The 42,161-nt window shown below is 68.1% G+C and carries 39 protein-coding genes and 2 pseudogenes (1 of these 41 cut by a window edge); 22 read left to right on the plus strand and 19 right to left on the minus strand.

Annotated elements, in window-relative coordinates:
• On the plus strand, nt 1–379 hold the 3' end of the coding sequence (locus H0X95_RS24660; protein WP_154641173.1) for a phosphatidylinositol-specific phospholipase C. Its footprint begins 542 nt before the window's first position; 379 of the gene's 921 nt are visible here — the last part of the coding sequence; its start codon lies beyond the left edge, outside the window; it ends in the stop codon at nt 377–379.
• Nucleotides 380–506: 127 nt separating this feature from the next.
• A complete protein-coding gene (locus tag H0X95_RS24665) occupies nt 507–1,034 on the plus strand; it encodes a GNAT family N-acetyltransferase (protein ID WP_006496872.1) in 528 nt (175 codons plus the stop codon).
• 18 nt (nt 1,035–1,052) lie between these two features.
• Here H0X95_RS24665 and H0X95_RS24670 read toward each other — a convergent pair whose 3' ends face one another.
• Both H0X95_RS24670 and H0X95_RS24675 read right to left on the minus strand, forming a co-directional pair.
• Entirely contained in the window at nt 1,053–2,114 is a 1,062-nt protein-coding gene (locus H0X95_RS24670; RefSeq protein WP_058903275.1) for an alkene reductase, read from the minus strand.
• Nucleotides 2,115–2,194: 80 nt separating this feature from the next.
• On the minus strand, nt 2,195–2,503 hold the full coding sequence (locus tag H0X95_RS24675) for an ArsR/SmtB family transcription factor (RefSeq protein ID WP_196446250.1): 309 nt from the start codon (nt 2,501–2,503) through the stop codon (nt 2,195–2,197).
• Between the two features lie 249 nt (nt 2,504–2,752).
• Here H0X95_RS24675 and H0X95_RS36220 point away from each other — a divergent pair.
• The 4 genes and pseudogenes from H0X95_RS36220 to H0X95_RS24690 all read left to right on the plus strand — a co-directional run.
• A pseudogene (locus tag H0X95_RS36220) lies at nt 2,753–2,887 on the plus strand (HAD hydrolase-like protein); the annotation flags it as partial.
• A gap of 106 nt (nt 2,888–2,993) precedes the next feature.
• Complete coding sequence (locus H0X95_RS24680) at nt 2,994–3,464, plus strand: HAD family hydrolase (RefSeq protein ID WP_269060588.1); 471 nt, start codon at nt 2,994–2,996, stop codon at nt 3,462–3,464.
• 85 nt (nt 3,465–3,549) lie between these two features.
• Nucleotides 3,550–4,710, plus strand: a complete 1,161-nt coding sequence (locus H0X95_RS24685; protein WP_059722058.1) for an alpha/beta fold hydrolase — start codon at nt 3,550–3,552, stop codon at nt 4,708–4,710.
• 126 nt (nt 4,711–4,836) lie between these two features.
• Nucleotides 4,837–5,178 carry a 3-phosphoglycerate dehydrogenase gene (locus H0X95_RS24690; RefSeq protein ID WP_077175858.1) on the plus strand — a complete coding sequence of 114 codons (342 nt, stop codon included), beginning with the start codon at nt 4,837–4,839 and terminating at the stop codon, nt 5,176–5,178.
• Nucleotides 5,179–5,192: 14 nt separating this feature from the next.
• Here the strand turns inward: H0X95_RS24690 and H0X95_RS24695 are convergent, their stop codons facing one another.
• The 3 genes from H0X95_RS24695 to H0X95_RS24705 form a co-directional block, all read right to left on the minus strand.
• Nucleotides 5,193–5,654: a cupin domain-containing protein gene (locus tag H0X95_RS24695; RefSeq protein ID WP_006484426.1), complete on the minus strand. Its 462-nt coding sequence runs from the start codon at nt 5,652–5,654 to the stop codon at nt 5,193–5,195.
• 92 nt (nt 5,655–5,746) lie between these two features.
• On the minus strand, nt 5,747–6,088 hold the full coding sequence (locus H0X95_RS24700; RefSeq protein ID WP_006484420.1) for a cupredoxin domain-containing protein: 342 nt from the start codon (nt 6,086–6,088) through the stop codon (nt 5,747–5,749).
• Between the two features lie 19 nt (nt 6,089–6,107).
• Entirely contained in the window at nt 6,108–7,052 is a 945-nt protein-coding gene (locus tag H0X95_RS24705; RefSeq protein WP_058903272.1) for a metallophosphoesterase family protein, read from the minus strand.
• A 253-nt stretch (nt 7,053–7,305) separates the two neighbouring features.
• On the opposite strand from H0X95_RS24705, the gene H0X95_RS24710 reads away from it, so the two are divergent.
• The 3 genes from H0X95_RS24710 to H0X95_RS24720 all read left to right on the plus strand — a co-directional run bounded on the left by H0X95_RS24710 (nt 7,306) and on the right by H0X95_RS24720 (nt 10,708).
• Nucleotides 7,306–7,515 carry a hypothetical protein gene (locus tag H0X95_RS24710; RefSeq protein WP_058903271.1) on the plus strand — a complete coding sequence of 70 codons (210 nt, stop codon included), beginning with the start codon at nt 7,306–7,308 and terminating at the stop codon, nt 7,513–7,515.
• An 80-nt stretch (nt 7,516–7,595) separates the two neighbouring features.
• Complete coding sequence (locus H0X95_RS24715) at nt 7,596–9,350, plus strand: ABC transporter permease (RefSeq protein ID WP_006484435.1); 1,755 nt, start codon at nt 7,596–7,598, stop codon at nt 9,348–9,350.
• Nucleotides 9,351–9,361: 11 nt separating this feature from the next.
• Entirely contained in the window at nt 9,362–10,708 is a 1,347-nt protein-coding gene (locus tag H0X95_RS24720) for an ABC transporter ATP-binding protein (RefSeq protein ID WP_006496879.1), read from the plus strand.
• 27 nt (nt 10,709–10,735) lie between these two features.
• Here H0X95_RS24720 and H0X95_RS24725 read toward each other — a convergent pair whose 3' ends face one another.
• A complete protein-coding gene (locus tag H0X95_RS24725; protein ID WP_006484428.1) occupies nt 10,736–11,614 on the minus strand; it encodes a MurR/RpiR family transcriptional regulator in 879 nt (292 codons plus the stop codon).
• 374 nt (nt 11,615–11,988) lie between these two features.
• Between H0X95_RS24725 and ggt the strand changes: the two genes are divergently transcribed.
• Nucleotides 11,989–13,740, plus strand: coding sequence for a gamma-glutamyltransferase (gene ggt / locus H0X95_RS24730; RefSeq protein WP_006496886.1), 1,752 nt, complete (start codon nt 11,989–11,991; stop codon nt 13,738–13,740).
• 180 nt (nt 13,741–13,920) lie between these two features.
• Nucleotides 13,921–15,249: a dicarboxylate/amino acid:cation symporter gene (locus tag H0X95_RS24735; protein WP_059720738.1), complete on the plus strand. Its 1,329-nt coding sequence runs from the start codon at nt 13,921–13,923 to the stop codon at nt 15,247–15,249.
• 3 nt (nt 15,250–15,252) lie between these two features.
• On the opposite strand, the gene H0X95_RS24740 is transcribed toward H0X95_RS24735, so the two are convergent.
• Both H0X95_RS24740 and H0X95_RS24745 read right to left on the minus strand, forming a co-directional pair.
• Complete coding sequence (locus H0X95_RS24740; protein ID WP_059720739.1) at nt 15,253–15,642, minus strand: DUF3331 domain-containing protein; 390 nt, start codon at nt 15,640–15,642, stop codon at nt 15,253–15,255.
• A 44-nt stretch (nt 15,643–15,686) separates the two neighbouring features.
• Nucleotides 15,687–16,979, minus strand: a complete 1,293-nt coding sequence (locus H0X95_RS24745) for an NAD(P)/FAD-dependent oxidoreductase (protein WP_059720740.1) — start codon at nt 16,977–16,979, stop codon at nt 15,687–15,689.
• A gap of 146 nt (nt 16,980–17,125) precedes the next feature.
• On the opposite strand from H0X95_RS24745, the gene H0X95_RS24750 reads away from it, so the two are divergent.
• Nucleotides 17,126–17,779 (plus strand): TetR/AcrR family transcriptional regulator, encoded by a 654-nt coding sequence (locus H0X95_RS24750; protein ID WP_006496890.1) that lies wholly within the window; start codon nt 17,126–17,128, stop codon nt 17,777–17,779.
• A 22-nt stretch (nt 17,780–17,801) separates the two neighbouring features.
• Here H0X95_RS24750 and H0X95_RS24755 read toward each other — a convergent pair whose 3' ends face one another.
• Entirely contained in the window at nt 17,802–18,713 is a 912-nt protein-coding gene (locus H0X95_RS24755) for a LysR family transcriptional regulator (protein WP_059720741.1), read from the minus strand.
• 108 nt (nt 18,714–18,821) lie between these two features.
• Between H0X95_RS24755 and H0X95_RS24760 the strand changes: the two genes are divergently transcribed.
• Entirely contained in the window at nt 18,822–19,583 is a 762-nt protein-coding gene (locus H0X95_RS24760) for an SDR family NAD(P)-dependent oxidoreductase (protein WP_109342583.1), read from the plus strand.
• A 24-nt stretch (nt 19,584–19,607) separates the two neighbouring features.
• Here H0X95_RS24760 and soxR read toward each other — a convergent pair whose 3' ends face one another.
• The gene (gene soxR, locus H0X95_RS24765; protein WP_006485131.1) at nt 19,608–20,087 is read right to left on the minus strand and encodes a redox-sensitive transcriptional activator SoxR; all 480 of its coding nucleotides are present in this window, start codon (nt 20,085–20,087) and stop codon (nt 19,608–19,610) included.
• 79 nt (nt 20,088–20,166) lie between these two features.
• Here soxR and H0X95_RS24770 point away from each other — a divergent pair, with 79 nt between their 5' ends.
• Genes H0X95_RS24770 through H0X95_RS24780 form a run of 3 tightly spaced genes read left to right on the plus strand, consistent with a single transcriptional unit; the run spans nt 20,167 to nt 26,070 of the window.
• Nucleotides 20,167–21,363: an efflux RND transporter periplasmic adaptor subunit gene (locus H0X95_RS24770; protein WP_059720742.1), complete on the plus strand. Its 1,197-nt coding sequence runs from the start codon at nt 20,167–20,169 to the stop codon at nt 21,361–21,363.
• 13 nt (nt 21,364–21,376) lie between these two features.
• Complete coding sequence (locus H0X95_RS24775; RefSeq protein ID WP_006496894.1) at nt 21,377–24,550, plus strand: efflux RND transporter permease subunit; 3,174 nt, start codon at nt 21,377–21,379, stop codon at nt 24,548–24,550.
• Nucleotides 24,547–26,070, plus strand: coding sequence for an efflux transporter outer membrane subunit (locus H0X95_RS24780; protein WP_058903267.1), 1,524 nt, complete (start codon nt 24,547–24,549; stop codon nt 26,068–26,070). The genes H0X95_RS24775 and H0X95_RS24780 overlap by 4 nt, the downstream gene beginning before the upstream one ends.
• 51 nt (nt 26,071–26,121) lie before the next feature.
• Here H0X95_RS24780 and aceE read toward each other — a convergent pair whose 3' ends face one another.
• Nucleotides 26,122–28,806, minus strand: a complete 2,685-nt coding sequence (aceE, locus tag H0X95_RS24785) for a pyruvate dehydrogenase (acetyl-transferring), homodimeric type (RefSeq protein WP_006496896.1) — start codon at nt 28,804–28,806, stop codon at nt 26,122–26,124.
• A 173-nt stretch (nt 28,807–28,979) separates the two neighbouring features.
• Between aceE and H0X95_RS24790 the strand changes: the two genes are divergently transcribed.
• On the plus strand, nt 28,980–29,435 hold the full coding sequence (locus H0X95_RS24790) for a MarR family winged helix-turn-helix transcriptional regulator (RefSeq protein ID WP_006485425.1): 456 nt from the start codon (nt 28,980–28,982) through the stop codon (nt 29,433–29,435).
• Between the two features lie 16 nt (nt 29,436–29,451).
• Here H0X95_RS24790 and H0X95_RS24795 read toward each other — a convergent pair whose 3' ends face one another.
• On the minus strand, nt 29,452–30,564 hold the full coding sequence (locus tag H0X95_RS24795; protein WP_109342579.1) for a transketolase-like TK C-terminal-containing protein: 1,113 nt from the start codon (nt 30,562–30,564) through the stop codon (nt 29,452–29,454).
• A 105-nt stretch (nt 30,565–30,669) separates the two neighbouring features.
• Here H0X95_RS24795 and H0X95_RS24800 point away from each other — a divergent pair, with 105 nt between their 5' ends.
• Nucleotides 30,670–31,317 carry a glutathione S-transferase family protein gene (locus H0X95_RS24800; protein ID WP_034202167.1) on the plus strand — a complete coding sequence of 216 codons (648 nt, stop codon included), beginning with the start codon at nt 30,670–30,672 and terminating at the stop codon, nt 31,315–31,317.
• A 202-nt stretch (nt 31,318–31,519) separates the two neighbouring features.
• Complete coding sequence (locus H0X95_RS24805; RefSeq protein WP_196446251.1) at nt 31,520–33,037, plus strand: purine-cytosine permease family protein; 1,518 nt, start codon at nt 31,520–31,522, stop codon at nt 33,035–33,037.
• A 112-nt stretch (nt 33,038–33,149) separates the two neighbouring features.
• Here the strand turns inward: H0X95_RS24805 and H0X95_RS24810 are convergent, their stop codons facing one another.
• The 3 genes and pseudogenes from H0X95_RS24810 to H0X95_RS24820 form a co-directional block, all read right to left on the minus strand.
• Nucleotides 33,150–33,905 (minus strand): glucose 1-dehydrogenase, encoded by a 756-nt coding sequence (locus tag H0X95_RS24810; protein ID WP_196446252.1) that lies wholly within the window; start codon nt 33,903–33,905, stop codon nt 33,150–33,152.
• Nucleotides 33,902–34,480, minus strand: coding sequence for a VOC family protein (locus H0X95_RS24815; protein ID WP_060211224.1), 579 nt, complete (start codon nt 34,478–34,480; stop codon nt 33,902–33,904). The genes H0X95_RS24810 and H0X95_RS24815 overlap by 4 nt, the downstream gene beginning before the upstream one ends.
• 178 nt (nt 34,481–34,658) lie before the next feature.
• Nucleotides 34,659–35,130: pseudogene (locus H0X95_RS24820) on the minus strand (LysR substrate-binding domain-containing protein); the annotation flags it as partial.
• 142 nt (nt 35,131–35,272) lie between these two features.
• Here H0X95_RS24820 and H0X95_RS24825 point away from each other — a divergent pair.
• Entirely contained in the window at nt 35,273–36,523 is a 1,251-nt protein-coding gene (locus tag H0X95_RS24825) for an MFS transporter (RefSeq protein ID WP_196446253.1), read from the plus strand.
• Between the two features lie 177 nt (nt 36,524–36,700).
• Entirely contained in the window at nt 36,701–37,312 is a 612-nt protein-coding gene (locus H0X95_RS24830) for a cysteine hydrolase family protein (RefSeq protein WP_006492743.1), read from the plus strand.
• 18 nt (nt 37,313–37,330) lie between these two features.
• Here the strand turns inward: H0X95_RS24830 and H0X95_RS24835 are convergent, their stop codons facing one another.
• The 3 genes from H0X95_RS24835 to H0X95_RS24845 all read right to left on the minus strand — a co-directional run bounded on the left by H0X95_RS24835 (nt 37,331) and on the right by H0X95_RS24845 (nt 40,904).
• Nucleotides 37,331–38,956 carry an amidohydrolase gene (locus tag H0X95_RS24835; RefSeq protein WP_196446254.1) on the minus strand — a complete coding sequence of 542 codons (1,626 nt, stop codon included), beginning with the start codon at nt 38,954–38,956 and terminating at the stop codon, nt 37,331–37,333.
• A 416-nt stretch (nt 38,957–39,372) separates the two neighbouring features.
• Nucleotides 39,373–40,269, minus strand: coding sequence for a helix-turn-helix transcriptional regulator (locus tag H0X95_RS24840; RefSeq protein ID WP_230878283.1), 897 nt, complete (start codon nt 40,267–40,269; stop codon nt 39,373–39,375).
• Between the two features lie 155 nt (nt 40,270–40,424).
• Nucleotides 40,425–40,904: a nuclear transport factor 2 family protein gene (locus tag H0X95_RS24845; protein ID WP_059720747.1), complete on the minus strand. Its 480-nt coding sequence runs from the start codon at nt 40,902–40,904 to the stop codon at nt 40,425–40,427.
• A 326-nt stretch (nt 40,905–41,230) separates the two neighbouring features.
• Between H0X95_RS24845 and H0X95_RS24850 the strand changes: the two genes are divergently transcribed.
• On the plus strand, nt 41,231–41,617 hold the full coding sequence (locus tag H0X95_RS24850) for a winged helix-turn-helix transcriptional regulator (protein WP_006486039.1): 387 nt from the start codon (nt 41,231–41,233) through the stop codon (nt 41,615–41,617).
• A 250-nt stretch (nt 41,618–41,867) separates the two neighbouring features.
• Here H0X95_RS24850 and H0X95_RS24855 read toward each other — a convergent pair whose 3' ends face one another.
• Nucleotides 41,868–42,143, minus strand: a complete 276-nt coding sequence (locus tag H0X95_RS24855) for a YXWGXW repeat-containing protein (RefSeq protein WP_077208832.1) — start codon at nt 42,141–42,143, stop codon at nt 41,868–41,870.
• Between the last annotated feature and the right edge of the window lie 18 nt (nt 42,144–42,161).

Genomic DNA, 42,161 nt, shown 5'->3' on the forward strand with positions numbered 1-42,161 from the left:
CACGATCGACCATCCGGACGGCGCGTTCGTGATCCAGGACGAGTATCGCGTGCCGGTGGCCGCATCGATCGCATGGAAGTGGCGTGCGATCGACGCGTTGCTGACGCATCTGCCGCTGCCGGACAGCGGCCGCTGGGCGCTCAATTTCTGCAGCGGAACGGGGATGGGCGCGAATCCGTCGGTGGTCGCACACGGCGATGGCCGCGTGCCGGGCATTCATGCGCGACTGGCCGAGCGCTTGCGCGAACAGCGCGGCCCGTACGGCGCGATGCTGCTCGATTTCTGCGATGACGACGACTGGACGCTGGTGCGCGCGCTGATCGAATGCAACGCTCACACGCCGGAGCAGGGCGTCTGGCGCAAGGCGTTTCGCTGTTAGCGGGCGGCGGGTCGCCGGGGCTGCCGCGGCTGGCGAACCCCGTGGATCGGGCGTTCGAAACAAACGATACGTATGAGGTTTCGATTATAGTGACGGCCGTCCCGGACTGCCTGCCCGAATTGCCGTCATGCCTGCATCGATCCTGATTCGCCCCGCCACGCGGGAAGACGCGGCCGCGATGGCCGCCGTGGAAGTGGCCGCCGCGCAGCGGTTTCGCGAGGTCGGCATGGCCGACATCGCCGACGGCGAGCCGACCGATGCGGCTGCCGTGCTCATGCGGATCGACGACGGTCGCGCGTACGTCGCGGTCGATTCGCAAGGCACGTGCGTCGGGTTCGCGTTCTACCGGCTGCTCGATGCGCAGCGGCTGTATCTGGAGGAACTGGATGTCGCGCCGTCGCATGCGGGGCAGCGGATCGGCGCGCGCCTGATCGAGCGGATCATGACGCGCGCCGCGCAAGACGGCATCGTTGAGGTCGTGCTGTCGACGTTCCGCGACGCGCCGTGGAACGCCCCTTATTACGCGCGCCTCGGTTTTCACATCATCGACGACGCATCTCTCGACGACGCGCTGCGCGCGATCCGCGCGCACCACGTCGCGCTCGGTCTCGACGAAACGCAGCGCGTGTTCATGCGTGCCGACGTGCGCGCCTGAACCCGCGCCGTTCTACCGTCAGGCCGCGTCGCTCAGCGCCGGGTAGTCGGTGTAGCCCGTTTCGCCTTCCGCGTAGAACGTCTCCGGCACCGGCTTGTTGAGCGGCGCGCCGATTTCGAGGCGGCGCGGCAGGTCCGGGTTCGCGATGAACAGCTTGCCCCAGGCGATCGCGTCGGCGCTGCCGTTCGCGAGCGCGGCCTGCGCGGTGTCGAGCGTGAACTGCTCGTTCGCGATCAGCGGGCCGCCGAATGCTTCCTTCAGGCGCGGGCTCAACTGGTCGCCCGAATACGATTCGCGCGTGAAGATGAACGCGATCTTGCGGCGACCGAGTTCGCGCGCGACGTAACCGAACGTGGCCGCCGGATCGGAGTCGCCCATCGTATGCGCGTCGCCGCGCGGTGCGAGATGCACGCCGACGCGGCCGGCACCCCACACGTCGATCGCCGCGTCGACCACTTCGAGCAGCAGGCGCGCGCGATTCTCGACCGGGCCGCCGTACGCATCGGTGCGGCGATTGGTGCTGTCCTGCAGGAACTGGTCGAGCAGGTAGCCGTTCGCGCCGTGAATTTCCACGCCGTCGAAGCCCGCTGCCTTCGCATTCTCGGCGCCCTTGCGGTACGCGGCGACGATGCCCGGAATTTCGTCGAGTTCGAGGGCGCGCGGCGTCACGAACGGGCGCGGCGGACGCACGAGGCTCACGTGGCCGCCCGCGGCGATCGCGCTCGGCGCGACCGGCAGGTCGCCGTTCAGGAACATCGGATCGGAGATCCGGCCGACGTGCCAGAGTTGCAGCACGATGCGCCCGCCGGCCACATGCACGGCCTGCGTGATCTGCTTCCAGCCTTCGACCTGTTCGTCGGACCAGATGCCCGGCGTGTCGGCATAGCCGACGCCTTGCGGCGTGACCGACGTCGCTTCGGTAATGATCAGGCCGGCCGATGCGCGCTCGGCGTAGTAGCGCGCCATCAGCGCGTTCGGCACACGCGTCGCGCCCGCACGGGAGCGGGTGAGCGGCGCCATCACGATGCGGTTCGGCAGGGTCAGGTCGCCGAGGGTAACGGGATCGAACAGCGTGGGCATGACAGATAACCTCTTCACGAAAGGCGGGAAGCCGTCGCGTCGTGTGCGATGGCGCCCCGCATGGCCGGTTCGGCCGTTGGCTAGAGTTCGCGGCGCAGGGCGTCGTGAAATGCGTCGATGACGGCCTCGTTGCGCTGGAAGAACGCCCATTGGCCGATCCGCGTCGACGTCACGAGCCCCGCGCGCTGCAACGTCGCGAGGTGCGCGGAGACGGTCGACTGCGACAGCCCGCAGCGCGCGTCGATCTGGCTCGCGCAGACGCCGTGTTCGTACGGCAGCGTCTGCTGCGGGAAATGCTCGCCGGGCGTTTTCAGCCAGACGAGGATCTCCCGGCGCACGGGGTTCGAGAGCGCTTTCAGGATCGCGTCGATGTCGAGTTCGGTCGGCATGGAAAGGCTGGGTGTTTCGGTCAGGCAGACGGGTATCGTCGATGGGCGAATCATATATCGTGTTTTGACGATATGTTTGTAAGCACTACCGGCAATGGGGTTGATAGCGTGCGACGATCTTGGGGGCGGATCAACGCCGGGCGACGCGCCTTCAACGCGGCCGCCCGGTTTCAGGTCATCTCGTCGGCGATCTCATCTCGCCGCGCGCGTAACATATGTGGCATCGCGCTTTGCTTACGGAGTTCTTTCATGTCGGTTCGGGCCGTCATATTCGATTTCGACCTGACGCTGGCGGATTCGTCCGCCGCGATCATCGAATGCACCCGGTACGCGCTGGATCAACTCGACGCCGCCGGCCCGACACCCGCGCAGATCGGCGCCGTGATCGGACTGCCGCTGCCGGACATGTTCCGTTCGTTGACGGGCGAGACCGTGGCGGCGCGGGCCGATGCGTTCGCGCGGCACTTCGTCGCGCGCGCCGAACGAGATCATGGTGCCCGGCACCCACATCTATCCCGAAGTGCCGCCGCTGCTCGCGGCGTTGCGCGAGCAAGGGCTTGCCGTCGCGATCGTGTCGTCGAAGTTTCGCTACCGGATCGACGCGATTCTCGAACGCAACGGCTTGCAATCGATGGTCGACGTGTTGATCGGCGGGGAGGACGTGCAACGCCACAAGCCGGACCCGGAAGGGCTCGTGCAGGCACTGGCGCGGCTCGGTTTGCCCGCCGCCGCCGCGATCTACGTCGGCGACCATGCAGTGGACGCGCAGGCGGCCGAGCGGGCCGGCGTGCCGTTCGTCGGCGCGGTGAGCGGGATGACGTCGTTCGACGCGTGGGCGCGCGCCGGCAAGCAGGCGGTAGCGACGCATATCGGCGAACTGGTCGGCATCGTGCAGCAGCTGCAGCGTCGAGCGGGCGAAGCGTGCGCCGACGCCGAACCGGGTGCGCAGCCGGCCGGCTGACCCGTTTTCGGCAACGGGCCGGCAGCGCGCGACGGATTCTGCGACCATCGCCGTTCAAGTCATATTCGCCACCCGAGCCGCCGCCATGTCCGCCATTTCCGTCGCCTTTGCCCGCCTCCGACGCTTGCGTGCGTTGCAGCTCGCCCGAGCCCTGTCGTTCGCCGTTCCGCTCGCGGTCGCCGCCGTCGGCATGCCGGGCGGCGCGCAGGCCGAAGCCGCCACGCCCACGCAGCGCGAACGTCTCGAAGCGCCGGTCAAGGCCATCGCCGACCGGCGCTTGGCCGTCGACACGCCGCAGGGCCGCGCGGAGCTGCCCGTCTACGCGGACCATCCGCTCGACCAGGCCGCACCCGACGTCACGCGCGTGTTCATCGTGATTCACGGCACGCTCCGTAACGCCGACGCGTATTACGCATCGGGGCGCAAGGTCGTCGAAAAGGCCGGGGCGGCCGGCGCGGGCACGATGGTGGTCGCACCGCAGTTCCTGACCCGTGCCGACGCGCGCGCCTTTTCGTTGTCCGCATCGACGCTCGCGTGGACGCAGGAAGGATGGAAAGGCGGCGAACCGGCGCGCGAGCCGGGCCCGGTCAGCTCGTTCGCGGCGCTCGACGCGTTGCTCGCGCATTTCGCCGATCGCGGCCTGTACCCGTCGTTGTCGACGGTCGTCGTGATCGGTCATTCCGCCGGTGCACAGTTGCTGCAGCGTTATGCGGTGGCCGGGCGCGAAGGCGACGCACTGGCGCGTGCCGGCATTGCCGTGCGTTACGTGGTCGCGAATCCGTCGAGCTACCTGTATTTCGACGATGAACGGCCGAATGCCGACGCGCTTGCCGGCGGCGCCTGTCCGCGCGCGACCGAATGGAAGTACGGGTTGAAATCGGCGCCGCCTTATGTCGCGTCGCAGGACGTGCGCGATCTCGAAACGCGCTACGTCGCACGCCATGTCGTGTACCTGCTCGGGCAGGCGGACACGAATCCAACCACGCATTTCATCGACCGCTCGTGCGCGGCGATGGCGCAGGGGCCGTACCGGCTGGCGCGCGGGCTCGCGTATTTCGATTACCTGAAGAAGCGGCATCCGGACGATCTCGCGCAGCAGGTGGTCGAAGTGCCGGGTGTCGGGCACGACGGCGTCGGCATGTTCACGTCCGCTTGCGGGCTGGCCGTGTTGTTCGGGCATGCGCTGCCTCGATCGTGTCCGGTCGTCGCCGGCACCGCGCCGGCGCTGCGCGCGGCGGGGCAGTGAGCCTGCATGCGACGCGCGTGAGCGACGGAAAAAGATCAATCAGAAAAATGCACGAATCCGCACGTTAAATTCATTTCCCGGTTCGGCGCTCGCGGTTCAGGATGACGGTGTTCACAGGAGCGCCCCATGGACATCACGATCCTCGACGATCATTTCGACACGCTGTGTGCGCTGCCGAGCTTTCGCAAGCCGGATGCGCAGCCGATCCACGTAGTCCACCCGAAGGCGTCCGAGCGCGAAGCGGCGTCGCTCGAGCCGTTGATCGACGACCTGCTCGAATGGATCGGGCCCGCCGCGCGGCCGTACGATGAGGTGATCGATGCGTGGCGCACGTCGTGCCCGCGCCTGCCGGTGTGGGAGGAAGCCTGCGCGCGCGGCTACGTGGTCCGGCGTCATACACCTGGCGGCGTGGCGGAAGTGGCGGTGACCCCGGCCGGCCGCGCGCGCCTGCGGGCCCGGCGGGCGTGACCGACGCGCAGGTGTCACGCGTCCGGGTACGGCGTGCCGTCCTTGTGCAGAAACCGGCCGTCGCGGCTCGGGCTCATCATGTCGATGTCCGGGCACGTGATCACGTCGTCCGGCGAGCGCGAGCCGACCTCGAGATAGACGGCGACCGCATCCGACCGGTTGACCAGATGATGGCCGTTACCCGAATTTTTCGGAAACGCCGCGCAGTCGCCCGCGCGCAGCACGGTTTCACCACCGTCCTCGATCATCACGAGCTCGCCTGCGAGCACGTAGACGAATTCGTCCTCGTCGGAATGCCAGTGGCGCTGCGACGACCAGCCGCCTGGCGGCACGCGCATCAGGTTGACGCCGAAATCGCGCAGGCCGCCGGCGTCGCCGAGACGCTGGCGGATGCGCTGCGCGCACGGCGCATCGAACGGCCGCGGATAGCCGCTGCCGCGGCGTTCGGGCACGGTACCGAGATCGATCCTTGGCATGGACGGCTCCGTCTGCCTCGCGGGCGAAGGGGACGACAGTCATTGTAGGCGGCGGCCGCCCGTCGTTCGCCCGCGGTGCGTGGCAGGCCGCGTCATTCGACGGTGATCGTTTCCTTCATGTACGGATGAATACCGCAGAACACCTTGTAGACACCCGGCTTGTCGAAGCGGAACGAATACGTCTCGTCCTGGTCGAGCGCCTTCGAATGAAAGATGCCGGCGTCGTTGACGACGGTATGCGGCTCCGCGTCGAGGTTCTTCCACGTGATGGTCGTGCCGGCCTTGATCGTGGTCGACATCGGCGAAAACATGAAATTGCGGATCGTCACGAGCGGGCCGTTCGGGCCCTGCGCGAACGCGGCGGGCGGCGTGCAGGCAGCGGCGCCGCACAGGATCAGCACGGCGACGATTCGGTGGCGTTGGAAGCGGATCATGTCGTTCTCCTTATATCGATCACGCGAGCGTCGCATCGTGCAGCGACGACGCGACCGGATGGCCGGCAAACTCGACGGTCGTCACGCCGAGCATCGACGGCAGCCGGTCGTGCGGCACCGTGAGCGGCACGGGGCCCGGGCCGTTGCCGGCCGTCGGCTGCGGGAACGCGGTCGAGCGGGCGGTGTGGAACGTCACGTTGCCCTCGACCTTCGACACGATCTGATGGATGTGCCCGTTCAGGACGGTGACCGAGCCGAAGCGGCGCAGCAATGCCATCGTCTGCGGCGCGTCGCCGGTGCCCCAGCCCCACGGTTCGTAGATGGTCCACATCGGCATGTGCGAGAACACGACGATCGGCGTGCTCGACGAGCGGCCTTTCAGGTCTTGCGCGAGCCACGCGAGCTGCTCGTCGCCGAAGCTGCCGAGCCCGTTCGGCTTGAAGTGCATCACGTTGACGAGGCCGATGAAGTGCACGCCCGCGTGGTCGAAGCTGTAATAGCCGCGGTTGTCCGACGCCTTGCCGAACCGGCCGAAATATTCGGCGCCCGACCCGTCGGTGACGTCGTGTTCGCCGGGCACCGTATGCAGTTCCGTCACGCGCAGCGCGGACAGCAACTGCGACGCGTGATCGAATTCCTCGGGTTTGGACAGGTGCGTGATGTCGCCGGTGTGGATCGTCAGCGCCGGCAGCGCGGGCATCCCGTTGACGAGGTCGATCGTCTGCTTCAGCGTGGCCGACACGTCCGGATTCGCGTCCTTGTTGAAGCCGATGTGCGTATCGCTGATCTGCACGAACAGCGGCCGGCCCGCGTCGGCCGGGCGCGCATCGCCGGCTTGCGCAAGCGCGAGGTCGAACGGCGTGAGGATGCCGCCCGACAACGTGAACAGCGTACCGAGGCCGCCGAAGGCCATGCATTGCAGGGCCTTGCGGCGCGACGGGCGGGTGGGGGTCGATGAAGACATGTGAGCCTCGCATTCGTGTGACGAAACCGGACGGCCGGATCGTCCTGGAATAAGCCGGCGCATTCGCATGCGATACCGGCGAAGCGGCGGATTTATTCCCGCCCGTTACGAGGTTGAACACTCGCATTGACAGCCGACGGGGCGATGCACGATTCCGCCCGGATGAGCCGTCAATGTCCTGTAAGTGACACGTCACATTTGCGTCACGGCCGCCCGATAGCCTCCCACTCCGAACCCCTCTCCGGAGCCCTTCATGCCGAACCTCGCGGCAACGGAAACGGGCGGTGCGGTCGCTCACCGCACACGCGCCCTCGGCCTCGCGCTGCTTTTTCTGATCGTTGCCTGCGGCATCGTCGGTGTCGGCATTCATCCCGGTGCCGGTCTTCGTTTCGTCAAGGACGGTGCGGTGCGGCGGTTCGCGTTGCCGGCCACCTCATACCGGCCACTGCACGGGCTGTTCTGATTCGCACCGCGAGTGCGACGCCCGGCTGCGCGACAGGCGGCCGACCCCATCGATTTTCAATTCCACACAAGACGCTACCGATGGATATCCGTTTCTTCGATCCGAATCGCACTGCCAACGCGTCGGCGTGGCGCGTGCTGCCCAACCGCTGGGATGCGGTCGCGTTTCCGCTGATCATTTGCGTGCTGGCGATGGCGATCGTCGGTTTTCACGAGACGATGGCGCCGATCGGCGTACTCCAGACGCAGAAGATCTCGCTCGATCCGTCGAACCTGCCCGAATACGCGCTGCGCACCACGCTGCGGATGCTCGCCGCGATGATCGCGTCGCTCGTATTCACGCTTGTCTATGGCACGCTCGCGGCCAAGAGCCGCCGCGCGGGCATGGTGCTGATCCCGATCCTCGACATCCTGCAGTCGGTGCCGGTGCTCGGCTACATCTCGTTTACCGTCACGTTCTTCCTCGCGCTGTTTCCGGGCCGCGTGCTCGGCGCCGAGCTGGCCGCGATCTTCGCGATCTTCACGAGCCAGGCGTGGAACATGACGTTCAGCTTCTACCAGTCGCTGCGCACGGTGCCGCGCGACCTGAGCGAAGTGTCGCGCGGCTTTCACCTGACGCCGTGGCAGCGCTTCTGGAAGCTCGAGGTGCCGTTCTCGATGCCCGGCCTGATCTGGAACATGATGATGTCGATGTCGGGCGGCTGGTTCTTCGTCGTCGCATCCGAGGCGATCACCGTCGGCAACCAGACGATCACGCTGCCGGGCATCGGTGCGTATCTCGCGCAGGCGATCGCGGACAAGAATCTCGGCGCGGTCGGCTGGGTGATCGTCGCGATGTCGGTCGTGATCCTCGCGTACGACCAGTTCCTGTTCCGTCCGCTCGTCGCGTGGGCCGACAAGTTCCGGATGGAGAACACCGCGTCGGGCGATGCGCCGCAATCGTGGCTGCTCGACATGATGCGTCGCACGCACCTGATCCATCAGTTGCTCGTGCCGGCCGGCTGGCTGCTGTCGCAGGCCGCGCGGATTCCGCTGCGCGTGCCGTCGCTGGCGGGTACGCGCGTGCGCGGCGCATCGTCGCGCCGTTCGTCGCGCATCGGCGACATCGTGTGGGGCGCGTTCGTGATCGCGCTGACGCTGTACGTCGTGTGGCGCGTCGTCAGTTTCGTCGCGACCGGCGTGACGATGGGCGAGGTGGGCCACGTGCTCGTGCTCGGGCTGATCACGCTGCTGCGCGTGCTGGTGCTGATCGCGATCGCGTCGGTGATCTGGGTGCCGCTCGGCGTGCTGATCGGGCTGCGCCCGAAGCTCGCCGAGAAGATCCAGCCGCTCGCGCAATTCCTCGCCGCGTTTCCGGCGAACCTGCTGTTCCCGGTGTTCGTGATCGTCATCGTCCACTTCCACCTGAACGCGGACATCTGGCTGTCGCCGCTGATCGTGCTCGGCACGCAGTGGTACATCCTGTTCAACGTGATCGCCGGCGCGATGTCCTATCCGAACGACTACAAGGAAGCGACGAAGAATTTCCGCATCCGCGGCTGGCAGTGGTGGCGCCAGGCGATGCTGCCCGGCATCTTCCCGTACTACGTGACCGGCGCGATCACCGCGTCGGGCGGCGCTTGGAACGCGAGCATCGTGTCCGAGTTCGTGCAATGGGGCGATACGAAGGTCGTCGCGCACGGCCTGGGCTCGTATATCGCTCAAACGACCGCCGCCGGCGATTTCCCGAAGATCATCCTCGGCATCGCCGTGATGTCCCTGTTCGTTACCTTGTTCAACCGCCTGCTGTGGCGTCCGATGTACGCCTATGCGGAATCCCGGCTCCGTCTCGATTGAGAGTAAGCGCGATGCAAAATTCGACCGTTATCAACGCCCCCGTCAAGACGTCCCAGCCGCTGCAGCCGCCGCGGCTCGGTGAAGAAATCCTGCGCGTCGAGCACGTGAACCGCGGCTTCAACAAGACGCAGGGCGAGCTGCTCGTGCTCGACGACGCGAACCTGTCGCTGCGCGAAGGCGAGATCGTCGGCCTGCTCGGCCGCTCGGGCTCGGGGAAATCGACGCTGTTGCGCATCATCGCCGGCCTGATCGAGCCGACCGGCGGCGAAGTGACCTACCTCGGCAAGCCGCTGCGCGGCCCGGCCGAAGGCGTCGCGATGGTGTTCCAGACCTTCGCGCTGTTCCCGTGGCTGACCGTGTTGCAGAACGTGGAAGCCGGGCTGGAGGCGCTCGGCGTCGGCGCGCGCGAGCGGCGCGAACGTGCGCTCGCCGCGATCGACCTGATCGGTCTCGACGGTTTCGAGAACGCGTATCCGCGCGAGCTGTCGGGCGGGATGCGCCAGCGCGTCGGTTTTGCGCGCGCGCTCGTCGTCGACCCGACCATTCTGCTGATGGACGAGCCGTTTTCCGCGCTCGACGTGCTGACGGCTGAAACGCTGCGTACCGATTTGCTGGACCTGTGGACGCAAGGCCGGATGCCGATCAAGTCGGTGCTGATCGTCACGCACAACATCGAGGAAGCGGTGTTCATGTGCGACCGGATTCTCGTGCTGTCGTCGAATCCGGGCCGCGTGATCGCCGAGATCAAGGTGCCGTTCAAGCATCCGCGTAACCGGCTCGATGCCGATTTCCGCAAGCTCGTCGACGACATCTACGCGAAGATGACCGCGCGCCAGACCGGCGAGGCGACGAAGAAGGGGCTCGAGCTGGGTAGCTGGATGCCGCGTGTGTCGACCAACCTGATGGCCGGCCTGATCGAAACGCTCGCGATGGCGCCGTACCATGGCCGCGCCGACATGCCGGAAATCGCACGCTCGCTGCATCTGGAGGTCGATGAACTGTTCCCGATCGCGGAAGTGCTGCAGCACCTCGGCTTCGCGGACGTGCGCGAGGGCGACGTGTTTCTGACGCCGCCCGCCCGCGTGTTCGCGGAATTCGGCACGCAGGAGCGCAAGCTGATGTTCGCCGATCACCTGCTGAAGCACGTGCCGCTCGCGGCGCGAATCAGGAAGGTGCTGAACGAGCGTCCGGGCCATCGTGCGCCGCGCGTGCGCTTCGAGCAGGAGCTGGAGGATTTTCTGTCCGACGAGGCGGCGGAGGAAACGCTCGATGCGGTGATCGACTGGGGGCGGTATGGGGAGGTCTTTTCGTATAACGACAAGACGGAAGTGTTCAGTCTGGAGGATGTCGAGAGCTGATCCCTGCCGGCGGAGGGTGACGCGTCATCACTCCGGCAAATCCCGCCGGCTCACATCCCACTCGATCCCGCCCGCATTGAGCTGCTCGATCTTCTCCATCCGCTGCCGCGCCAGTTCCGGCAGCCGGTTCGTCACACCGATCACCAGCGCTTCGGCGAGCGCCAGCGCCGGCACGTTGGTCTGCAGCATCGCGAAAGGGCGGCCCTGGATGCGCAGCACGATCTCCGCGAACTCGCCGATCGGCGAGCGCCATTCGTCGGTGATCAGCAGGATTCGCGCGCCGAGTTGGTGCGCAGCCTGCGCGAAGCGGATGCTGTCCTTCTGGTAACGGCGAAAATCGAAGATCACGAGTACGTCGTTGCGCCCCATGTCGGCCAGCGCGACGGACGCGAGATTCACGTTCGGCTCGACGTACTGCACGTGCGGCCGCGCATAGGCCAGCGTGAACGAGAACAGCGACGCAAGCGGCGCCGTATAGCGCCCGCCGCCGCAGAAGACGCGCACGTCCGGATCGGCCAGCACCGCCACGGCTGCGTCGAACGCGGCCGCGTCGAGCCCGTCGATCGTCGTCGCGAGCGATTCGGACAGCCGCTGGAAAATCGCCGCGTGACTGTCGCGCATGCCCGTTTCCGAGTGGAACGCATCCATCCGCGCGAGCGGCGAATTCATCGCGGTGTCGATCTCGTCGTGCAGCGCCTGCTGGAACGACGAGTAGTTCGGAAAACCGATCCGGACGACGAAGCGGAACACGGTCGGGTCGCTGACTTCCGCCTGCTTCGCAACCTGCGCGATGGGGCCCAGCCCCAGACTGGGATAGCGATCCAGCAACGCCTGCGCGACCTTCTGTTCCGACGGCGTGAAGCTATCCATTTGGGATAACAGCAACGCCCTGATGCTCGTCCCCATCGGCACTCCGGCTCTCTATCTGAATTGAATGACCCAATGAAACGGCAGACGGGCGTCTGCCGGCAACTGCACGCATGTTAGCCGATCGCGGGGCGGCAGGCCGCGTGCGGTTTCAAATTAGAGGGACGCATCACCTGCCCAGACGATATGTTCATATATGTAATAAATCAAACATGCTTCACCCGATGTATCTCGGATGTTTCGCTTTAAATTCAGTGGTTACCCTAGGTTTTGGTACAAAAAAGCGAATGATATGATCGCGGCCTCATTGAAATGTATCGTTTATTACATGTCGAATCGGCAGCGTCGACCAACCAATTGCGCGGTCGACGCATCCCGGCATGGCCCGGTTTATTCGTCTGGAGGATTCCGTCATGAGGCGGCTCGTAGTACTCACCCTGTTGTCGGCGATGAGCGTGTGCGCGTTCGCCGCGTCGGACCCGGCGGTCGAAGCGAAGAACGGCATGGTCGTGTCGTCGCAGCACTTCGCATCGCAGATCGGCGTCGACATCCTGAAGGCAGGCGGCAATGCGGTGGACGCGGCAGTGGCCGTCGGCTATGCGCAGGCCGTGACCAACTCGTGCTGCGGCAACATCGGCGGCGGCGGCTTCATGACGATCCACCTGGCCGACGGTCGCGACCGCTTCATCAATTTCCGCGAGACCGCGCCGGCCGCGGCGTCCGCGAACATGTATCTCGATGCGGCGGGCAACGTGATTCCGGACCAGAGCCTGTACGGCTACCGTGCGGTCGGCGTGCCGGGCACGGTGGCCGGCCTCGATCTCGCGCAGCGCAAATACGGGAAGCTGACGCGCCGGCAGGTGATGGCGCCGGCGATCCGGCTCGCGCGCGACGGCTTCGTGCTGACGCGCGGCGATACCGATATCCTCGACACGACGGTCGAGCGCTTCAGGAAGGATCCGGAAGCCGCGCGCATCTTCCTGCGCCCGGACGGCACGGCGCTGCAGCCGGGCGATCGCCTGGTGCAGAAGGATCTGGCGCGCACGCTCGAGCGCATCGCGGAGCAGGGGCCCGACGCGTTCTATCACGGCGAGATCCCGAAGATCGTGGAAGCGGCGGCCAAGCGCGGCGGCGGCGTGATCACGGCGGCCGATTTCGCGTCCTATCGCGCGCAGGACATGGCGCCGCTGACATGCACGTATCGCGGCTACGAGTTCGTGTCGGCGCCGCCGCCGAGCTCGGGCGGCGTGACGATGTGCGAGACGCTGAACATCCTCGAAGGATATGACCTGCGCAAGCTCGGCTACCACTCGGCCGCGGCGGTGCACTACATGACCGAGGCGATGCGCCATGCGTACGAAGATCGCAACACGCTGCTCGGCGATCCGGACTTCATCGACAACCCGATCGCGAAGCTGACGAGCAAGGAGTACGCGGCGCAGATCCGCAAGAGCATCCATGCCGATACGGCGACGCCGTCGGTCGACGTGCAGCCCGGTGTCGGCGTGCACGAGAAGCCGGAAACGACGCATTACTCGATCGTCGACCACGACGGCAATGCGGTGTCGACGACCTACACGGTCAACGGCCGCTTCGGCGCCGTGGTCATCGCGCCGGGCACGGGCTTCTTCCTGAACGACGAGATGGACGACTTCACCGTGAAGGTCGGCGCGCAGAACCTGTTCGGCCTCGTGCAGGGCACGCGCAACTCGATCGCGCCGGGCAAGCGTCCGCTGTCGTCGATGGCGCCGACCATCGTGAAGAAGGACGGCAAGGTGTTCATGGTGGTCGGTTCGCCCGGCGGCTCGCGCATCATCACGATCACGCTGCAGACCGTGCTGAACGTGATCGACTACGGGATGACGCCGCAGGACGCGGTCGCCGCGCCGCGCATCCATCACCAGTGGCTGCCCGACGCGGTCTATTACGAAACCTACGGCCTGTCGCCGGACACGCTCGCGATCCTGCGCAACATGGGCTACAAGATGGTCGAGCAGACGCCGTGGGGCGCCGCCGAGCTGATCATGGTCGGCCTGCCGGGCACCGAAGCGGCGAGCCGCCAGAGTTCCGGGAACGATTCGTCGGTGTCCGGCAACGTGCGCGTCGGCTTCATCTACGGCTACAACGACCCGCGCCGTCCGGCCGGCTCGGCGATCGGCTACTGACGCGATCGCTTCAAGTTGAATCGCTGCCGCCGGCGTTCGCGTTGCCGCGAATGCCGGTGCGGCGGCAAGCGTGTCCGTCAGCGGGCATCCGGCAGCCGCAGCGGCGCGCCCGGTGCGCACCGAGGCACGGCGCGCGCAGCTTTCTTCCGTCAACTCCATCGCCATGCGGCGAATCCCGTCATGAACAAACGAATGTCTGCAGCAGGGTGGATCCTGCTCGCGATGGCAGCCGGCATCCTGGTCGGCTACCTGATCTACACGCAGCTTCCCGACAAGCAATCGGCCGCGGAAATCGCCGGCTACATCTCGCTCGTGTCCGACGTGTTCCTGCGGCTGATCAAGATGGTGATCGGCCCGTTGGTGTTCTCGACGCTCGTCGTCGGCATCGCGCACATGGGCGATGCGTCGTCGGTCGGGCGCGTGTTCGTGAAGGCGCTCGGCTGGTTCGTCACCGCGTCGCTGATCTCGTTGCTGCTGGGGCTGCTGATGGCGAACCTGCTGCGGCCCGGCGAGAACCTCGGGCTGCCGCTGCCGGACATCGGCGCGTCCGCGCATCTCGCGACGTCCAAGTTCACGCTGAAGGATTTCGTCGGCCACATGGTGCCGAAGTCGATCGCCGAGGCGATGGCGAACAACGAGATCCTGCAGATCGTCGTGTTCTCGATGTTCTTCGGCGTCGCGCTCGCCGCACTCGGCGAGCGCGGCAAGATCCTGGTCGCCGCGATCGACCAGCTCGCGCACGTGATGCTGAAGATCACCGGCTACGTGATGAAGCTCGCGCCGCTCGCGGTGATGGCCGCGATGGCGTCGACCGTCGCGATCAACGGGTTGTCGATCCTGCTGAAGTTCGCGGTGTTCATGGGCGACTTCTACGCGAGCCTCGTGCTGCTGTGGGCCACGCTCGTCGCGGCCGGGCTGCTGTTCCTCGGTCGCCGCGTGTTCAAGCTGCTCGTGCTGATCAAGGAAGCGTTCATGCTGTCGTTCGCGACCGCGAGCTCGGAAGCCGCGTATCCGAAGGTCCTCGACGCGCTCGACCGGTTCGGCGTGCGCCGCAAGATCTCGAGCTTCGTGATGCCGATGGGCTATTCGTTCAACCTCGACGGCTCGATGATGTACTGCACGTTCGCGACGCTGTTCATCGCGCAGGCGTACGACATCCACCTGTCGCTCGGCACGCAGGTCACGATGCTGCTGATCCTGATGATGACGTCGAAGGGGATGGCCGGCGTGCCGCGCGCGTCGCTCGTCGTGATCGCGGCGACGCTGCACCAGTTCAACATCCCGGAAGCCGGGCTGCTGCTGATTCTCGGTGTCGACACGTTTCTCGACATGGGCCGCTCGGCCACCAATGCGGTGGGCAACTCGATCGCCAGCGCGGTGGTCGCGAAGTGGGAAGGCGAGCTGATGTCGGAGTCGGAAGCGCACGCGCATGCCGCGCATCTCGATGCCGAACTCGAACGGCAGAACGGCGACCCGGCCTATGGCGCCGGTCAGGCCACGTCGACCTGACGGTCAGGCCGCGAGCGCTTCGTCGATGCACGCCGCGAGCACCATCGCGGCGGCGTTGCCCGGCGTCGAGCCGAGCAGTTGCGGCGCATAGACGCTGTCGCCGATCTCGATCGCGCGCCCCGACAGCGCGCACACGCCGCACTTGCGCGTCGTGAACAGGCGCCACTTCTGGTAGCCGTAATGCCCGGTGCATGCATCGCACCACGAAATCATCACGGTGTCGGCCGTGGGCCGTTCGAGCACGCTGATGGTCGGCTTGCTCGTCGCGTCCCACGACGGCAGCCGGTCACGCGTGACGCTGCGCCGTCGCGGCCCGCTCCACGAAACGGACGGCATGTCGAAGCTGCCGATTGCGGCGACGGTCATGAGCCAGGGCGCTACACGATTGTTCATGTCTCTGTTCCTCGAAACGTTGCGCGGTGCCGCGACACGCGGCATCACGACAGGCGGATGCGCGGCTGCACCCAGCCGTTGATCCGTTCGGCGATCCACAGCAGGGTCGCCTTGGAGAAACCGTGCAGCGCCTGCTGGTGCCGCCGGTAGAGCATCAGGTGGCTGAACTGCGCGAAGCGGCCCTGGATGAAGCCGCCGCGGAAGAATCCGAACTGCCCGAGCGTGCCGAACGCGTCGTAGTCGCTGATCGACACCAGCGCGCCGAAATCGTGGAACGCGAACGGCGGAATCGGCGTGCCGTCGAGCCACGCGGGCAGATGCTTCGCGAGATGCTCGGCCTGCTGCGTCGCGACCTGCGCGGTCGGCGGCAGCGGCCGTTCGTGGCCGTCGGGCAGCAGGCTGCCGCAATCGCCGATCGCGAACACGCGCTCGTCGCCGGTCGCCTGCAGCGTGGGGCCGACGACGATCTGGTTCGCGCGGTTCGTGTCGAGTCCGCCCAGCGCCTGCATGAAATCGGGCGCCTTCACGCCGGCCGCCCACACCATCAGGTCCGCTTCGGCGAACGAACCGTCGCCGTAGTGGAAACCGTTCGCGTCGGCGGACGTGACGCGCGTCGACGTGAGTACGCGAAAACCGATCTGCTCGAGCCGCCGCTGGGCCGACGCGGAAATCCTCGGCGGAAACGCGTTGAGGATGCGCGGGCCGCTTTCGAGCAGCGTGAGTTGCAGTCGCTCGCGCACCGTGTCGTCGCCATAGGCCTGCGCGACCTCCAGCAAGCGGCTCAACTCCGCCGCGAGTTCCACGCCCGTCGCCCCCGCGCCGACGATCGCGACGCGAAACGGCTCGTCGCGCGCGATGCTGCGGAACACGCGCATCCGCAACGCTTCGTTGAAGGTCTCGGCCTGCTGCTGGCTGTCGATGAAGTAGCAGTGCTCGCGCACGCCAGGCACGCCGAAATCGTTGGCCTGGCTGCCGAGCGCGAGGATCAGCACGTCGTATTCGAGTTCGCGTGCGTCGATCACGACGTCGCCGTCCTGCGAGCGGATCTCGCCGAGCTGCACGCGGCGGCGTGCGCGATCGAGCCCCTTCAGTTCGCCGGGCTGGTACGTGTAGCCGTGGTCGCGGGCATGGGCGAGGAAGATCACCTGCTGCTGCTGGACGTCGCGCGTGCCGGCCGCGATCGTGTGCAGCATCGGCTTCCAGATGTGCGTCGGACTGCGATCGACGACCGTGATCTGCGCCCGCCCGGAGCGGCCGAGACGCTCGCCCAGGCGGGTCGCGAGCTGCAGCCCGGCGATCCCGCCGCCGACGATGACGATGCGTGTAGGGGTTGTCATGGATCAATCATCACGTGATGAATAAGGTATGATCCTAGCGCTTCCCGGCTCCGCGTGTCAACGGAGCGGGGCAGGCCGCCCGCTTCCGGTACGTGAAACCGGGGACCGAGCACGGGCATTCGAATCGTTCAAGGAGCAGGAAAAACGTGGCAGAAGTCACTGAGCGCGCACCGTCGAAGCGGCGTACGCGCGGACGGCCGCTGGCGGATGCGTCCGTCGGCCCGGACGTGATATTGCGGGCCGCGCGCCGCACGTTCGCGAAGCGCGGCTACGATGCGACGAGCGTGCGCGAAGTCGCGCGCGAGCTGGGCATCGATGCGGCGTTGATCGCCCATCACTTCGGTACGAAGGAAACGTTGTGGCTGGCCGTCGTCGAGCAGATCGTCGAGCTGGCCGAACCGATGTTCGACGCGCTGCGTGCGTTGCGCACGTCGCCGCTGCCGCATCGCGACCGCGTGCGGCGCGCGCTCGAGCTGTGCGTCGATCACGAATTCGCGGAGCCGGATATCGGCATGTTCTTCTCGACCGCGGCGACCGAGGAGGGCGGGAGGCTCGACCGGCTGCAGGAGCGGATCGTGCGCCCGTATCACGACGCGATGTTTCCGCTGCTGGCGGACGCGGTCGAGGCCGGCACGATCCGGCCGGTCGATCCGAACGTGCTGTTCTTCATGATCGCGAGCGCGATCGGCACGACGGTGTCGTACAGCCACATGATGCTGGAGTTCACGTCGTTGCCGACGCGGCCGGAGGCGTTCCGGCAGGCCGTGCTCGGCGTCGCGTTCAACCTCATCGGCGACTGAGCGCCGCGCGCGACGCGCGCGGTCACGTCGCGGCGACCAGCCCGAGTTCGCGCACCGCGTTGCGCGCGCTCTCGCGCAGCGCGTCGACGAGCGGCGACGGCGTGCGGTACGCGAGCGCCAGTTCGTATGCGAGCGGGCTGCCCGCATCCTTCAGTTCGCAGAACGTAATGCCTTGCGGCTGCATCGGCACGAACAGGCGCGGCATCAGCGCGACGCCGATGCCGCCCGCGACGAGCCCGGCCGTCGTCTGCATCTGGCGCGGCTGCTGGACCACGCGCGGCGCGAAGCCCGCCTGCGCGCACGCCGTCACGATCAGCGCATGCATGCCGGGCCCGTGGTGCGCGGCGAACATGACCCACGGTTCGTCCGCCAGCTCGGCCAGCGCGATGCGGCGGCGGCGCGCGAGCCGGTGGCCGTCGGGCAGCGCGGCGACCATTCGGTCGCGCAGCAGCGGTTCGACGTGCACGTCGCCGGCATCGGCCACCGGCAGCACGACGAGGCCGGCGTCGGTGCGGTCCTGACGCAGCGCGAGCACCTGCTCGGCGGTCGTGCCTTCCTCGAGCTGGAAATCGACGTTCGGATGCCGTTCCTGGAATGCCCGCAGGATCAGCGGCAACAGCGCGTTGACGGTGCTGTCGACGAAGCGCAGCCGCAGCGTGCCGCCGAGGCCGGCGCCCGCGCGGCGCGCCACGGCCACCGCGCGCTCGGCCTGTTCGAGCGTGCGCCGCGCTTCGAGCAGGAAGGCTTCGCCGGCCGGCGTGAGCCGCGAGCCGCGGTTGTCGCGTTCGAGCAACGCGACGCCCAGTTCGTCCTCGAGCTTGCGGATCGCCGCGCTGAGCGGCGGCTGGGCCATGTGCAGCCGCTCGGCCGCGCGCCGGAAACTGAGCGTTTCGGCGACCGCGATGAATTGCCGGAATTGGCGCAGATCGATCATGCGATACCTTCCATGTATCAGTAGATCATCGAATTCGTATTTTACCTATCACCCTGCGTTACCGAGAATGGGGTTGTCATTCACCATCGAGATTCGGGAGGGCAGGTCATGACGGGCAATCAACAGCAGCGAACGGCGATCGTCACGGGCGGGTCGAGCGGGATCGGCTTCGCGATCGCGCACCGGCTGGTGCAGGATGGGTATCGCGTCGCGATCGTCGGGCGCGACGGAGCGCGGCTGGCGGCGGCCGTCGCGCGTCTCGGCGGCGCGGCGATCGGGCAGGCCGGCGACCTCGGCGTGCGGCGCGAAGCGGAAGCGGCGGTCGCTGCGATCGTCGCGCGCTGGCCGCGCATCGACGTACTGGTCAACAACGCGGGGCTGACCGGGCGCGTCGGCGCGGATACCGAAGCGGCCGAGGCCGAGGTGGTCTGGGACGCGGTGCTCGACGCGAACCTGAAAAGCCTGTTCCTGACGACGATGGCCGTGCTGCCGCACCTGGCCGAGCATGCGGCGCGCATCGTCAACATCGGCTCGATCGCGGCGCGCGCCGGCAGCCTGTTGCCGGGCGGCCTTGCGTATGCGGCCGCGAAGGCCGGCGTCGAAGGCTTCACCGTCGCGCTGGCACGCGAACTCGGGCCGCGCGGCGCGACGGTCAATACGGTCGCGCCCGGCTATATCGCGGATACGCGTTTCTTCGGCGACGGCGGGGTCGCGCCGGCCATCGCGGCGACGATCCGCGAGCAGACGCCGGTCGGCCGCGCGGGGCAGCCGGACGACATCGCGGACGCGGTCGCGTGGCTCGCCGGGCCGCGCGCGTCGTTCGTCACGGGCGCGACGATCGCGGTGAACGGCGGCTGGCGCGTCGGGTGATGCAGCGCGTGCCCGGCCGGCGCGTCATTCGCAATCGGTCGGCGGCTTGTCGCCGAGCCAGCGCCGCGCGCCGGGCCCGTTGCGGCCCGCGCGGTCTTCCGGGTTGGTCAGCTTGCAGCGTTTCAGCGACAGGCAGCCGCAGCCGATGCATTCGTCGAGGTTGATGTAGAGTCGCTGCAGCTCCTCGATCCGGCTCGCGACGCGCTGCTTCCAGCCGCGCGACAGCCGCTGCCAGTCCTTGTTGCTCGGCGCGGTGTCCTCGGGCAGGCTGACGAGCTGCTCGGCGATTTCGTCGAGCGAATAGCCGATCTTCTGCGCGAACACGATGAACGCGATCAGCCGCAGCACCGCGCGCGAATAGTGGCGATGGCTCGAGCCGTTGCGGTGCGACTTGATCAACCCGCGCGTCTCGTAGAAACGCAGCGTCGACGCCGGCACGCCGCTGCGCGCGGCCACTTCGCGGATCGACATCAGCGGCCATTGCGGGGTTTCCTGGATACCCATGACGCCCTCCGGGAAAGCTTGACTTGAAGTTAACTTCAACTTTTATGCTACGCGGCAGTTTAACCCGTCGCGAGGCATCATGCTCTCCTTTTCCCTACGCAGGACGTCGCCTTTGGGCGCGGCTTGCGCCCTGTTGCTGGCGTTGTCGGGCTGTCACGACGGCAAAGGCACATCGTCGGCTCATCCCCTTCCCGAAGTCGGCGTCGCCACCGTTGCGCCACGCACCATCCGCCTCGCGGACGAATTCAACGGGCGCGTCGAAGCGGTCGACGCGGTCGAACTGCGGCCGCGCGTCAGCGGCTATCTGCAGCGTGTCGCGTACAAGGAGGGCGATGTGGTCGCGCAGGGCGCGCTGCTGTTCGAGATCGATCCGCGGCCGTACCGGATCGCGCTCGACCGTGCGAATGCGCAGCAGCAGCGCGCGCGTGCGGCCGCGAGCCTCGCGAACGTGCAGCTCAAGCGCGTGCAGACGCTGATCGATGCGCATGCGACGTCGCAGGAAGAACTCGACAACGCGCGCGCCGCCGCCGAGCAGGCGCGCGCCGATCTGCAGGCGGCCGATGCGGCCGTGGCCGACGCGAAGCTCAATCTCGGCTTCACCGAAGTGCGCGCGCCGATCGCGGGCCGTGTCGGCCGCGCGGTCGCGACCGTCGGCAACCTCGCACGCGCGGACGACACGCTGCTGACGACCGTCGTGTCGCAGGACCCCGTCTATGTGTATTTCGATTGCGACGAGCAGAGCTACCTGCGCTACAACGCGCGGCGCGCCGATCCGAAGCATCGCGCGATCGGCGCCGATCCGGTGCGCGTCGGCCTCGCGAACGAAACGGGCTTTCCGCATGCGGGCACCGTCGATTTCCTCGACAACCGGCTCGATCCGCAAACCGGCACGATCCGCGCCCGCGTGCGGCTGCCGAATGCGGACCATACGTTTACGCCGGGCCTGTATGCGCGCGTGCAGCTCGTCAGCGGCCGCGACCAAGATGCATTGCTGGTCGACGACAAGGCCGTGCTGACCGACCAGGACCGCAAGTACGTCTACGTGATCGGCCCCGGCGACAAGGCGTTGCGCCGCGACGTGACGATCGGCCGCGAGCTCGACGGCGAGCGGATCGTCGAGAAGGGGCTGCAGTCGGGCGACCGCGTGGTGGTCGACGGCGTGCAGCGCATCTACTATCCGGGCGCGCAGGTCAAGCCGAAGGCGCTGCCCGCGCGCGCCGACGCGGGCAACGCCACGCAGGCGCTCGCCGATGCCGGCGCGCCTGCCGCGCAATGACGGGAGCGAGACGATGGATTTCTCCCGTTTCTTCATCGACCGGCCGATCTTCGCGGTCGTGCTGTCGATCGTCATCTTCGCGCTCGGCCTGATCTCGATTCCGATGCTGCCGGCCGGAGAATATCCGGAAGTCGTGCCGCCGAGCGTCGTCGTGCGTGCCACGTACCCCGGCGCGAACCCGAAGGAAATCGCCGAGTCGGTCGCCGAACCGCTGGAAGAGGCGATCAACGGCGTCGAAGGCATCATGTACATGAAGTCGGTCGCCGGGTCGGACGGCAGCCTGCAGGTCGTCGTCACGTTCCTGCAGGGCGTCGATCCCGACACGGCCGCCGTGCGCGTGCAGAACCGCGTGAGCCAGGCGCTGTCGCGCCTGCCCGACGAGGTGCGGCAGTACGGCGTGACCACGCAGAAGCAGTCGCCCACGCCGCTGATGTACGTGAGCCTCTATTCGCCGGACAACAGCCGCGATTCGCTGTACCTGCGCAATTACCTGACGCTGCACGTGAAGGACGAGCTGTCGCGGCTCACCGGCATCGGCGACGTCGGCGTGTACGGCTCCGGCGACTACGCGATGCGGCTGTGGCTCGACCCGAACCGGCTCGCGTCGCGCGGGTTGACCGCGAGCGACGTGATCGCGGCCGTGCGCGAGCAGAACGTGCAGGTGTCGGCCGGCCAGCTCGGCGCGGAGCCGTCGCCGAAGAAAAACGACTTCCTCGTGTCGATCAACGTGCGCGGCCGCCTGCGCACGGTGCAGGAATTCGGCGACATCGTGCTGCGCAACGGCGACGACGGCCAGGTGGTGAAACTGTCCGACGTCGCGCGCATCGAGCTCGGCGCGGGCGACTACACGCTGCGCTCGTATTTCAACGACAAGCATTCGGCCGTGGTCGGCATCTTCCTGTCGCCGGGCGCGAATGCGCTGGACGTCGCGAAGGCCGTGTACGCGAAGCTCGACGAGCTGTCGAAGCGCTTCCCGCCTGGCGTCGCGTACCGCCCCGTGTGGGACCCGACGGTGTTCGTGCGCGAATCGATCCGCGCGGTGCAGCACACGCTGGTCGAGGCGGTGGTGCTGGTCGTGCTCGTCGTGATCCTGTTCCTGCAGACCTGGCGCGCGTCGATCATTCCGCTCGTCGCGGTGCCGGTGTCGGTGGTCGGCACGTTCGCGTGGCTCTACCTGCTCGGCTATTCGATCAACACGCTCACGCTGTTCGGGCTCGTGCTCGCGATCGGCATCGTCGTCGACGATGCGATCGTGGTCGTCGAGAACGTCGAGCGCAACATCGCGCAGGGGTTGAGCCCGCGCGATGCCGCGCACCAGGCGATGCGCGAGGTGTCGGGGCCGATCGTCGCGATCGCGCTCGTGCTGTGCGCGGTGTTCGTGCCGATGGCGTTCATGTCGGGCGTCACCGGCCAGTTCTACAAGCAGTTCGCGGTGACGATCGCGATCTCGACGGTGATCTCCGCGATCAACTCGCTGACGCTGTCGCCCGCGCTCGCGGCGAAGCTGCTGCGTCCGCACGGCGCGCCGAAGGATGCGTTGACGCGCGGGCTCGATCGCGCATTCGGCTGGTTGTTTCATCCGTTCAACCGCTTCTTCGAGCGCAGTTCCGACCGCTACCACGGCGTCGTCGGGCGCACGCTGAAGCGGCGCGGCGTGGTGTTCGCCGTCTATGCGGCGCTGCTCGCGGCGACCGCGCTGCTGTTCAACGCGGTGCCGGGCGGCTTCATCCCGGTGCAGGACAAGCTGTACCTGTTCGCGGGCGCGAAGCTGCCGGAAGGCGCATCGCTCGCGCGCACCAGCGCGGTGACCGAGCAGATGACGAAGATCGCGCTCGGCACCGACGGCGTCGAGATGGTGCCGGCGTTCGCGGGGCTGAACGCGTTGCAGGGCGTGAACACGCCGAACATCACGAACTCGTACGTGATCCTGAAGCCGTTCGACCAGCGTCACCGCAGCGCCGCGCAGATCAATGCGGACCTGAACGCGCGCTTCGCGGCGATCGACGGCGGCATCACCTATGCGCTGATGCCGCCGCCGATCCAGGGCCTCGGCAACGGCTCCGGCTACTCGCTGTACCTGGAGGATCGCGGCGGGCTCGGCTACGGCGAATTGCAGAAGGCGCTCGGCGCGTTCCAGGCCGCGGTCGCGAAGACGCCGGGGATGAGCTATCCCGTCAGCTCGTACCAGGCGAACATCCCGCAGCTCGAGGTGAAGGTCGACCGGCTGAAGGCGAAGGCGCAGGGCGTCGCGCTGACCGATCTGTTCAATACGTTGCAGGTGTATCTCGGCTCGATGTACGTGAACGACTTCAACGTGTTCGGCCGCGTGTATCGCGTGATGGCGCAGGCGGACGCCGGCCACCGGCAGACGGCCGCCGACATCGCGAACCTGCGCACGCGCAACGCGAAGGGCGAGATGGTGCCGATCGGCTCGATGGTGACGGTCGGGCCCGCGTACGGCCCCGACCCGGTGGTCCGCTACAACGGCTATCCGGCCGCCGACCTGATCGGCGACGCCGATCCGAAGATGATGTCGTCGTCGCAGGCGATCGCGAAGCTGCAGCAGATCGCGAAGGAGGTGCTGCCGCCGGGCATCACGCTCGAATGGACCGACCTCAGCTATCAGCAGGTCACGCAGAGCAACGCGGCGATCGTCGTGTTCCCGCTCGCGGTGATGCTGGTGTTCCTGGTGCTTGCGTCGTTGTACGAGAGCTGGACGCTGCCGCTCGCGGTGATCCTGATCGTGCCCGTGTGCATGTGCGCGGCGCTGTTCGGCGTGTGGCTGTCCGGCGGCGACAACAACGTGTTCGTGCAGGTCGGCCTGGTCGTGCTGATGGGGCTTGCGTGCAAGAACGCGATCCTGATCGTCGAATTCGCGCGCGAACTCGAGATCCAGGGCAAGGGCGTGGTCGAAGCCGCGCTCGAGGCGTGCAAGCTGCGGCTGCGTCCGATCGTGATGACGTCGGTCGCGTTCATCGCGGGCTCGGTGCCGCTGCTGATCGGCAGCGGCGCGGGCAGCGAGGTGCGGGCGGCCACCGGCATCACCGTGTTCGCCGGGATGCTGGGCGTCACGCTGTTCGGGCTGTTCCTGACGCCCGTGTTCTATGTGGCGATCCGCAAGCTCGCGGGCGGCACGCCGGCCGTCTGGAGCGAACAGCACGGCACCCTCGAAGGAGAAAACCGATGAGCGCCGCTTTCCGTCTTTCCGCGCTCGCGATGTCGGTGACGCTCGCCGCATGCGCGGTGGGCCCCGATTTCAAACGGCCCGACACCGCCACCGCCGCGCGGTTCGCGCGCGACGCCCACCCGGCGACGCAGCACGATGCGGCGCCGGCCGATACGGCGCCCGAGACGCCGCCCGACGCGTCGGCTGCCGCCGATGCCACGTTCTGGCGCGGGTTCGGCGATCCGACGCTGACGCAGTTGATCGATGCCGCGCTCGCCGCGAACCAGGACCTGCAGGTCGCCGTATCGCGCTACGACGCATCGAATGCGCTGCTGTCGCAGGCCACATTCGACCGCTATCCGACGATTACCGCGAGCGGCCAGATCGGCCATCGGCTGATGAGCAAGGACCAGGCGTTCGGCGCGCCGCGCAGCCAGCGCGATGCGCCGACGTCGAGCGTCGGCATCAATGCCGCATGGGAACTCGACCTGTTCGGCCGGGTGCGCCGCTCGATCGAGTCGCAGCGCGCGGAAACGGCGGCCAGCGCGGCCGACGTGCGCGCGGTGCGCGTCGCGATCGCGGGCGAGGTCGCGAGCACGTACGTCGATCTGCGCGGCTCGCAGGAGCGCTTGCGGATCGCCCGCGAGAATGCCGACAACCAGAAGCAGACGCTCGCGCTGATCAATGCGCGCGTCGGCGCGGGACGCGGCTCCGAACTGGATGCGGCGCGCGCGCGTGCGCAGTACGAATCGACGACCTCGCGGATCGCCGTGTACGAAGCCGCGATCGGCGTCGACGAGCATCGGCTCGCGGTGCTGACCGGGCAGACGCCGGACGCGCTGATCGGCCGGTTCGACCTGCCGGGGACGGCCGCGTCGACCGGCACGCCGGTGCTGCTGCCGGCGCTCGCGGCCGACATCGATCCCGGCACGCCGGGCGACCTGCTGCGCCGCCGGCCCGATGTCGCGGCCGCCGAGGCGCGGCTGCATGCGGCGACCGCGCGCGTCGGCGTCGCGACCGCCGACCTGTTCCCGCGCTTCACGCTGTCGGGGCTGCTCGGCAGCGCGACGAGCAGCTACGGGTTCTTTCGCGCGGGCAGCGACACGAACCTGATCGCGCTCGGCATCGACTGGTCGTTTCTCGACGTCGGCCGCGTGCGCGCACGGATCGCCGCGAGCGACGCGGAAGCGGCCGGCCAGCTTGCGCAGTACCGGCAGACCGTGCTCGGCGCGCTGGAGGAAACCGAGAACGCGCTGCTGCGTGTCGCCCGCACGCGCGACGAGACCGCGCACCTCGTGCGCGCGGCCGACGACAGCGCGCGCGCCGCGCAGCTCGCGCAGGCCCGGTTCTCGGCCGGCGCGATCGACTACTACGAAGTGCTGGACGCGCAGCGGACGCTGCTGCAGGCGCAGGACGCCGCGGCCGACGGGCGGATGCGCAGCGCGGCATCGACGGTCGCGCTGTACAAGGCGCTCGCGGGCGGCTGGCCGTCGGGCACGGGGCAGGGCGCGCCCGGTCCGCTCGCGCGGTCGGGGCAGTAGCGCCGGCGGCGCGGCAGGCCGATGCGATGCAGCCTGCCGCGCGCCGCATGACTACACGGTGGCCGGATCGACCTTGTCGATATCGATGCCGTAACGCCGGATCGCTTCGCCGACGCGAGCCCGTTCGATCATGCCGTCGTCGGCGAGCGCCTTCAGTGCGGCGATCACGATGAAGTGCCGGTCGACCTCGAAGAACGTGCGCAGCGCCTCGCGCGTATCCGAGCGGCCGAAGCCGTCGGTGCCGAGCGACACGAAGCGGCGACCGTCGACGAACGCCCGGATCTGGTCGCCGACGATCTTCATGTAGTCGGTCGCGACGACCACCGGCCCCGCGCGGCCGTCGAGGCATTGCTGCACGTACGGCACGCGCGGCGCCGCGTCCGGATGCAGCAGGTTCCAGCGTTCCGCGGCGAGCCCGTCGCGGCGCAGCTCGGTCAGGCTCGTCGCGCTCCAGACGTCGCTCGACACGCCGAAGTCCTGCGCGAGCAGGTCGCTCGCGGCAAGCGTTTCGCGCAGGATCGCGCCGCTGCCCATCAACTGCACGCGCGGCGCGTCGGCCGCGTGCGGCGGGCCGTCGCGCAGCAGGTAGAGCCCCTTCAGGATGCCGGTTTCCGCACCGTCGGGCAGCGCCGGATGCGGATAGTTCTCGTTGAGCAGCGTGATGTAGTAGTAGACGTCCTCCTGCTCCGCGAACATCCGCCGCAACCCGTCGCGCACGATCACCGCGAGTTCGTACGCATAGGTCGGGTCGTACGACACGCAGTTCGGAATCACCGACGACAGCACCTGGCTGTGCCCGTCGTTGTGCTGCAGCCCTTCGCCCATCAATGTCGTGCGGCCCGACGTCGCGCCGAGCAGGAAGCCGCGCGTGCGCGCGTCGCCGGCGGCCCACGCGAGATCGCCGACCCGCTGCAGCCCGAACATCGAATAGAAGATGTAGAACGGGATCGCCGGCAACCCGTGGTTGCTGTACGCGGTGCCGGCCGCGATCCACGACGCGATCGCGCCCGATTCGTTGATCCCTTCCTGCAGGATCTGCCCGTCCTTCGCTTCCTTGTAGTAGCTGAGCTGACCCGCGTCCTGCGGCGTATAGAGCTGGCCGAGATGCGAATGGATGCCGATCTGGCGGAACAGGCCCTCCATCCCGAACGTGCGCGACTCGTCCGGCACGATCGGCACGACCAGCTTGCCGAGCTGTGGGTCCTTCAGCAGCGTGCCGAGGATGCGCACGAACGCCATCGTCGTCGACAAGCCGCGCTCGCCGGTGTCTTTCAGTTGCGCGTCGAATGCGGCGAGCGGCGGCGTCGGCAGCGGCGCGACCGCGTGGAAGCGGGCCGGCACGTGGCCGCCGAGCGCGGCGCGGCGTTCCGCGAAATAGCGTGCCTCGGCACTGCCCGGTTCCGGCTTCAGGTAAGGCAGCGCGTCGAGCTGCGCGTCGCTGACCGGCAGCGCGAAGCGGTCGCGGAATGCACGTACCGCATCCGCGCTCATCTTCTTCAACTGATGGTTCACGTTCTGGCCTTCGCCGGCTTCGCCCATCCCGAAGCCCTTGACCGTCTTCGCGAGCACGACGGTCGGCCGGCCGTCGGCGCGCATCGCCTGCGCATAGGCCGCATGCACCTTCTCCGGATCGTGGCCGCCGCGCGCCAGTTTCCAGATGTCGTCGTCGGACAGGTCGGCGACCAGATCGAGCAGTTCGGGGTACTTGCCGAAGAAATGCTCGCGCACGTAGGCGCCGCTTTGCGACTTGAAGGTCTGGTAGTCGCCGTCCACGCATTCCATCATGCGCTGGCGCAGCAGGCCCGTCGTGTCGCGTTCGAGCAAGCGATCCCAGCCGCCGCCCCAGATCACCTTGACGACGTTCCAGCCGGCCGCGCGGAACGTGCCTTCGAGTTCCTGGATGACCTTGCCGTTGCCGCGCACCGGGCCGTCGAGGCGCTGCAGGTTGCAGTTGACGACGAAGATCAGGTTGTCGAGCCGCTCGCGCCCGGCCAGCGAGATCGCCGCGAGCGATTCGGGCTGGTCCATTTCACCGTCGCCGAGAAACGCCCACACCTTGCGGCCCTGATGCGCCTTCAGCCCGCGATATTCGAGGTAGCGCATGAAACGCGCCTGATACGCGGCCGTGAGCGGCCCGAGCCCCATCGACACGGTCGGGAACTGCCAGAAATCGGGCATCAGGCGCGGATGCGGATACGACGACAGTCCGTCGCGGCCCGCTTCGCGGCCGGTCTCGCGGCGGAAATGGTCGAGCTGCGCGTCGGTGATGCGGCCTTCCAGGTACGCGCGGCCATAGATGCCGGGCGCCGAGTGGCCCTGGATGTAGACCATGTCTCCGTCGAACGTATCGGTGCGGCCGCGGAAGAAGTGGTCGAAGCCGACGTCGTACAGCACGGCCGCCGACTGGTAGGTCGCGATGTGGCCGCCGACGTTCGAATGCCGGCCGGCGCGCAGCACCATCACCATCGCGTTCCAGCGAATCATCGCGTTCAGCCGCCGCTCGAGCGCGAGATCGCCCGGGTAGGCCGGCTGCCGCTCGCGCGGCACGGTGTTCACGTACGCGGTCGTCACGCGGCCGTGCAGGTCGCCATGCCGGGCCGCGTCGAGATCGGCGAGCTGGTCGAGCAGATAGTGCGCGCGCGGACGGCCTTCGAGCGCGATCACGGATTCGAGCGCATCGAGCCATTCGCGGGTTTCCTGCGGATCGATGTCGGGTAACGCGAGAGGTGCGGTCATGCAATGTCTCCAGAAGCATCAGGCAGCGCGTAGCGACGGTCGTGGCGCCGCGTCGCGCGACGAAACGCCCGCCGGTTGGCGGGCAAGTAGTTGCAATTGCAATCGTATGACGGGCATTGTTATCGAGGTAAAATTTAATTGCAACTGCAATTCAACGAAAGGAACGACCTGACATGAGCGCACCCGAACCCGATCTGTGGTTCTCGTTCGTCCGCGCGCACCGGACGATGATTCGCGAGATCGAGCGCCGCCTTGCGGCGGCCGGCCTGCCCGCGTACGCGTGGTACGACGCGCTGTGGGGGCTCGAAAGCGGGCCCGACGGCACGCGCCGCATGCACGAACTCGCCGACGTGCTCGCGATCGAGCGCTACAACCTCACGCGGCTCGTCGATCGGCTGGAACAGGACGGGCTCGTCACGCGCGCGCGGTCGGCCGACGATGGCCGCGCGGCGTTTGCGAGCATCACCGACAAGGGGCGGACGCTGCGCAAGAAGATGTGGAAGGTGTACCAGTCGACGGTCGCGGAGCTGTTTCTCGACCAGTTCACGGGCAAGGAGCAGGCGACGATGGCCGCCGCGCTCGATCGCGCGACCGCCGCCGCGCGCGACGCGGCGGCCGACGCGAAGTAACGGCGTCCGGCGCGCATCAGCCGCGCGCATGGCCGCGCATCGCCTGCGCGGCCCAGTCGGCCGGCACGCGGCCATCGTCGGCCAGCAGGCGCAGCGCGACCGCGACGATCCAGCGCGCGGTCGGCGCGCGTGCGCCGGGTCCGGCCGAATCCGCGCCGAGTGCCGTGAAGCGGGCCGGCACGAACGCACCGATCTGCGCGGCAATGTGCCGTGCATAGCCGGTCACCGCGAGCACCGGCGTGCGGCCTTCGCCGAGGCAGGCCCGCACGTGCGGAACGCGCGGGGCGTCATGCGGATGCAGCAGGCTCCAGCGTTCGGCCGCGCGACCGTCGCGCGCGAGCTGCGTATAGCTCGGGCAGCTCCAGATCGTCGAGTCGATTCGCCATTCGTCGTGCAGCAGGTCGGCCGCTTCCCTGACCTGCGCGAGCGTGCTGCCCGCGCCGCACAGCCGGATATGCGCTGCCGCGCCGGCGGCGGCACGCCGGCCGGCCCGCACCATGCCGTTGAACGCGTCGCGGGCGGCCGACGCCGACAGCGGCTTCGCATCGGGCTCGCAGTCGTCATGGCTCGCGAGATAGACGAAGCCAGGCTGGCCGGCGACGTACAGCGTGCGCAGCGCGTGGCGCAGGATCGCGATCGCTTCGTGTCCCGACGCCGGATCGTACGGCGTGCACGCGGCGTTCGCGGCGAGCCAGTGCGGGACGTCGGGCGTCACGCCCTTCGGCCATGACGATGCGGCCGTTTCCGCGTCGTTCACGAAGATCCCGCGATCGACGGTTTCGATCGACGCGAGCCGCAGCCGGTCGATCGCGCGCGCATGCAGCAGGTACAACAGCGGCCGCTCGAAGCGCTTGCCCGGATCGAGAAACCGCAGCGGCCACGCACTGATGTGGCGATGCGCGTGCGTGCCGGAAACCGGCTCGCGCGCATCGGCGCGGACGATCCACACGCGCTTCGACGTCGCCGCATCGCGTTCGAGACACTCGGCGGCTGCCCGCATCGCGCCGAGCGGCGAGACCGCCGCGCCTGGCGGCACGAGCCGCCGCGTGGTCAGCCGTTCGAGGCAGGCCGCCGCGGCGCGACGGGTATCGGGCGTCCGCACGGGCGGACCGGATCGCGCAGTCTGCATGTCCCTCCTTCGAGTACTGGCATGGCGCCGGCGTCATCGATTCCGGCATAGGATTGCAATTGCAACGATTGTAGTTGCAACGATAACCCGATGACAAGGACCGACATGACCTCGACGCACTCCCTCACGTTCTATACGGCCGACACGCCGAACGGGCACAAGATCGCGATCTACCTGGAAGAGGCCGGGCTCGCGCACGATCGCGTGCTGGTGGACCTGTCCGCCGGCGAGCAGCGCAGCCCGGCGTATCTCGCGATCAATCCGAACGGCAAGATCCCGGCCATCGTCGACCACGACACGGGGCTCGCCGTATTCGAATCCGGCGCGATCCTCGGCTATCTCGCCGCCAAGACCGGCTGCCTGCAGCCTGACACGCTGGCCGAGCGCACGGCGGTCCAGCAATGGCTGCATTTCCAGATCGGCGGGATCGGGCCGATGCTCGGCCAGCTGTGGTGGTTCCTGCATGCATCGAAGACGGTCAATGCGGAAGCGATCGACCGCTACCGGAAGGAGGCGCTGCGGCTCTACGGGGTCGTGAACGGCCGCCTGTCGGAATCGGCGTATCTCGCGTCGTCGCGGTATTCGATCGCCGATATCGCCGCGTTCCCGTGGCTGCGCACGGCGGCCGAGCTCGATCTCGACGTGACCGGCTTCCCGCACGTCGAGCGCTGGCTCGCCGAGATCGCCGCGCGGCCGGCCGTGCAACGGGGCCTGATCGCATGCCGCGCGCCGGCCGCCGAGGCGGCGCACTGACGTCGCATCGCCCGCGCCGGATGGACGGCGCGGGCGCCGGCCGCTTGGCCGCCGGGAAAACATTGTTCTCCTTCGTCGTAAACGTCTCGAATGCGTGATATTTGCGCGGCCCGATCCGGTTTAGAGTGGCCGCGAATCGATGACGATGTGTCGTATGGCCGCAGCCCCGGGCCGTACCGACGCACGAGGAGCTGGAGACAAAATGAGTGAAGGCAGGATTACGCAGGTCGAGTCGTTCGGTTTCGAGCGCATTCCCGATGCATCGCGCTATGCGCGGCCGATCGATCTGTTCCGGTTGCTGTTCGGCGGTTGCAATACGTTTTCCACATCGGTGCTCGGCAGCTTTCCCGTGCTGGTCGGGCTGTCGTTCAAGGCGGGCGTCTGCGCGATCGTGCTCGGCGTGCTCGCCGGCACCTGCATCCTCGCACCGATGAGCCTGTTCGGCCCGCGCAACGGCACCAGCGACCCGGTGTCGTCCGGCGCGCATTTCGGCATCCACGGCCGGATCGTCGGCTCGTTCCTCGCGCTGCTCACGTCGATCGCGTTCTTCTCGCTCGCGGTGTGGAGCTCGGGCGACGCGCTCGTCGGCGGTGCGCACAACCTGGCCGGCGTGCCGGTCAACGGCTTCACGCTCGGCGCCGCGTACCTGGTGTTCGCGGTGCTCGTGCTGATCGTCTGCATCTACGGCTTCCGCTTCATGCTGTGGGTCAACAAGATCGCCGTGTGGGCCGCGAGCGTGCTGTTCGTCGCGGGCCTGTTCGCGTTCGCCGGCCTGTTCGACATGCGCTACGCGGGTACGCTGCAACAGGGCAGCGCGGGCTTCTGGGCCGCGTTCGTCGGTGCGGTGCTGGTCGCGCTGAGCAACCCGGTGTCGTTCGCGTCGACGCTGGGCGACTGGGCGCGCTACATTCCGCAGCACACGCCGAAGCGTCGCGTGATGGGGGCGGTGTTCGCCGCGCAGATCGCGACCTTCGTGCCGTTCTTCTTCGGCCTCGCGACCGCGACGATCATCGCGTCGAAGGCGCCCGCGTTCATCGCGTCGAACGACTACGTCGGCGGATTGCTCGCGATTTCGCCGCGCTGGTTCCTGCTGCCGATGTGCCTGATCGCGATCATCGGCGGGATGTCGACCGGCACGACCGCGCTGTACGGCACGGGCCTCGACGTATCGAGCATGTTCCCGCGGGTCCTGAACCGTGTGCGCGCGACGCTGCTGATCGGCACGATCGCGATCGCGTTCATCTTCGTCGGGCGTTTCTGGTTCAACCTCGTCGAAAGCGTCGCGACGTTCTCGACGCTGATCGACACGTTCAGCTGCCCGTGGATGGCGATCATGGTGATCGGCTACGTGACCCGCCGCGGTTACTATCTCGCCGACGATCTGCAGGTGTTCAATCGCGGGCTGCGCGGTGGCCACTACTGGTTCACGCACGGCTGGAACGTGCGCGCGATGGGCGCGTGGCTGCCGGCCGCGTTCGTCGGGCTCGCGTTCGTGAACCTGCCGGGCCAGTTCGTCGGGCCGCTCGGCAACCTCGCGGGCGGGCTCGACCTGAGCGTGCCGCTGTCGCTTGCAGTGGGCGGGATGCTGTACTTCGCGCTGCTGACGCTGTATCCGGAATCGGACGGCGTGTACGGCCCGCACGGGCGCCGTTTCGTGCGCGGCGGCAAGGGGAGGGCGCGCGAGGTCGGCGCACCGGCGATCCAGCCGAAGGGATACTGATTGCTGGTCGACGGATTGCACCTGATCCGGAAACGACAACGCCGCCGTGCGGGCTCAGCCGCCGGCGGCGTTGTCGTTTGGGTTTCCGTTTGTGGCGAAGCGCCGCGTTGTGTCAGTGGAACGTGCTGCCCGCGAGCAGCCCGCCGTCGACGATGAATTCCGAGCCCGTGCAATACGTGGATTCGTCGGACGCGAGGAACAGCACGAGGCTGGCCACTTCGTCGGGCTTGCCGATGCGCGCGATCGGCAGGCCGCTGTAGATCGACGGCGGATCGAAATCCGCGAACTCGGGCGGGCGCGCCATCACCGTATCGATGCCGCCCGGATGCACCGAGTTCACGCGAATGCCGTAGCGGCCGAATTCGAGCGCGGCGGCCTTCGTCATCCCGCGCACCGCGAACTTGCTCGACACGTAGGCGCTGCCGCCCGCGACGCCTTCCATCCCGGCCGTCGACGACACGTTGACGATCGACCCGCCGCCCGCATCCTTCAGCGCGGCCAGTGCCGACTTCATGCCGAGCCAGCAGCCGACCTGGTTCACGTCGATCACCTTGCGGTAGTCATCGAGCGAGCACGCTTCGATCGGCACGAGCTTCAGGATCGCCGCGTTGTTCACGAGAATGTCCAGCCGGCCGAACTGCGCGAGCGTGGCCTGAACGGCGGCGTGCCAGTCGGCTTCGTTCGTCACGTCGAGATGCTGGAAGCGTACGGCATCGCCGAGTTCGGCCGCGACGCGCCGGCCGGCGTCGTCCAGCACGTCGGCGATCACCACGCGTGCGCCTTCGGCGACGAACCGGCGCGCTTCCGCTTCGCCCTGGCCGCGGGCGCCGCCCGTGATCAGCGCCACCTTGCCTTCGAGTCGTTTCATCGTGCTTGCTCCTGTGAGTGAAAGGGGGCGTGCGCGGCTCGCGTGGACGCGGCCGCCGCGTCCACGCTGCGGACCGGATCGCCACCGCGCCACGCGCGGGCTTCGGCGATGCCGTGCGCGATCAGGTCGCGCATGCCGGCGCCTTCGATCACTTCGATGCGCACGCCGGGATCGTCGGCGTCGTCGAGATACGCGACGCGTGTGGCCGCGTTGTGCGCATCGAACACGACGCGCAGGCCGCGGGCGGCGAGCCGTGCGACCGCCGCATCGAGATCGTCGACGACCCACGCGACGTGATGCAGGCCGACGAGCGGCTGCCCGTGCGCGTCGCGATACGGCGACGGCGTGTCGTTCGTCACGTGTATCAGTTCGATCTGTAGATCGCCGCGATACGCGAGCCCGACGTCCATCGTGACCGTCACCGGTTCGCCGAGATGGCAGCCGTCGAGCCGCACGTTGCGGAACACGGTCCACGGGCCGACCTCGTGGCGGGCGCGCCAGCGCGCGATGCTGCGGTCGAGGTCGGCGACTACGTAGCCGATCTGGTCGATGGGGCCGAGGGCGGGGTCGTGCATGTCGTCTCCGTGGCGGACGCACTGGTGCGTGCCGTGCGATGCATGACGGCCATGATCGCAACAAAGCGCGTGTTTCGTGCCATCCAAACGGACGAGTAGGCGCGCACGCAGCGTCGTGCGATGCGGCGCCCCGACGCAACGCGTGCGCGAGCTGAAAGCGGGCAATGCGCTCGACGCGTTACCGCGCGTTCGGCCCGTTGACCGTCAGCCGGCACACGGTCGCGAGCGCGAGCAGGTTCGGGTCGCGCTCGCGACGATGCAGGAAGCCCAGGCCGATCGTCTGGCGGATCGTCGGTCCGGCGAGCGGTCGCGAGCGTGATCCGGTGCGCGACCAGATCGCGCACGCGGCCCGGCAGCAGCGAGCAGCCGACACCGCCCGACACGGGATTGGTCAGCGAGAAGATGTCGCCCACGCGCATCACGACGTTCGGCGTGACACCGGCCGCGCGGAACGCCTCCGTGAAGCCGTGGCGCGTCGCGAAGCCTTCGCCGAGCGACACGAACGGTTCGTCGCCGCATGCGTGGAGATCGATCGCATCGCGTTGCGCATACGGCGAATCGACCGACGCGGCGAAGGACATCTCGTCCTCGAACAGCGCGATCGACTCGATCTCGGCGTCCGCCGGGTCGGGCAGCGCCATCAGCGACGCCAGATAGGGCCACGATCCATCGGCGCGGGCCACAGGCGGGGTATCGGGCGAGCCGATGATGAGCATCGCGGCCGGCCATCTACCGCGGCGGCCGCCGCGTCATTACGCTTGGGCGATCGTCCACTCTGTCCGGAAGGTCGCCATGTCCCGGCTCGACTACACCCTGCTCGGCCCCTGCCTGCTCGCCATCGCGCTCGACGCGATGGGGTTCGGGCTCGTCTATCCGATGATGTCCGCGATCTTCAGCGATCCGCACGCGGGCATCCTGCCGGCCGACGCCGGCGCGCATGCGCGCAATTTCTATCTCGGCCTCGGCTACGGGATCTACCCGCTGTGCATGTTCTTCGGCTCGTCGCTGATGGGCGAGCTGTCCGATCGCTACGGCCGCCGCCGGATCCTGCTGCTGTGCGTGCTCGGCCTCGCGGCCGGCTACGCGCTGATGGCGGCCGGCGCGTGGCGGGCCAGCATCGCGCTGCTGCTGGCCGGCCGTGGGCTCACGGGCCTGATGGCCGGCTGCCAGGGCATCGCGCAGGCGGCCATCACCGATCTCAGCACACCCGACACGAAGGCGTACAACATGAGCATCATGTCGCTCGCGTTCAGCGCGGGCGTGATCGTCGGCCCGGTGCTCGGCGGCGTCACGTCCGACCGGACGATCTCGCCGCTGTTCGACTACGGCACGCCGTTCGTGCTGGTCGCCGCGCTGTCGCTGATCTGCGCGGGCTGGACCTGGGCGTCGTATCGCGATTCCGCCGCGCTGCGCGGCGATACGCGCATCGATCCATTGCTGCCGCTGCGGATCATCTGGGAGGCCGCGCGACAGCGCAACGTCGCGTTCCTGTCGGTGGTGTTCTTCCTGATGCAGGTCGGCTACGGACTCTACCTGCAGACCATCATGCTGCTGTTGCAGGCGAAATTCGGCTATACGAGCGCGCGACTCGGGCTGTTCAGCGGCGTGATCGGCATCTGTTTCGTGTTCGGGCTGCTGTGTGTCGTGCGGTTGATGTTGCGCGTGTGGCGTGTGATCGATATCGCGAAGACGGGCCTGCTCGTGGCCGGCCTTGGCCAAATCCTGTCCGCGCTGTTTCCGCACGAACCGGTGCTGTGGGCGCTTGCGATGGTCGTCGGCTGCTTCGACATGGTTGCGTACACGACGATGTATACGGCGTTTTCCGATGCCGTCAGCGACGATCGGCAGGGCTGGGCGCTCGGCGTCGCGGGCTCGGTGATGGCGGTCGCGTGGGTCGTGACGGGCGCGCTGACGAACCTGCTGCCCGTATTCGGCGAAATCGGACTGCTGCTGACCGGCGGCGCGGGTTTCCTGCTCAGCTTCGCGATGATGGTCGCGTACGGCCGCACGCGGCCGGGCGCGCGAACGGCCGCGCTGTCGTAAGTTGCTCACACGTACGTTGGCCCGATCCTGTCGGAGGTTGTCCCGCGCGCCGCTGTCGCATCGCGCCGCGCGGCCCGACACTGGCGCGTCGCGGCCGGAGAGGTTCCGGGCCGCGGGCGGCGGCGCCGGCCGGGCCGGCGCGCCGTTTCGTCAACGTACCCACCGAGAGAGCATGTCATGCAACATCCGACCATCCGTACCCTGGCCGGCGCGAGCGCGCCGACGTCGATCGCCGCCGCCCGCACCGCGCTGCTGGTGATCGATTTCCAGAACGAATACTTCAGCGGCCGCCTGCCGATTCCGGACGGGCCGCGCGCGCTGGGCAATACGCAGCGCGTGATCGCGTTCGCCGATCGCGCGGGCATTCCGGTGTTCCACGTCCAGCACGTCGATACGGCCGACAGCCCGATCTTCGCCGATGGCAGCGACGGCTTCCGTTTTCATGCGGACCTGCAGCCGGCGCCGCATCACGCCGTCGTGAAGAAAACGTCGGTGAGCGTTTTCCCGACGACGGATCTCGATGCGCGGCTCAAGGCGGCCGGCATCGACACGCTGATCGTCACCGGCCTGATGACGCATGCGTGCGTGGCCGGCGCGGCACGCGATGCGGTGCCGCTGGGCTATGCGGTGATCGTCGTCGACGATGCCTGTGCGACGCGCGACCTCGACGTCGCGGACGGCGGCACGGTGCCGCACCGCGAGCTCCATCGCGCGACGCTGGCCGCGCTGTCGGACACGTTCGGCGACGTGCTGACGACCGAGCAGGTGCTGGCGCTCGGCGTCGCGTGACGGCGGCCGGTTCGCGCGTCAGCCGGCCCAGCCCGGCGCGGCGTACACGACTTCGCCGCGGAAGCACGTTTCGATCACGCGGGCCTGCGCGAACGTCTCGACCGGGTGCGCGAACGGATTGCGGTCGAGGATCGCGAAGCTCGCGTCCTTGCCCGCTTCGAGCGAGCCCGTGCAGTCGTCGAAGCGCAGCGCATACGCGGTGTTGACCGTATAGGCCTCGAGCATCGTGAGCAGGTCGAGCCGTTCGTGCGGATTCCACGGCGGGCTGTCCGGCTGGTCGATCAGCAGGTGCGTGACGCCCGTCTGGATGATCTGCATCGGGTCCATCGTGCTGACCGACCAGTCCGAACCGGCCGCGAGCATCGCCCCCGCGTTGCGCAGGCTGCGGAACGGATAGTTGCGTGCGGTGCGCTCGGCGCCGAGCAGGTCGCGGTAGAGCTGTTGCTGCTCCTCGCGGGCGGCGGTCCACAGCGTCTGCACGCTCGCGATCGCGCCGAGCCGGTTGAAGCGGCTCATGTCGGCCGGATCGACGAGTTGCAGGTGCGCGAGCTGCGCGCGCCGGTCGCGCATCCCGTTGCGGCGCTGGACGGTTTCGAGCGCGTCGAGCGTCATGCGCACCGCGCGGTCGGCGAGTGTGTGGAAGTGCAGGTCGAAGCCGGCCGTATCGGCGAGCAGGCAGATTTCGTTCAGTGCGTCCTGGCTCCACAGCGCGAGGCCGCAGTCGTCGGTGCCGGCGTACGGCTCGAGCAGCGCGGCGGTTTTCGATTCGGGCACGCCGTCGACGAAGATCTTCACCGTATGCAGGCGCAGGTTGTCGCGCTCGTACTCACGGCGCCACGCGACGAAGCGTTCGACCTGCTCGCGCGGATCGCGGCGCGGGTTCGCATAGAGGCCCGCGCTCATGTAGGCCTTCAGCGTGCCGGCGCGCTGCGCGTCGGCGTAAGCCTTGAGTTCCGCCTCCTCGACGCGTGCGTCGAACCAGCCGGTGATGCCGTAGCCGTGCGCCATCGCATGGGCTTTCGCGAGCGACTTCGGGTAGCCGGCCGGGCTCAGTTGCGGAATGATCGGGCAGACGCGGTAGAACGCCGCTTCATGCACGACGCCGGTCGGCGCGCCCGACGCATCGCGCTCGATCACGCCGCCGGACGGATCGGGCGTATCGGTGCGGATGCCGGCCGCTTCGAGCCCTTTCGTGTTGAGGCAGCCGCTGTGCACGTCGAAGCCGACCACGAGCAGCGGCCGGTCGGGCACGACCCGGTCGAGCCGTTCGCGGGTCGGATACGCGCCGAACGCGGCGAGGTTCGCGCCGCCGAGATAGACCCACGGCTCGTTCGGCGTCGCATCGGCGCATGCGCGGATGCGTTGCACGATCGTGTCCGGATCGTTGATGCCGGACAGGTCGAAGTCGCCGAGGATCTGATGGCCTTCGAGCGGATGAACGTGACCGTCGATGAAGCCGGGCAGCATCAGCCGGCCGGCGAGGTCGACCGTGCGCGTCGCGGGGCCGGCCAGCGGGCGGATGTCGTCGTCGCGGCCGACCGCGACGATCTTGCCGTCCTTCGTCGCAAGGGCCTGCGCGAAGCGGCGCTGCGCGTCGCCCGTGTAAAGCAGGCCGTTCAGATAGACGGTATCGGCGTGTTGCATGTGTCTCCTCCGGATGGGGGTGTGTCGACGGGCGCACGCGTCCGACGGGCGGGCCGTGTGGCTCGTCCGGTCGCATGAACCCGGTCGGGTTGGAATGGGATGCGGAGCGTTATGTCCCGGCGCCGCGCGGCAGAGGCGGGGCTGCGCGGGGATGAAGGCCGACCACGGCTACCGGAGCGTCATGCCGGGTTCGTCGACGAGCGCGTATCGGTACAGCGGCGATCGACGTGCACGCGGCCGCGCGGGCCGGCGTCCCTTCGGTATTCGGCATTGCGTGTCTCCGTGGCATCCGACGCGTTCCTGTCGTCGGTGGAGACAGATACTAGGAGCGGGAGCGGCGGCTGTCTGTCATCGTTTTGAGGACAACGCGCGACAAAGGAGGACGGACGGTAGAAGTCACGACGCAGTGGTGGCGGCTAGTTGCCGCGGTCTTCCGGCGTTGCTTCTTCCTCGACGCACCACGCGAAGAGCCCGGCCCGGTTCGCGACGCCGAGTTTCGCGAGCGCACGGCCGAGATAGGTGCGTACGCTGCTCGGCTTGAGCGCGAGCGTGTCGGCGATCCGCGGAACAGGCTGGCCCTGCAGCACCGCGCGGCACACGAGCCGTTCGCGCTGCGACAGCGTCGCGCCGCTGCGCGCCAGGCGCTGTTCGAAGCGCTGCAGCAGCGCGCCGTCGTCCGAGCGCGGTGTCAGGCGGGCGAGCCGCGCATGCTGGATCAGCAGCGGCAGCACGAAATCGCCGAGCTGACGCAGCAGTGCCAGTTCGGCCAGCGTATAGGACGGCTGGCCGCGCCGGCGGAACAGCGAGAACGCATAGACGTAGTCGCGTTCGCTGCCGAGCAGCGTGCAGTCTTCGCCGAGCTCGCCGAGCGCGAACTGGCGGCCGTACTCGGTCGCCGTGTCGATTTCCTCGTTGCACGAGAACACGAGCTGCGAATCGGTCGCGCGCTCGATGTGCGGAAGCAGCGTGTCGGAGCGCCAGTCGCCCTGTGTATACAGATCGAGCGCGTGGCGCGTGCCGTCCGGATCGTCGCCGCCGGCGAAGAACAGCACGTCGACGCTGTCGACCGAGTGCGACGGCGCGTCGCGACGGTAACGCGTCGCGACGCTGTAATGGGACTGCGGGTCGATGGTTTCGCGCAGCCACGCCCAGAGCCGGGCGGGAAACTGCGGACTGCCGAGGCTGGCGACCAGGTCGCCGGCGTTGCTCAGGGAAATATGGGCGGGGCTCATCGTTGACACCGTCTTCGCGAACGGCCGCGCGTGCAGGCCGTGGGTCGCGTGCGGCGGCACGGTGGCCGGCATTGCGATCATGCGAGACGGAGGCCGGCGCGGCGGCGAAGCACGATTGTAGGGGAGTTCGCCGCCGCGGGGCATCCGCGCTTGCCCGGCGGCCGGCCGACGCTCCGGTGAGCGCGATGCGGTGCCGGTCGCGGCGTGCCGCGCGCCGGCCTCGTGCATCAGGACAATCAGAACATCGTGTTCCGGTTCGCGGACGTTTCGGGTACCGGCTGGATCACGTCCCAGTGTTCGACGATCTTGCCGTCCTTCACGCGGAAGCTGTCGACCACCGCTTCGCCGCGATCGCCCGGCCGCTCGGTCGCATGCACGTGCAGGTAGACGAGATCGCCGTCGGCCGCGCTGCGGACGATGCGCGCGCGCGAAGCCGGGTTCTTCTGGAACGCGCCGACGAAGTACGACACGAACGGCTGCTTGCCGTCCGGCACGTGCGGGTTGTGCTGTTTGTAGTCGTCCGCGACGACGGCGGCGGCTTCGACTGCTTCGTGCCGGTTGAAGAAGCGGTCGTAGAACGTCAGCACCAACTGGCGGTTGGCTTCCTCCGCGGCCAGGTCGCGCGTGGCCGGGCCGGCAGCCAGCGCGGCCGCCGATGATGCGGCCAGCAGAACGAATGCGGCAACGGCGCGAGCGGGGGAGCGGAACGATGACATGTAGCGTTTTCCTTGTCTGACGGTTCGTGGAGGGATGCGCGAGCGAGACGGCGGCTTTGCGCGGCGCGCGACGATCGGCGGTCGGTGCACGCGGGGCGCGACATGCACGCCGTATCGGCATCAACGGCGCGCCGACGAGGCCACGTTGCCGCTGCCGGTATTGCGACGCCGCGGGGCATCGTCATGCTTCGTTGAACTGGCGAATCCGGGCGGCTGTCGGGCCGATCGAATGGTACAGTTGCCGCGAACCCGTCACAAGAAGTCACCACGGTGTGAACAGGTCACGCCGCGGTGACCGCGCATCGCCCTTGAAAGAGAATGCCGTCATGCCGCTTCCGTCCGCCGACGAATCCGTCGAACTCGATCAGCCATGCCCGATCCGCGATGTGCTCGACCGCATCGGCGACCAGTGGAGCCTGCTCGTACTCGAGGCGCTGGCGGGCGGAACGATGCGCTTCAACGAACTCGGCCGTACGATCGGCGATGTGTCGAACCAGATGCTGTCGCGCACGCTGAAGCGGCTCGAACACGACGGTTTCGTCAGCCGCACGCTGTTCGCCGAAGTGCCGCCGCGTGTCGAATATGCGTTGACCGACCTCGGGCGTTCGTTCCTGACGCCGATGCAGGCGATGATCCGGTGGGCCGACGAACATCATCGCGCGATCTGCGCGGCGCGCCGTCGGGCGCGCGAGCAGGAAGGCGGCGGGCGTTGAGTGCGCTGCGTGCATCGGTTCGTTGACCGGCGGTGCGCGGCGGACGAGCTCGACGGGTTGAAGCATGTGCGGATGCATTCGCATCGCCATCGCGTGACTTCGTTGTCCGAAGGATGGCGTCGGAATGGATAGCCCGACGATAGGTTGATTTGGCACCCTTGCCGTGGCGACTGATTCCGTGGCGCGAACGGCGGCGGTTCTCGTGCACCGTCCGGCCCGGGCGCTTCATCGGCCGGTATCGAGCCGCTGCTTACCGCCACGAACCGTCGACGTAGACCCAGACCGGCCCTTGGCGGCGCCAGTAGCCGGGCACCCAGCGGCGCCCGGGGCGCCGTGCGACCCAGCGACCGGACACCCATATATAGCGACCGCGCTGCCAGCGCCAGTAGCCGTCCGTCCATATATAGCCGTGCGGCCGCGGCGGCGGCGGGCGACGATCGTGGCGTGCCGCCGGCGGTGCGAAGCTCGGCCGATCCGCATAGGGCGGCCCGCCCGGTACGCGGTTCGGACCGGAGGGGCGATACACGGGCGGGCCGCCCTATGC

This window comes from Burkholderia sp. 9779_493, from assembly GCF_015712215.1.
Classification (GTDB): Bacteria; Pseudomonadota; Gammaproteobacteria; order Burkholderiales; family Burkholderiaceae; genus Burkholderia; species Burkholderia cenocepacia.

Excerpts from the sequence above, each read along its gene's own strand:
- H0X95_RS24705 (WP_058903272.1), bottom strand. The coding sequence starts at position 7,052 with ATGTCTTCATCGACCCCCACCCGCCCGTCGCGCCGCAAGGCCCTGCAA.
- H0X95_RS24815 (WP_060211224.1), bottom strand. The coding sequence starts at position 34,480 with ATGCACGACCCCGCCCTCGGCCCCATCGACCAGATCGGCTACGTAGTC.
- ggt (WP_006496886.1), top strand. The coding sequence starts at position 11,989 with ATGAGGCGGCTCGTAGTACTCACCCTGTTGTCGGCGATGAGCGTGTGC.
- H0X95_RS24725 (WP_006484428.1), bottom strand. The coding sequence starts at position 11,614 with ATGGGGACGAGCATCAGGGCGTTGCTGTTATCCCAAATGGATAGCTTC.
- soxR (WP_006485131.1), bottom strand. The coding sequence starts at position 20,087 with ATGGGTATCCAGGAAACCCCGCAATGGCCGCTGATGTCGATCCGCGAA.
- H0X95_RS24670 (WP_058903275.1), bottom strand. The coding sequence starts at position 2,114 with ATGCCCACGCTGTTCGATCCCGTTACCCTCGGCGACCTGACCCTGCCG.
- H0X95_RS24680 (WP_269060588.1), top strand. The coding sequence starts at position 2,994 with ATGGTGCCCGGCACCCACATCTATCCCGAAGTGCCGCCGCTGCTCGCG.
- H0X95_RS24790 (WP_006485425.1), top strand. The coding sequence starts at position 28,980 with ATGAGCGCACCCGAACCCGATCTGTGGTTCTCGTTCGTCCGCGCGCAC.
- H0X95_RS24810 (WP_196446252.1), bottom strand. The coding sequence starts at position 33,905 with ATGAAACGACTCGAAGGCAAGGTGGCGCTGATCACGGGCGGCGCCCGC.
- H0X95_RS24770 (WP_059720742.1), top strand. The coding sequence starts at position 20,167 with ATGCTCTCCTTTTCCCTACGCAGGACGTCGCCTTTGGGCGCGGCTTGC.
- H0X95_RS24690 (WP_077175858.1), top strand. The coding sequence starts at position 4,837 with ATGGACATCACGATCCTCGACGATCATTTCGACACGCTGTGTGCGCTG.
- H0X95_RS24735 (WP_059720738.1), top strand. The coding sequence starts at position 13,921 with ATGAACAAACGAATGTCTGCAGCAGGGTGGATCCTGCTCGCGATGGCA.
- H0X95_RS24720 (WP_006496879.1), top strand. The coding sequence starts at position 9,362 with ATGCAAAATTCGACCGTTATCAACGCCCCCGTCAAGACGTCCCAGCCG.
- H0X95_RS24805 (WP_196446251.1), top strand. The coding sequence starts at position 31,520 with ATGAGTGAAGGCAGGATTACGCAGGTCGAGTCGTTCGGTTTCGAGCGC.
- aceE (WP_006496896.1), bottom strand. The coding sequence starts at position 28,806 with ATGACCGCACCTCTCGCGTTACCCGACATCGATCCGCAGGAAACCCGC.
- H0X95_RS24780 (WP_058903267.1), top strand. The coding sequence starts at position 24,547 with ATGAGCGCCGCTTTCCGTCTTTCCGCGCTCGCGATGTCGGTGACGCTC.
- H0X95_RS24675 (WP_196446250.1), bottom strand. The coding sequence starts at position 2,503 with ATGCCGACCGAACTCGACATCGACGCGATCCTGAAAGCGCTCTCGAAC.
- H0X95_RS24700 (WP_006484420.1), bottom strand. The coding sequence starts at position 6,088 with ATGATCCGCTTCCAACGCCACCGAATCGTCGCCGTGCTGATCCTGTGC.
- H0X95_RS24695 (WP_006484426.1), bottom strand. The coding sequence starts at position 5,654 with ATGCCAAGGATCGATCTCGGTACCGTGCCCGAACGCCGCGGCAGCGGC.
- H0X95_RS24760 (WP_109342583.1), top strand. The coding sequence starts at position 18,822 with ATGACGGGCAATCAACAGCAGCGAACGGCGATCGTCACGGGCGGGTCG.
- H0X95_RS24740 (WP_059720739.1), bottom strand. The coding sequence starts at position 15,642 with ATGAACAATCGTGTAGCGCCCTGGCTCATGACCGTCGCCGCAATCGGC.
- H0X95_RS24850 (WP_006486039.1), top strand. The coding sequence starts at position 41,231 with ATGCCGCTTCCGTCCGCCGACGAATCCGTCGAACTCGATCAGCCATGC.
- H0X95_RS24685 (WP_059722058.1), top strand. The coding sequence starts at position 3,550 with ATGTCCGCCATTTCCGTCGCCTTTGCCCGCCTCCGACGCTTGCGTGCG.
- H0X95_RS24795 (WP_109342579.1), bottom strand. The coding sequence starts at position 30,564 with ATGCAGACTGCGCGATCCGGTCCGCCCGTGCGGACGCCCGATACCCGT.
- H0X95_RS24840 (WP_230878283.1), bottom strand. The coding sequence starts at position 40,269 with ATGATCGCAATGCCGGCCACCGTGCCGCCGCACGCGACCCACGGCCTG.
- H0X95_RS24745 (WP_059720740.1), bottom strand. The coding sequence starts at position 16,979 with ATGACAACCCCTACACGCATCGTCATCGTCGGCGGCGGGATCGCCGGG.
- H0X95_RS24665 (WP_006496872.1), top strand. The coding sequence starts at position 507 with ATGCCTGCATCGATCCTGATTCGCCCCGCCACGCGGGAAGACGCGGCC.
- H0X95_RS24835 (WP_196446254.1), bottom strand. The coding sequence starts at position 38,956 with ATGCAACACGCCGATACCGTCTATCTGAACGGCCTGCTTTACACGGGC.
- H0X95_RS24755 (WP_059720741.1), bottom strand. The coding sequence starts at position 18,713 with ATGATCGATCTGCGCCAATTCCGGCAATTCATCGCGGTCGCCGAAACG.
- H0X95_RS24825 (WP_196446253.1), top strand. The coding sequence starts at position 35,273 with ATGTCCCGGCTCGACTACACCCTGCTCGGCCCCTGCCTGCTCGCCATC.
- H0X95_RS24775 (WP_006496894.1), top strand. The coding sequence starts at position 21,377 with ATGGATTTCTCCCGTTTCTTCATCGACCGGCCGATCTTCGCGGTCGTG.
- H0X95_RS24800 (WP_034202167.1), top strand. The coding sequence starts at position 30,670 with ATGACCTCGACGCACTCCCTCACGTTCTATACGGCCGACACGCCGAAC.
- H0X95_RS24715 (WP_006484435.1), top strand. The coding sequence starts at position 7,596 with ATGGATATCCGTTTCTTCGATCCGAATCGCACTGCCAACGCGTCGGCG.
- H0X95_RS24710 (WP_058903271.1), top strand. The coding sequence starts at position 7,306 with ATGCCGAACCTCGCGGCAACGGAAACGGGCGGTGCGGTCGCTCACCGC.
- H0X95_RS24845 (WP_059720747.1), bottom strand. The coding sequence starts at position 40,904 with ATGTCATCGTTCCGCTCCCCCGCTCGCGCCGTTGCCGCATTCGTTCTG.
- H0X95_RS24830 (WP_006492743.1), top strand. The coding sequence starts at position 36,701 with ATGCAACATCCGACCATCCGTACCCTGGCCGGCGCGAGCGCGCCGACG.